Genomic DNA, 48,752 nt, shown 5'->3' with positions numbered 1-48,752 from the left:
GAAAAGTTCTTTAAGAATTTGATTGTCCAGGCTCAGGTCGGCAAACATCTTTTTCAGGCGTGAATTTTCCTCCTCCAAATCTTTCAGCCGTTTGACGTCAGATGCTTCCATTCCTCCATACCGGCTTTTCCAGTTATAAAAAGTGGCCTCAGAAATGCCATGCTGCCGACAAATCTCCTTAGTAGTGATGCCGGTTTCCTGCTGTTTGAGGATCGAAACGATCTGGGTTTCTGTGAATCTCGTCTTTTTCATCAGTTTAAAATTAAGTGATATTCTCTAATTTCAAACTGTCTGTCATTTAGGGACACTTACAGTCAAAGCCGACATAGCCGCTATTCCCATTTGCAGTCGTGCTGCTAAATGTAAATACAAGTGTTGTAGTTAAAGCAGTAAATGATAAGGTTTCTAAAACCCAAGCCTTATTGTTTAGGCCATCTAGACTTGTAGTTCTGGATCCAAAAATCGAGCCGTTTGGTGATGAAACAGTAATTGTTCCCGACGATCCGTAACCAGAAGTTAGTGTTCGTAGAGGAAGCAGAGCATAATTCATAGTGTACTTTTGTCCTTGGACAAATCCATTTACGGTTACTCGAACTTTATCATTACTACCATTACCATTCTTAAGCGTCATGAAGCTTTTTTGCTGTGCTGGAGGCAGGCTCATATTATTCCCGAAGGTTGTCGGTGGCGCCGCCACTATGCCATACCAAGGATTTTGTGCATCTCCTCCAATTCCAGTTGGATTGGATATCGTTGGTGCTCCGGTTATAAGTTCATATAATGCGGGTACGCAACTTGAGCACGGAGTTCCATATGTTGGTTCAAAAGTTTGCGCATGCACATGCGAAGTCCACGCAATCAAAAATATCAGTGTGTAAATAATTAATCTTTTCATTGTATTACTGTTTAGTGTGTCAGGTTTGTAGCCTGGAAAAAATCTTTGTTTTCATGTTATCAATTAAATAGGGAGGTAAATGTTAGGCGTTGTAATCTTTCGGGCTTGCTGCGGATGTGGCGAGCAAGCGCTGTGCGGATGGCATTTAGTCATGTGTGTGTCTTCATATTGGAGTGATGGATTAAGTGATTAAAATGTTCGTCGACCCGGTGAGTCAAATCAAGGCTCGAATTTGGAATCTATATTTTAGATTTATTGAAAGCGATGATTGAAGGGCGGGGATGATTGAATAAACGGCAATATTTCCTTCGTTTGCTTTACATCGAGGTGTTAGTGGCTGATAATGTTCAGATTACGATATAGAATTACATAATGAGAATTAGCGGTAAATACTAATACTCAACGTGTAGGATTATTACTTGCGAAGCATGTTGAACCCGATAAACTTCGTCGCGGGGATTCAAATTTTTTGGAGGCATTTTCCTTTTACCAATTCGCGCCAGCCGTTTAATAAATAGATTGCAGTGTTACTTTCGAAAATCAGAACTTATGCTTTATTCTGTTTTTGAGGAGCGAAATGTTGTACAGAGTTGCCTTGTTTCTATGTCTTTTACCTACGCTGGTGCATGGGCAGTTTATATTTCAAAATCTGCGCGCCGGCGACGGCCTGAGCAGCAAAGTGATAAGGTGCCTTTATAAAGACAATGAGGGATTTTTGTGGATCGGAACCATTAAAGGACTGAATCGGTATGATGGTGCTATCGTCAGGCAATATAAAGCTGAAACGGGCACGAAAGACCTTTACATTAACGCGATACAACCTTTGAATCAACATGAGTTGGTCATCGCAACGACCCAGGGAATTAAGATTTTCAACCGCAAGGAGGGAGCATTTACATATGACCACTATTTTTCGAAACTAGAAAAGATGGAGATTTACAACATTCACCTGGATGACAATTCCCGACTTTGGTTTGTGACACAATCAGGCATTTACATATACCAAAACGGCAAGCTCTCAAGTCTTGAAACTGAAATGGCAGGCGCAAAAATTTTAAGGAATGTTCAATTTAATACCGTAACCCTTACGTGGGATACAAATAGGAAAGGTTTCTGGGTGGGCGGGTATGAACCTTGTTTTATCGATTACAGGAACAAGGCCATCTATCATCGATTAAATAATCCGGATCAGATACCCATTTTTAACGATACTGAAGTTTCTGCCATTGCAGTTGACAGGAAATCTAATATATGGTACGCCAACGGCAAAACTAGGACCCTAAATTTTTGGGATCAAAACACAAATCGAATAACAAAATACGATCATTTGGATGGAGAGAGGATATTCGACGGATGCAACTATATATTTATTGACAAAAAAGACCGTGTATGGATTTCAACATGGGCATTTGCTGCTTATCTAAAACAGCCGGGTGAGCCTATCCGGAAGATTCCGTATAGTCAAAACCGTAAGTATTCAATTGGCTACGGATTCTTCTGGACTGCTATTGAAGATGCCGAAGGAAATATATGGCTAGGGACATTAAACGGCATAAGTAAAGTCCAGGCAAATGCGCCAGTCCAGGCAATCTACCATTTGCCAAGTTTTAAGTACTTTATGCATACGGGATTTGCACATTCCAACTCAATAGTTGTCGATGGAGATACAATTATGGCAGCAAAGGAGGATGGGATAGTCAAATTCGATATGAAAACGAGAAATTATCATCGGTATGTCTCAACATATGGCCCAGATCTGCTTAAGAATAAATTTTTCATGTCTCTGAAATCCGGGGGCCGTTGGTGGTTTGCGGGCTTGGATGGGATTCATTATCTGATATCAGGTACCAATAGGTTAGAAGCATTTAAGAAAGGCGTTTTCGATTTTAAGAAAAAGCCAGCCAACTTTATTTTCAGCGATCTGGCAGGAAACATTTGGTTTCAGATCCGGGATGATGCCTTGTACCGATACAATCCGCTCACAGATTTGATAGATCGGTTTGATGGATTAAATTAGCGATATGGAGCATTTCAGTTTGCTAACAGCGATAGTTATCTGGTAAAGCGTAATGGTAATATCTTATTCGCATTAAGCGGACATGGTATTTTAGAATTTAATTCAAAATCACAAAGATTTTCCCGAGTCTATTTTAGCCAATTTCGGGACTTCTCAGCTAACCAAATGGTAGAGGATGATGAAGAAAATGTTTGGATGGCTGTTTGGAAAAAAGGGGTTCTTAAACTTGATAAACATTTTAATATAGCGGATAGCCTGAATACCAGCAACGGCCTGCCATACGACAATCTGAGTAATATAGCGATTGACCATTTGAAGAACATTTGGGTTTCTGGCATTGAGGGACTTCTCTTTTTTAATCCTGTATCGAAAGCCATAACCAGGGTAGAAGTGGACCTTGGACAGAATCTACAGGATTATTGGAACGACCTGTTTATTGCCAACAAACAGGTCTATGCAGTAATGTTAGATCATGTTATTGCCTTGGACCCCTCCAAGTTTGCCGCTTTAAAAGTGAAAAAACCACCGCATATCACCTCTGTCAAAATATTCGGGAATGAAAAAGAAGATTTTATGAAAAATCCACAATTGAATTTATCTTATGATGAAGACTATCTCACCTTTCAATTCGCATCGCTTGAACATCGCGATGTACCCACTTTACAGTACAGCTATTTTCTTGAAGGGTTTGATCAAAAATGGATCAATGCAGGGCGTTCACTGGTTGCGTCTTATAAAAATCTTCCCTGGGGCGAATATAAGTTTAAGGTGAGAAGCACGGATGAACGTGGGAATTGGATGAATGTCGCCGGAACATTATTGATCAATATTCACCCTCCCTGGTGGCAGGAATCCTGGTTCATTGCAAGTATGACGGTTTTGTTCTGCTTTCTGTTGATTAGTCTATACCAGGCATTTCTCAGGCAAAAACGAAAGCTTATGATGGACGCGAGCGTTGATTATTTTGCTAATTCAGTTTACGGGGGAAATTCAGTAAATGAGATTTGCTGGGACATTGCCCGTAATTGTGTTACTCAGCTCGATTTCGAAGACTGTGTGGTGTACCTGATGGACAAAAAAAAGAATGTGCTCGTACAAAAAGCAGCAATCAGCAACAAAGCCACCAAGGCGTTTGAGACGGATGGTTCAGCGGAAATTCCTATGGGCAGAGGCATCGTTGGAACAGTTGCCGTTACTGGGAAGCAGTTGCTTATTCCCGACACTTCAAAAGATGAAAGATATGTGGTTAGTGAGGAAAGGCGGTTCTCAGAACTATCTGTGCCTATCATACATGACGGGAAAGTAATTGGTGTTATTGATTCGGAGCATACGCAAAAGAATTACTTCAAAGAAGAGCATTTGAAAGCTTTGTCTATCATAGCCTCGATAAGCTCGGGTAAAATTGCCGAAGCGCTTGCTCAGGCCGCTACCAAAGAGAAAGAAATCGAATTGCTTGAGATCAATAAAATGCTTGCCGAGAGTCAGTTAATGGCTTTGCGTGCTCAGATGAATCCTCATTTTGTATTTAACTGTCTTAATAGCATTCAGGAATGTATTGTAACTGAGAAATTTCAAGAGGCCAGTATTTATCTAAATCTCTTTTCTAAATTATTTCGCACACTGCTCAATAACTCAGGGAAAAACCTGGTGACGATCGAAGAGGAGCGGCATGTTCTGGAACTCTATCTGCAATTGGAAGAAATGAGGTTCTCGAGAAGCTTTACTTATGAAATTATTGTAGACGAAGAACTGGAAGAGGAGGAAATATTGGTTCCTGCAATGTTGATCCAGCCTTATGTTGAAAATGCATTATGGCATGGACTTATGCATTCAAAATTGGAGCGGAGACTGTTGATAGAGTTTAAAAAGATCGATGAGGATCTTTTCGAATGCAGGATAGATGACAATGGGATCGGAAGAAAAAAATCTTTTGAGATCAAAGCGTTCACCAGCAAATCCAGGCACCACGTGTCCAGAGGGTTGGGAATTTCCAGTGACCGACTGGCGGTGCTGACAAGGCAAGGCCACTTTGCCGAAGTTGATTTTGTTGACAAAATGCATGAGAATGGCGAGGCGGCCGGAACATTAGTGATAATAAGGCTGTCCACATATTTAAAGTAACCAGTTATCTATTTTTCAATGTTGTACTTACTTGATATACACATACTAATGGAATTAGGGATAGGTATTTTTCTTATTACAGCCACATTTTACTTTTATGTGGGTTTACAACGAAGCCTCCAACTAGCCAGAAAAGCAAAAATCAAACTCTGGGGGGAAGAGGCGCTGGCGACAATCCTGTTTATAGAAAAGGATGAAAGTCGTCCGGCAGAAAAGCGATACAAAATTCAAATTCAGGTGGAGCCGGTTCTGGGAAGAAATTTCGTAACAGATTTAACAGACCTCCCAAAGTCGATCATTCATTCAGTGAAAGTTGGGGATAAAATGCATGTTAAATTTCTTCCCAAAAATTCCAGGAAAGTAATTTTCATACGACTTTTGAGCATTGACTAGTTATTACAATAAGCGCCACTTACCGATAAATAATTCTGGCATTGCCGTTAATTCAATGGCAGCTATGTATGTGAATGAAAATATGATGCGGTGCTCTATTATTGTTGTTCAAACACGATACTAACGTTAAAACAACATGTTATGAAACGTATTTCTCTTCATTTTTCAGCACTGCTCGCAGCTTTGTTTCTTTTCGCCTTTTCCTGCCAGGATCACTATGTGCCAGAGGAGCCGGAGCAGGAAACTCCTGTGGAGGCGCCCAAAGTTCAGACGGTAGCACTTTCTATTGAGAATGAGAGTGAGTATCGATATAAATTGAATGTGGAAAGTTTAGGCAATGTTCATATTACTGGATATGGGATAGCTTTTTCAGTTGAGTTTGACAGTAACGCTCCGTTCACAAACACACCTACGATAGCTGACAATAATGTTGTCTTTTCGATGCCAATTAGCACAGGTGAAAAATTTAAGATTGATGGGGCATTCCCAGGTAGTTACAAGACAATTTATTATAGAGCTTACATAACTTATGGTGTTAATTCTGTGGCCTATGGAGATGTAATGGAAATTTCACCTGTTCCGCTTGAAAAAGCAATAATTCAAACCAGGGAATACTTAAAGAATGGATCTATAACAGAATACCGTGTTTTCTTCGAAAAATTGGGCGACATAAGGATTAGCGAGTACGGGATCTTATTAAATATTAAAGAATCGGAAAACGATTCCGATTTTAGCGTAGAGCCTGTAATTGGAAAGCATGATAAAAAACTTCCGTTCTCGTCGATAGTTACGAAAGAAGGATTACAGTCGTTAATTATAGATGATCCTGAGTCGTTAAATTATCACCAGCGCTATTATCGGGCTTATGCAATACTTGAAAACGGTTCCATCGTGTATGGTAGCGTAATGGGCTTAGATTAATAATCGATTCAACATTAAATAAACTTAACTATGAATCAACAAGAAGATATCCAAATAGGCGATGTAGTCTGGTTGAAATCAGGGAGCCCTTCGATGACGGTGGATGGGTTTCACCAGACTTCAAAAAATTTTTACAGGTGTTTTTGGTTCAATGAAGAGGGGAATGCCGTTTCCGAGTATTTTAACCAGCTTAGCCTGACGACAATTGAGAATGAGCTGAAATTTTCAGTCAAGAGCAAGTCTGAAAACCAGTAAGTAAGGTTTGCAGCAAAACGAAAGTCCCGGACATCTGACTTTACATAGAAGTGAGTCAGGCTGTTTCGGGGCTTTTTTATGCCCAATCCGTTTAACAGGTTTGCTGATTTATCAGAACAACGGGCTATCATTGCGCTGACCCGATCTAATCAAATTTTGCAATGGCGGGGGTGTTTAGTTTCTTTGTAAGAATTGATTTTTATATAATTTCTTATGAACAAAAATTTGCTGGCAGGAATGTTCCTGTCAATCACAACTTTGGCTTTTGCGCAGGATGATGCTGCCAAATATGCCGAAAGTATAACACCTGCTGATTTAAAAAAGCATTTGATAATTATTGCCTCAGACAGTCTCGAAGGAAGGGACACAGGTTCGCCCGGGCAGAAAAAGGCAGCGGAATATGTTTCAGGATTTTATAAGCAATACGGCCTGACACCCGCTGCAACGGCTTCTGATGGCTCTAAAAGTTATTTGCAAAAATATAACCTCTATAAAAGAAGCTGGGGCGAGGTTTATGTGAAGGTGGGTAGCAAAAAGTATGAGTTTAATAAAGATTTTTATCTCAACGGACTTTTGAATGTTCCTCAGGAATCAAGTTCGGAAGCGGTTTTGGTAGGTTATGGAATTGATGACCCGAGCTATACAGACTACAATAATCTGGATGTAAAAGGTAAAGCCGTCGTTATGTTCGAAGGAGAGCCCAGAAGCGCGGATGGCAAATATCTGGTAAGCGGCACCTCGGAAAAGACCAAATGGAGCGGCCCGGTTTCCTGGCAGGCAAAGGCGAGAGTTGCTTTGGACAGAGGCGCAACCTACGTTTTTATTATTACTGAAAAAACAGGTGAAGATTTGGATAAAGAAATCCGGCAACGTGCAGTAATGGCCAGACGTTTCAGCGCGCCAACATTAAAACCGGTTGTGGAAACACCCAACAGCGTTGCCGCATTTGCTGTTTCGCCTGGAATTGCTGCTCAAATCCTGAACACTTCTCCCAATAAACTTCTGAAAGAAAGAGCGTCTATCGACAAGTCGGGTAAGCCGCTGTCAAAGCAAATGACTGGAAACGTGGCGGTGAAAGCGGAACGTAAAAGCGAGACGGTCGAGACCGAGAATGTTGCGGCGTTTATGGAAGGTTCAGATAAAAAAGATGAGGTTCTTGTCATTAGTGCGCATTTGGATCACATTGGAATTTCGGAAAACGGAGAAATTAACAATGGGGCAGATGACGATGGTTCAGGAACGGTGTCCCTGCTGGAAATTGCGGAGGCATTCAGCAAAGCAAAAGCAGAGGGTAAGGGACCACGCAGAAGCATTTTATTCCTGAATGTTACCGGTGAGGAAAAGGGGCTTTTTGGCTCGGAATATTACTCTGAAAATCCTTTGTTGCCGTTGAAGAACACGATTGCCGATCTGAACATTGATATGATCGGACGCGTGGACCAGGCGCATGCGAACGATCCGAAATACGTTTATTTAATCGGTTCGGACAAGCTTTCTTCTAAGTTGCATGCAATCAGCGAGGAGGCAAATAAGAAATACATTAATTATCAATTGGACTACACATTCAATGATCCAAAGGATCCAAACCGGTTCTATTACCGTTCAGACCATTATAATTTTGCAAAGATGGGTGTTCCTGTGATTTTCTATTTTACAGGTGTTCACGAAGATTATCACAAGCCGGGAGATGATGTGGAAAAAATACTTTTTGACAAGCAAGCTCCGATCGTAAAGCTGGTCTTTCATACTGCATGGGAGTTGGTTAATCGTGAAGAGCGCATAGAAGTTGACAGCAATAAGGAGTAACAGCCATTAAGCCATGAAAAAGTTACTATTAAGCATTACTCTGCTGGTCCAATGTTTATATTCCAGCGCCCAGGCACCGGTGGAAAATTCGTTGCTTTGGGAAATAACATCGCCCGGGCAAGCGAAGCCGTCGTACTTGTTTGGGACCATCCATTTAATTTGTCCTACCGATTTTTCGCTGAGCGACTCATTGAAAGCAACGTTGGCGCGCACGCAGCAGGTTGCTCTGGAAATTGATATGGATGATCCCGGCATGATGGCTGGAATGATGAAATCAATGAACATGTCGGATGGTAATGAATTGAAAAAATTGGTCACTGAGCGGGAATATGCAAAGTTGAGTCAATTTTACAAGGATTCTGTTGGCGTAGGAATCGCGATGTTTGAAAAAGCCAAACCATTTATTTTGATGGGGCCACTTTTTAATGCAGTCTTATCCTGCCAACCGCAATCCTACGAAATGTCTCTGGTTGAATTGGCTGCAAAACAGAAATCCGAGGTGATCGGAATTGAGACGTTGGAGGAGCAAATGGCCATTTTTGACACCATTCCATACAAAGATCAGATCAAAACGATCATTACTATGATTGACAGCCTTCCTCAGGCGCGAAAAGAATTTGGTAACCTTGTTTCATTATACAAGTCCCAGAAAATCAATGATTTGTATAATCTAATGATGGCCAGTAATTATGGCATGGATGGCAATGAGGAAGTTATGCTCTTTGCCAGAAATAAAAAGTGGGTGCCCAGGATCAGGAAAATTGCAACTGAAAAACCAACTTTTTTTGCAGTTGGAGCAGGTCATTTGGGAGGTGATCGGGGCGTTATCGCCTTATTAAGAAAAGATGGATTTAAGGTCAGGGCAATAAAATAACCTTAGAATGCTGAGATCCATCTGGTAACCAGGGTTGGATTGAAAAACAACAAAAAGATAACGATAACGAGCACGCCGGCAATGACCTTGCCGGTGATGCTTTGATTCGATGGTGCTTTTTTCTGGGCTAAGGCCTTGAAAAATAACAAATAAGGGATTCTTAGATAATAAGCCAGTGAAATTGCGGCATTTAAAATCCCTCCAATAAGCAGCCACAACATCCATGGGAACGCCTGCTGATGATAGCTTTCCCAAAGCGCTGAAAACACCAATAGTTTGGAGGTAAAACCTGCGGTTGGCGGCAGGCCAGCCAATGCGATCATCACAATGGTCAGAATGCTGGAAATCCACATATTTTTTCGTCCTAACCCCTCAAAGCAAGTTAAATTTGTGTGGGATACCGGCTGCAGCAGGTCGATAAGGAAAAAAACAGCGAGGTTGATAACCAGGTAAGCGGCTGTATAAAAAACAGCCGATTCAAATCCAAAACGGCTGTAAGCAGCAATCCCGACGAGCAAATAACCAGCTTGCGCGATAGATGAATAGGCTAGTAATCGTCTTGCATTAGTTTGCAGCAAGGCTGCGAGGTTTCCAACAGTCATGCTGATTAATGCGATTCCGCCCAGAATCGGGAAATATTGAGCGGGCAAAATTCCTGCCAGACGCATCAACACAAGAACAACTGCGGCTTTTGGCGCGACAGAAAGAAATGAAACGAGTGGAGTAGGGGCAGCCTCATAAATGTCTGGCGTCCAGACGTGAAACGGGACGAGCGAGAGCTTGAAAAGCAGTCCGGCGAGCGTCAGTACAATGGTTACCGTTATCACCAGCGAAGAATTATTCATTAATCCGGCTGTCATCGCTTCGCTCGTGATATCCATTGTGCCTGTCAAACCATAAATCAAGGAAATCCCATAAAGCATTACGGCTGAACTCGCTGCACCAAAAAGGAGATATTTGATGCCTCCTTCGGCCGCTTTTTTATATGGAGACATTGCAACGAGCAGATAGGAGCTGATCGAAATCAATTCCAAAGAAAGGTAAATAGTCAGCAAATGTGTCGACATTGTCAACAGATTCATTCCTGCAACGGCGGCAATCAGCAATGCATTGAATTCTGGCGGGAAATCGTATTTCAGTACGCGAACGTGGATTAACGTAAATATCCAGGCAAGCGTGATCATAAGCTTGAAGAAAACGGCCTGCCTGTCCAGGAATAAAAGTGGCTGAAAACGGAACGCGGGCTCGGAGGTCCATTGACCAAGAATCAGTAGAAATGTAATAATGCTGCCTGCAAGTGCTATGTTCTGAAGATAGGAAGCGATTTTTTCTTTTTTAAGCCAGCGCAAAAATACCAGTTCCGCAAAAAGGAAAAAGCAAAAGAGCAATGCCAGAAAAATCTCGGGGGTGATTCCTGCCAGGCTCCGGCGTATATGTATAAGCTGATCGTTAATATCCAATTTGAGCGGGTACAATTTTTTTGGCAAAAGTACAGAAAGATGCCAGCAATCTAAATTCTCGCATTATCAGACTTCGAACTTATCAAATTAACCAACTTAATCATGAAATATGTACTAAGATTTTTTTTGCTCTCATTCTTTCTTTGGAGTAACACAACAATTGCGCAGGATTCGACCGGATTAGCAGGAACTCCGTATAAAGAAACGGCGGCGGCCGACGGAGAGAGCTCGCCCTACCTGTTCAAGGAATGGTATATGGGCACTGTTCGCACAAATGATGACATTGTGCACGACGGCGTCAAACTTCGTTACGATCTTAAAAAAGATGAAGTTGAATATATGGCCGACTCCGGTTTATACAGAGTTTCTTCTTCTGGCATTAAGGAGTTTACAATCCCAACTGGCACTGACTTGTATATTTTCAAAAACGGCTATCCTGCGGTTGGCGGACAGACGGATAAGAGTTTTTACAGGGTTATTTATGATGGGAATACAAAGCTCTTGAAAAAATATGTTGCGCCCATTAAAGTAGAGAAAGCAAGTGCGACGCGGACATTAGAGCCAGACGCCAAGCTTTACATCATGAAAAATGAAAAGCTTAATCCCGTTCAGTTAAACAACAGAAACAGCTTTTTGAAATTGTTGACGGACGAGAAAAATAAAATGAACTATGTTATCAGGGAATCCCAGCTGGACTTTGCGGCTGACGATGATCTGCGGACGCTTTTGGAGGAATATGATTCTTATAAAGCGGGTCGTGGAGGAAATTAAGGTTTATTTTTCAACAACCCATTGATTGACACTGTTGAACTTACCTTCAACAACAACTTTAAAAAAGCCGGAAGGATATTGCGAGATATCTATTTCGGCTTTTTCATTGGCAGCATCCGCTTCGCCAACCAAATGATAGAGATCACGCTCACCTTGCCCGAAATGATTGGTTGTGGTGAGCCATATTTTCACTTTCCCTGCCTTATCCAACGCTTTCCAGGAAACATTCAGCTTTCCTGGTGCTTTCGTTAGTGTGGGTTTCGCGAGCGATATTTTTCCGGTGAAAGCAACTCCATCCACTTCAAAGGCCTGTTCTTTCGGAATGTTGATGTCGAGATGACGTGCAATTGTGGGCATGATGTCGACAATGCCGGGCGTTTCTTTAAATGTTGGATTAAGGTCTTTTGCATTGGTCACGATCCATGTGCCACGCTCGCGATCCGATTGTCCGCCGTGCCCTTTTCCTGTTTTTGCATCTCGTCCGTGATCCGTCGTGATAACTACCAGCCAGTCTTCATTAAAATCCTTTTCGCGTACTGAAACTGCTTTCCAGAGTCGGCCCATTTGATCGTCCATGATCTGAATTGCCTTCGTAAATTGCTCACTATCACCGTATCTGTGACCCATGTCATCTGTAAATTCAAGGTAAACCCAGGACAGATCCGGGCCATTTTGCTGAATGTATGAAGCCGCCTCGTCCACTACTTTTTCATCGATCTGGTGAATGTATTGTTTATCCTTATCATGCTTAAAATGAATGGTATCCAGCTCAAATCCATCGAAAGAATAGTCCAGTTGGAGCTTATTGGTTTGTGGAAGCCCTTCTCCAACCAATTTGGTGCGGTTATCCAGCCAGGTGGAAAAAATTGCGGTTTTCTTTTGCGGATATTGGGTTTCCAGAAACCTGAAAATCGTCCAGTAATGATAGTTCGGGTCTTTGATATCATTGTCCCAAACATTGTGCTTATTAACCCAAGTGCCTGTTAACAAGCTATTGTAGCCAACGGCCGAAATGGTTGGCGTTTGTGAATAGGTGTCTTTTCCGCCGCCCACATAAGCGCGTGTGTAACCGCCTTTTTTTGCAATCAGATCAAGGTTTGGGGTCGGTGTTTTTTCCTTGCTATCACTGGAAACGCCATCTACGATTACAAAAAGCGTCTTTTTTACTTTTGCCTGTGCTGATACATTAGATTGTATACAGCAAGTGGTCGTTAGTAAGATCAGTAGACGGAGGGCGTTTTTCATGAATAAGGTTTGGGATGAGCGGAAATAAAAATGCCCTCAAATTAACAGCAAAATTGCCGGATTTGAGAGCATTGCTATGCTATGAAATGATTATATTTTATGGATTCGCCGGAGTTTCGGGAACGGGCGCTTCCTTTTTTCTTTTGCCAAAAATGTAGACCAGACCGAAGTGACTTTTTAGAACCCCGCTGTCAAATTTATCTTTGACATAAGGATTTAATTCCAATGCAACCTGGAAACGCCTGTTTTTGGGTAAAGGAGAAATACGAACGCCAACATTAACTGAGTAACCATCAATCGTTATAAGGTCTGCATCTGCGTCTGCAATGCGGTAAAGCGGGTTCAAACGCAAACCGCCACCCAAATACCATTGCACGACTTCACCTCTTTTCAAATTGATCATAGGCAGCAAATCCACGCTCAGGCTGCTAAAAAGCGAATTAGTCTGAAACCTTGTGTCCAACCAAACCACTTTTTTTGAATTAGTGCTGATTGTCAGCAAGCTGCTCCAGGGATAATAGCCTACCGACGCCTGTGCCTTCAATTTTTGTTGATTAAGCAAAAGAATTAACGTCAGTGCGAAAAAGATACGTTTCATGAACGAGGGATGAGTAAGTAACACTTGCAATGTTTTAAACTATCGGCGCATTGCTTTGCCCAGCTTACCAGCTGCTTGCATTGTGTTCATTTTTTTCATCATCCTGCGCATTTCATCAAATTGCTTGATCAGATTGTTGACCTGCAAAATCGAAGTGCCACTTCCTGCTGCAATGCGTTTTTTACGGCTTCCATCAATCATATCAGGATTTTCGCGTTCCTTTTTTGTCATCGACTGGATAATCGCTTCGATGGGTTTGAACGATTCGTTATCAATGTCCATATCCTTCATCGCGTTGCCCATTCCAGGGATCATGCCAATCAGATCTTTCACATTACCCATCTTTTTAATTTGTTGCAACTGACCTAGAAAGTCGTCGAAATCAAACTTATTCTGACGCATTTTGGCATTAATGCGTTTGGCTTCGTCTTCATCGAATGCTTGTTGCGCGCGTTCCACAAGGGAAATAACGTCACCCATCCCAAGGATCCTGCTCGCCATACGGTCAGGATAAAAGGAATCAAGCGCTTCCATTTTTTCGCCTGTACTAATATATTTGATAGGCTTGTCAACGATCTGACGAATGGAAAGGGCCGCTCCACCACGTGCATCACCGTCTAATTTGGTCAAAACAACACCATCAAAATTCAGGCGCTCATTGAAAGTTTTGGCTGTGTTAACCGCATCCTGACCCGTCATGGAATCCACAACGAACAAGATTTCAGAAGGCTTAACGGCGGATTTAATGTCCTCAACCTCCTGCATCATCACCTCATCCACAGCCAAACGTCCGGCCGTATCGACGATCACAACTTTCTTGCCAATTTTTCTTGCATATGCCACTGCATTCCGCGCAATGTCAACGGCATTTTTATTTTCAGGCTCTGAATAAACTTCAACGCCTACTTGTTCTCCAAGCACCTTCAACTGGTCAATCGCAGCAGGACGATAAACGTCGCAAGCTGTAAGCAAAACCTGACGGCCTTGTTTTTTGAGTAATGTGGCCAGCTTTCCGGAGAAAGTCGTTTTACCCGAACCCTGCAGACCCGCTATCAGGATCACCGCCGGGTCGCCCTTAATGTTAATGCCTTCTGCCTGGCCGCCCATGAGCTCGGTAAGCTCTTCCTGAACGATTTTTACAAACATCTGGCCTGGTTCAACAGAGATCAGAATCTTCCTGTCGAGCGCTTTTTCGCGGATCCGGTCTGTAATTTCCTTGGCAACTTTGAAGTTAACGTCGGCGTCAACAAGTGCTTTGCGGACTTCCTTCGTAGTTGCGGCAACATTTATATCTGATATCCTATCCTTTCCTTTTAGTGTGCGAAAGGCGTTATTTAGCTTGTCCTGTAAGTTTTCAAACATGGAATGATATGTATGATTCTAAACCTTAATTGAAATAAAACACAAAGGTATAAATAAAATAAGGAGTACAGGAAGGTTAATTCCGGCACTCCTACAATATTTGACGTGAAGCACAAGCTTCTGAAATGACTGTTATTTGCTGAATTTTGATTTGATCCAGCGGAACATTTTCTTTTCTTTTTCCCAAAAAAACGAAAACTGGCCCAGCAGAAAGCCGTACATCAGTAAAAGTGTTTGATAAGTAGGGAAAATAAAGAGAATGTAGGTAATCGTTTTAAGCCACATTGGGGTCAGCTCATCGTAACCCAGCAAAAAGAAAAGCCCTTTTCTAAGCCAAACCACGGATGAACCCGCTAAGCTGAAAACTGCTAAAACCAAAAGAACCTGTCTGGTTGTTTCCAATCCCCAACGTTCCTGCATTTTTCCCAACCAGGGCTGTGCGTTTTTTTCTCCGCTTTGCATATTTATATAATTGGCAGCTTTAAATTTTCACAAAGTAACAATGCATCGGGCAATTTTCCTCTATTTTAATGAATGTTTAATCATGGTTTAAGACATGATCAGGATCATTGTTATTTTGGTTAAGATCAGTTTTCTTCTACTAAAACGAAGTCCCCACACCCGGATCTGAAAAGCGTTTGTCACTGATAAATTGCTCGTCATTCAAGGTTCTCAAAAAGGCGATAATCGACTGTTTTTCTGTGGCTGTGAGCTGGATTCCACGTTTTTTTTCAGCCACTTGCAGCAGCGGGTCCAGGGAAGGCGAAACGAAAATGCTGTCCTTACTGCCGCTTTGATCGTTGGCATAATGGTTCAAAACTTCATCTAAAGTCGTAAACCGTCCGTCGTGCATGTAAGGAGCGGTCAGGCCAACATTTCGCAGACTTGGCACTTTGAATTTGAGTCGGTCCGCTTCGTTTAATGTGATCGCATATCTTCCCTGGTCGTTGATCTTATTCGGAATCAAACCATTGTTTCTGAAACTGAAATCTGTAAAAAGCTCGCTGCTGTGGCAGGAAGCGCAGTTTTGTTTGAAAAGCGCCATTCCTTGCTTTTCTAATGGCGTTAATGCAGATGCGTCGCCCTGCAGAAAATAGTCGTAGCGGGATGTTGCAGAAACCATCGTCATCATAAATTGGGACAATGCTTTCATCATCCGGTCTGCATTGATTTCATCCGTTCCAAACGCCGCTTTGAACATTTGGGGATAATTCACCTGTTTGGAAGCTCCCGCGACAGGTGTTTTACGCAACTTTTCAATTACAGTTCCTACGCGTTCACCCATTTCTACTTCATTCTGGATCGGCACAGGCGGGACAAGATCCATATCATGCACGCCTCCGTCCCAGAAAAAACTAGGGCTGAACGCCATATTCTGAACCGAGGGCGAATTTCTCGTTCCAAGCTGATCGTCAACGCCGTGGCTTAAATCGTGCCCGTGATGCGTAAATGCAGCCTGTTGCTGGTGACAGGTCCCGCAGCCGATCTTATCGGTGCGTGAAAGAATGCCATCGTAAAAAAGGAAGCGCCCCAGTTCAACGCCTTCGTTTGTTAATGGATTTTTGGATAAATCGTAAACAGGGTCAGGGAAATAAGCCGGTTTCTTCCACTCCAAAGGCGGTGGATCCGTATCAACAGGCGGTTTTGGTTCGGGCGCCTCTGTCTCCTTTTTGCAGGAAATGATCCCTGGCAAAAGGATTAAAAGCACACCAAAAAGTAGAACCGATTTCCTCATTAACCTATTTACCCTATTTGTTGATGATCTGATCCAGACTGAACATATTTACATAATTGTCGGCGATGTTTTTCGAATAAGGAATGAACATTACGCTCGTATTTTTCTTAATGCTCACTTGGGTTGGACCATTGAACACTTTAAGAATGTCCGCTTTGAGATTAATCTGCGTCGCTGCATTTTTCGAGACTGCTGCGCGCTGAGCTCCAAAGTTGATTTTTGCTACACGAATGTTGTTCAATGTTTTCTCAGTAAGCCCTCCGAAGCCGCCAATATGATAGTAAAATTTGCTGTTTGCCGAAGTTGCAGAATCAGAAGTTCCTTCCAGCATCAGGAAAATGTAACCTGGATTCCAGTCCCAATACAAGGCTTCTTCGTTAGTTGGACCCGAATCTTTGTCCAGAATGCCTTTACGTCGAGAAGGATCCGTCGCGCTTTTCAAGCTATCAATTCCTATGACGAATTCAATGCCCGTATAGTTGCGCGCCGGGACATTATTAATCGTAATTTGCTGTGAATCAACATTTCCTTCCCGAATCAGGAAATAACTTGAATCTTGTGGGACGGTGAAGTTATTGCCATTCGAGGCGATAAATGTAATGTTGGAAATATAATAATTGAGCTTGCTGACCGTGAAGTCTTCGCCAGCGGCATTGGTGTATTTGTCAGTGCCAAGCTTTAAATCTTTTGACCCGACCACATTATCAAACTTAATTTTTATGCTTCCTGTGGGAAGTGGCACGGGATCATCCGTACAAGAAATAAGAGAAGCGCTTAAAAAAACTGCCAGGAAAGGCAGCAACAGAAATGAAAATGTCCTTTTCATGTCGTGTAGTTGAATAAAGTTGGGTTTCAATATACTTATTAACAGAAAAGTAGGCGGATTTATGCGAATTCGGCTTAGCGCAATTGTGAAAAATATTCTTTATTTACAGAAACACGCAGGGAATGGTTTCTCCTTGGATTCGCAAAGAGTAATTTTCCTATATTTGCCCTTTAAACAATAAGGAGGCACTAACGCCGTTTATGTTCAAAGTTGTTTTTTGACCGGATCGACCTCTATTTCATTAGCTTAACATTCACTTTTATAACCAATATGATGCTTCTACAAGCACTTGCTGACTCTACTTTGGCCGCACCCGTTGCCACAGAGGGGCTTTCTATTATTGATCTTCTTGCAAAAGGAGGCTGGGTCATGTTGCCACTCGGATTGTTATTTCTGGCAACGCTTTTTCTCATCATCGAGCGTTTTCTTGGCATTGGAGCCAATGGGAAAATTGATCCGGGCGTGATTGACAATGTGAAAGATTTTATTCAGCAAGGTAACCTGAAATCGGCCGAATCGCTTTGCCGCAACCAACGCAATGCTTCCGGAAGGATTTTGGAAAGAGCAATCGGACGCATTGGTTATCCGATTAAAGACATTGAAACGACCATTGAGAATGCCAGCCAGATCGAAATCCAGCGCATGGAAGGCAATCTTCCTTACCTGGGGGTGATAGCGGGTATTGCGCCTATGCTTGGTTTCGTAGGAACGATTTCAGGGATTATCCGGATTTTCTATGATATTTCCATCTCCAATGACTTCAATATCAGCACAATTGCGGGTGGTATGTATGAAAAAATGATCACTTCCGGATCAGGTCTGATCATTGGTTTGATCGCTTACGCCGGATATCACTTGCTGAACATGAAAATTGACCGTTTTGCTTTGAGATTGCAAATGGCTGCTTCCGATTTCCTTGACGTGTTGCAGAAACCAGTTGCTGCGAAGTAAAAGTAGGACCAATACTAATTCAGTTCCCCAAAATATGAAAATACGTCGTAAGAGTCGTTTTGCCCCTGAGGTGTTCACGCACTCGCTGAACGATATTATGTTTTTCCTTTTGCTGTTCTTTTTGATCATCTCTACGATGTCCAATCCGAACGTGATCAAGCTCATGCTGCCGAAAGCTTCCGCAACACAGCAGATGTATAAGAAGCAGATTACGCTTTCTATTGATGATAAAAAGGGTTATTTTATTGATAAAGAGCCAATTCCATTCGATAGATTAGAGGCGGAATTGCAAAATATTTTCGCAAATGTTGAGGATAAGACGATTGTTTTAAGAGTCGATAAAAATCTAGCTGTTCAGGATCTCGTGGACGTGCTGGAGCTTGGTGCGAAAAATGAAATTAAAATGGTGATGGCAACTGCAAAGTAAGCCATCACTTTTCTGCACTTTTATAAATAGCTTCTACAATCTTTTGCAGGATAGCGCCCTGCTTTGCGTCGCAAATATTGCTCCGTTTGCCTTCGCAGAAATCTAAAAATGCAACTGTGTTTTTAAACTGAATATCGGTTTCTTCAAGATGCGGGAACTCCATATCGACGAGCTCTCCTTCCATTTCACTGTATAATGCAAACGGATTCAGCACTGCGCCAGCCTTTGTTCCAAACACTTCCAAATTAACATTTTTCTGGATTTTTGTATTCAGGGCAAATGAGGTGGACAATGTGATGCTTGCATTATTTGGGAAAGATAAATGGGCGAAACAAGCGTCTTCAACTTCAAACTTTTCTGCATCCCAACTTCCCATCAACCCTTTTCCGCCTGCTTTTCCAATAAAATCGTACGTGTTTGCTATAATCCGGTCCGGCTCACCATAATCGAGCAAGCCCAGTGCAAGATCCAGCACATGTACACCCAGATCCATTAATGCGCCACCTCCCTGGATCGATTTATTCGTGAAGTTTCCCCAGCCGGGAATTCCCCGCCTGCGTAGGAAATTGGCCTTAATGTGATAGATTTCCCCAAGGCGGCCACTTTCCAAAGATCGTTTTAGCAAGCTATATTCTGGCGTCTGTCTAAGCTGAAAGTTATAAGCCAGCACTTTGCCTTTTTTCTGGGCCAAATCGGCCATTTCGACAGCCTGAGCTGCATTCATTGCCGGAGGCTTTTCGCACAATACATGGCAGTTGTTTTCCAAAGCCTGCACCGTAAACGGATAATGCAGGTTATTGGCTGTGCAATTGATGATCAGGTCCGGCTTGCTATCGCTGTCAAACATTTCGGCGGCATTATTATAAGCCAGGGGAATGTGATGCTTATCGGCCAGTGCTCTCGCTTTTTGAATGTCGCGACTGCAAATGGCCACGAGTTCAACGCGTTCTGGAAGTGCTTTTAGGGCGGGAATGTGGTTTTGATCTGCAATATGGCCACCGCCAATGATGGCTGCTTTAAGGATTGGCATAGGTTGGTTTCGGAATGAATGCTGCGGAAGCAAATGTATCAATTCGCACCGAAATGTCTAACAAAAATGCCCGGAACAGGCCGGGCATTGTGATTTTAGTTTGTTGGTCAAAAGAGCAGCTTGCTACTTGGTGGTAATTTTGATCACACCATTCTTGCCTTTGTCTCCATAAACTTCCTCCGCTTTTTCACCCTTTAATACGTCCATGCTTTTAATTTTTTCACCTGGCAATTTCTTAAGAAAATCTGCATTTTCCATTTCTTTTCCATCCAAAATGTAGAGCGGTGAAAAAGCATAATGCACCACACTTGCCATTTTTTCATCTAGGTGTATCGTGCTTGTAGCACTTTCACTATCACTTTCTTCCAATTGGAAATTAACTGGTAACGTGAATTTTACATTAACGGGCTTACCATTCTGTTTTCCTGGTTTCCATTTAGGAAATAGCTTTAGGACTCGTACGGACTCAGCATCACAGCCATAACCAATGCCTTTTAAAACAACAATATCTTGAATGTTTCCTTCATCAGTAACGACAAACTGCAAAAAGACTTTGCCTTGCACATTAGCGTTCGCCGCGGCTGTTGGATATTTGATTTTCCTCCCTAAAAATTGAAACATTGCCTGTTGACCGCCGGGGAATTCAGGCTGTTCTTCAACCACTGAGAAGATTTTATCGTCGGGAAGTGCATCTTTTGTGGCTTTCTCTGCATTCCGGGCGGCGATTTCTGCCTCATTCTGCTCAGTTCGTTCGCATCCTGCGACAAATAATGCCGTGCTGGCAATTACCGTCAAGGCGAACAAATAAGTGCTGAGCATCCATTTCGAAGTTCTGTTTTTGTAAATCATACGAATTCGATTTTTGATTTGGGATGGCTTGAAAAAGTGATTTGTTAAGGAAGTTATGGGCGCTTTTAAGGCGTAGGCAACGAGAAATCGCGCGTAATTGTCCCGGTTCGGTGCCTGAGCATCTGCGAGAAATTCGTGAATCTCCTGCATGGAACGCTTGTATAGCAATAAAAATGGGTTGAACCAGAACAGTACTTTCAAGATCTCAATGAGCAGAATATCCAAGCTGTGCATTTGCTGCGTGTGGACCATTTCATGTCTTAAAATGGCATCGAAATGATGTTCATAATCGTTACGGTTAATTACAATCCAGTTCAGGAAAGAAAATGAACCTGTGTTGTTAGAGTCGATCAGCACCACGGTGCAGTCATCGAGTTCGATAATTTCGCCTGCCTTTAAAAACTTCCTTAACTGAATAATGTGCTTGAAAAACTGAAACACCGTAACAAGAAATCCGAGCCCATAAATTGTCCAGATTATCTGTGTCCAGGTCATGAAGGGCGCTGCTTCGGCTTCGTTCGCTCTAACTGTAAAATCGGCAGCATTCACCTGATACACAACGGGAATTGCAGGTGCATTCTCAGGATAAATTAATAACGGAAGGAAAAAAGCCGCTATTAAAGAGCCTAAGAGGTAATAACGATTCCATTTAAAGAATGTATGATTTCGCAGCATGAGCTGGTAGCATGCAAACAGCAAGATCCAGTACAGATTAACCTTTCCGAAGTATAACAGCGTTTCCATAGCTAGCGGATTTATTGTTCGTTTTTGTGGTCGTTGATCAGCTTCATTATTTCATCCAGATCCTTGGTTTTGAGATCGTTGTCTTTCACGAAGAATGAAACGAGATTAGGGAGTGAATTGTCAAAATAATTGACCATCAGCTGTTGCATTTCATGGCGTTTGTATTCTTCTTCGCTGATCAGCGGAAAATATTCATGCGTTTTGCCATAAGCCGTGTAGCCAACAACCTCTTTTTTCTCGAGAATCCTGATGATTGTGGAAACGGTGTTATAAGCGGGCTTTGGTTCGGGCATTTCGGCCAGAATATCTTTCACGAAAGCCTTTTTCAGTTGCCATAAGATCCTCATGATCTCTTCCTCGGCACGGGTTAATGTGCGAATTTCCATAATGTTGATTTGTCTTGCTAGTATTTCGAATTACTGATTCAAAGATAGGACTATTTTATTAGTTTTAAAACTATTTTATTAGTTATAAATAAAAAAATAAAAGCGGAGATGAAGTTTCTCCGCTTTTTAAATTCTGTAAATCTGTTTAAGCAAACTCTGATCCCTTGTCTTTCAGGTATTTACCAACATTGCAACTGATCCCATCCAGCACTTCAATATCATGATCCCAACTGAACGTTTGCCATTCAGCATCCTTTGCTGCGATCATTACGCTCTTGGGCTTTGTCAGAAACCAAATCACTTTATCTGCACCAAAGCCGAGAAGCTTTTGTGTTTTAATTGTGATGTAGCCATTTTCTGTAAACGTCTCCAACTCCACGTCTAAGTCTATCTCGATGGAGATTTTTGGATGGACCTTTGAATAGTGTGTATCAATTTTATCGATAGTTAGAACATCCTTATCGAAGATCATAATGTCTCCTGACAAGTTGTTTCTTTTATCCAAGTGCAGGCCGGCTTCATTTGTTGCAATAATATACTTTTGCCTATTAATGGACGGATATAGAATGCCAAGGATGTAATCAATAATAAAAAACTGCAATGAACTGCAACCCATAATGTCTTCTACCGTTTTCGTTTTGGCCAACACGTCACGGTAACCTCTGCGATACAAGGGTATGCCGTCAATTATTTCATGGATCAGAACGTCAGGTATATTTTTCGCTGAGATTTTTCTAGGTAAAACCTTCTGCGGATTTGAAGAAGCTATCATATGTCCTATTGATTTGCTCATAAGTAAATATAATGATTTTTCAAGTCAGCGCGGAAAAGGATTGTCTTAACGGCTGGCTGTCATTTTTCTAGCGGTAAAGGATTGCCGTATAAAAGCAAAAGCAGCAGAAGTTACCTCCTGCTGCTCATACGCTTAAAAATCTTCTTATTTTATTCTACAACACTCAACTTCACTGTGTTGGTCTTGCGCTGTCTTGAAACTGGAATGCTAAGGGTGTTTATGAACACATCACCTTTTACCAATTCACCTTTTTCAACCAAAAACTGCTTGATGTCCTCAATCAGGTCATCTGTGGAAGCATCCTGATCGCGGTCGTAGTAATATACTTTTGTTCCCCAATACAATGCTAATTGGTTCATTAACACCTTATTGGAAGTGAAAATCAGCAAGCCGGCCTTTGGGCGGTGATGTGAAAGACGGAACGATGTATAGCCAGAACGTGTGATCCCGATGATCGCTTTTGCCTGCGTATCACGTGCCAGGCGGCAAGCGCTCATCACAACATAATCATTCAGTTTATTAACACTAGTGCTTTCGCTAACAGCAGCGTGATGTTTGAAATAAATGCTGTTTGTAGATGTTTCAACTCTTTCGATTGTTCTCGTCATGCTTTCAACGGCCAGCAATGGATATTTTCCAGAAGCAGTTTCAGCGCTAAGCATTACTGCATCGGCACCATCAAGCACAGAGTTGGCAACGTCATTAAGCTCTGCACGGGTTGCACGCGGGCTGTCGATCATGCTTTCCAGCATTTGTGTCGCTACGATAACGGGCTTACCGGCTTTATTGCATTTGTCAACGATCATTTTCTGGATCATAGGCACTTCCTCAGCTGGAAGTTCCACGCCCAAATCGCCGCGGGCAACCATGATGGCGTCCGTTGCTTCAATGATCTCGTCAATGTTAAGGATTGCTTCCGGCTTTTCGATTTTCGCAACCAAACGCGCCGTTTTGCCTTTGCTGGCAATGTATTCCTTTACTTTAATCAGTTCCGAAGCCGTGCGCACGAATGACAATGCCACCCACTCCACATTATTTTCAAGACCAAAATCCAAATCTTCGTAGTCCTTTGTAGTCACAGAAGGCATCGAAACCTTTGTATTTGGCAAGTTTACTCCTTTTTTGGATTTCAAATAACCGCCATATATGACTTCGGTAATTACGTCTGTTCCGTCCATTCCTGTAACAAGCACTTCCAGTTTTCCGTCATCCATCAGGATTCGGTCGCCGATTTTTACGTCGTTGTACATGCCGTCATAAGGCGTGCTCACTTTTTCAGCTGTTCCAAGCACTTCTGTGTTGGACAAAATCAATTTATTACCTGCTTCGATCAGAACGCCATCTTTTTCGGCAACCATTCCGATACGGATTTTTGGTCCCTGCAAATCCTGCAAAATGGCAAGATTTAAGCCATATTCTTCATTGATTTCCCGAATGGTAGTTAATCTTTGAAGGTGATCAGCATGAGAACCGTGAGAGAAGTTAAGGCGAAAAACGTTTACCCCGGCTTTGGCCAACGCATACAATGTTTCTTTTGTTTCGGAGGCTGGACCTACGGTAGCAACAATTCTGGTTTTTTTGGAAGACATAGATTAATATGCAGTAAAAATGATTTTTATAAACAGTCCACGTCAATCACGACCTGGATGCTTTTGAGCGTCTTATCGGTTAAAATATCAATAACCTTTTCTTGTATAAATGACTTTGCCGCCTTAAAATTAATCTTTTCTCGTTCAAGTTTGATGAGAATGTCGAACAAAAACTGATTTCTTACTCTTTCCACCAACGGCGGCTGCGGTCCGAGAACCCGGCTTGCTCCCAGATTGGCGGTGAGTTTCTCTGCAAGAACCTTCGCAGCCTTGCTGGAAGTGGCCTCGTCGACGTGCTTGACCGTCACTTTTATGAGCCGCGTAAATGGAGGATAGTGAAATTTTTCACGCTCCTCAATTTCAGCCGCATACATTCCTTCGTAATCGTTATTGATGATCCTTTCAAGCAGTCTTTGGCCTGGATTATTGGTTTGGATAAGGACTTTTCCAGGCTTTTCGGCTCGTCTGCCTGCACGCCCGCTTACCTGTGTGAGCATTTGGAACGCGCGTTCCGAAGCGCGAAATTCGGGGAAGTGGATAATGCGGTCCGCATCAAAAATTCCGACAATGCTAACATTGTCAAAATCAAGTCCTTTGCTTACCATTTGTGTCCCGACAAGAATGTCAATGCCGCCTTCTTCGAATTCGGAAATGATTTGTTGGTAAGCGTTTTTTGCCCTTGTCGTATCCAGATCCATCCTTTGCACACGGGCTTCCGGAAACATTGAATGAATTTCATCCTCGATCTTTTCAGTTCCGTAACCCATCGTTTTAACCTGCGTGGAACCGCATTGCGGACAAGTTCGCGTCACTTCTTCTTTATGACCGCAGTAATGGCAACGAAGCTCGCCCGCTTTCATGTGATACGTAAGGCTGACGTCACAATTGGCACATTCAGGAATCCAGTTACAAATTTCGCATTGCAGGTAAGGGGAGTAACCGCGGCGATTCTGGAACAGGATGGTCTGTTCTTTATTTTGAAGATTAAGTTTTAAATGGTCAATCAGCACAGATGAAAATTCGTTTTTCATCTTCTTCGACTTCTTTTCTTTTTTTGTATCAATTAACTCAAATGTCGGCAACGCAGCATTTCCGAATCGCTGCTTCATTTCTACAAATCCATATCTGCCCGTTTGTGCATGGTAATAGCTTTCCAATGAAGGCGTTGCGGAGCCAAGCAGCGTTTTGCCTTTGTGCATATAAGACATAATCACGGCCACGTCACGTGCATTATAGCGGGGTGCAGGATCATGCTGTTTGTAGGAAGTTTCGTGTTCCTCGTCAACAATGATTAGCCCCAGATTATCAAAAGGAAGGAAAACGGCTGAACGCACGCCGACGACAAACTGAAATTTCCCGTCCAGAATGCCTTTCCAGACTTCAACACGTTCGTTATCAGAAAATTTGGAATGGTAAATACCCATTACATCACCAAAAACCTTTCTTAACCGCACAACGATTTGCGTTGTTAACGCAATTTCAGGCAACAGGAATAGAACCTGTGAGCCGCTTTCCAGGACTTGTTTGATGAGTTCGATGTAAACTTCCGTTTTACCGCTGCCGGTGATTCCGTGTAAAAGGACAACTTCTTTTTCCGCGAAAAGTGCGTGAATTTGTTGAGAGGCCTCTTTTTGCGTTTCAGTAAGTGTTATGACTGCGTTGCTGGCCGGAATGTCGTCAAATCTAGAAATGAAAATCTCGAACTGCTCAAAAATTCCCTTCTTGACCAATGTGTTTAAAGAGGCATCCGAAACATTATCATCCTGACTAAATATGGATTTATCAAGTCCTTTCGAGTTCAGATCCGGATTGTTGTAAACCGGAATGTAACTCAGATATTTTAACAAAATTTCCTGCTGCTTAGGCGTCTTATCCAGTGACGCCGCCAGCTTAGAAAGCGCGTCATTGGACGTGTAAGAAGCATTTAACCTGATTTTTCTGACAACCTTAGGCTTATATCGCTCCTTAACCTCTTCAAACAGGATTACCGCACGCTTGCCGACCAGAGACTTAATGATTGCCGTAATGTTGGAACGCTGCAAAAGCCGCTCAACTTCTTCGTAGGAAAGGGTTTGATGCCTTTTTATTTCATCAATAACAATTCTTTCCTGGTCCGTCAGTAAGTCATCATGTTCAAATTCGGGATTCAGCTGTATTCTTGACTGGCTTGTGATTTTCAGCCCGGCTGGAAGAGCAATGTTAAGGACTTCGCCAATGTTGCAGAGATAATATTCAGCAACCCAGTTGAACAGTTCGAGCTGGCGCGTTGTGACAATGGGCTGTTCGTCAAGCAGTTCGAGAATGTATTTAGCCTGGTATTTCGAAGGCGGATTTGAATGTATGTTAGCGACAACAGCCGTTATCACTCTTTTTTGACCAAACTGCACAATCACACGGGCGCCCACTTTAATCATTCCGCTCATTTCCCTGGGAACCCTATAAGTAAACAAAGAAGGAATCGGAACCGGTAAAATCAGATCGGCAAAAAAAGTAGTTTCTTCCTCAAAAAGGGAGGCCATTGTGCAGTGGGGCAAGGTTTAGTTTTTAATGAAGAAGGGCAGAAACTCCCTCTGATCAATTCTTTTTACATCACAAAAAACGTCATGTAGATGATCAAAATCTGAATCAGCAGTAACAAGTTCAAGCCCTAAAAGTGCAGCAAGTGAGGCAATCCAAAGATCATTCTTGCCCATATTTCTTGGAGTTGTGAAAGGATACTTCTTAAAACTTGGATTGCGTAATTGAGAATAAGAATCAATTTCCGAATAAGTGTTTATTCCAACATTCGTTATATCAATAATAGTAATTTGATTCAGGAGACGCTCCAAAGCATTGATCCTATTACTTCCCCATTTATTTTGCAGCGCAAGCGATTTGATCTCTCCTTCTGAAACTATGGAAATGTAAACCTTACTATTTACGGGATTAAGGTATTTAAGTATCCCAGACTGATCTCCTGCCCTAACAATTGCTATCAAAATATTGGTATCAAATATAACACCCATTATTTGGTCGCCTCAAGCTGACGCATCAAATCTTCCCACTCCTCATCCGTAAATGGTTCAACATCAGGACCATTTTGAAGCGCTTGAATGATTCTTTCATTATTATTTTTAGTCTTTTCACCAAATTTGGCAGCTCCGCCGGCAGCTATTATCTCTTCGGCAGAATAGGATTTATGAGTGCGAAAAATACTAGAACTTGCGTTCGGCACCTTGATGTCGACTTTCATAGTGTATAGATTTGTTTAATCAAATATACAAATTTTATCCCATGGGAAAGGGTTCTTGTCTCATTCAAACAATACTTTCCATCCCCAACTCCACAGCATTTTCCCAATCAACCATCGCATTAAACAACTTAATCTTACTAAAATTCCTTAGATCATCTTCGCTAATCCTTTCTTCTGTTATCTTCTCTGATTCCAGTAAAAAAGCCCGTTGTGTGCCGGGTAAAAGTGGTGAATTCGGTGTATACCAGGCATCTCCATTATAAAAAGCAACGTTGCAATAAAACGAATCAGTTACCAGGCCGTTTTTGATGATCAGGATTTCGTCTGCGTCTTTTCGCTGCGCGAAGAGTGTGTTAAGCTCATCCCGATCGTCGTATTTGTAACGGTAATCAACGGTGTCGTCATATACACGTTGGATCTTGCGAATGGTTCTGGGCGAATAGGGCTCCCATTTGATCACCTCAATCTCATCATTGTATGAAAGTCTGCATTTGTGCAACGAATTATCCACACTATCAGGCATAATGATCAGTTCAGACAGTTTCCAGTGATCTGAAAAGCCCCACAATTCGTGACGTGTTCTGTTAAGCCTGGCTTCATGGTAAGAAAGGTTTTTCAATTGCCGATTTTCACAACAAATCGTTTCAAAACACAATGTGCGGGACATGGGAGAAGGGAAGGTAAACTTTGTCTATTAATTCCTGATATTCATTTTGTGCATTGCTTTGGGCTGTTATTCCACCACCGCTTTTGAAAACGAAGTTTCCATTTTGGTTTTCGATAAATCGGATCATGACGGCACTTTCAAAGTTTTCGCCATCAAAATACCCCATGACGCCCGTATAATAGCCTCTATCATAATTTTCTGCCGTTTCGATTATCTGTAATGTGCTTGGTTTCGGCGCGCCGGTGATGGAGCCTGCAGGCAACATTGTTAGCAGTAAATCGCCAAATTTTCCGTCGAAGTGATCAGGTAAAATTCCTGCGATCTCAGAACTTACCTGCAATAAGGTTTTATCATTTGTCTGAATGCGATCAATGTAGCGGTATTTTTCAACCCAAACCTTTTCTGCAACCATACTAAGGTCGTTGCGAATGAGATCGACGATCGTGGCATGTTCGGCAGCTTCTTTAAAGTCTGATAAAATTGCATTTTCGGCATCAGGAACGGACGCGTCAATGGTTCCTTTCATTGGATACGAAGAAATCCGATTACCTGTTATTTTAACGAAAATCTCGGGAGAAAAGCAGACAAAATCATTTTTATACAAAAATCGGTAAGGTGCTTCGCTATGAGCAAATATTTCTGACAGACTCAAATTCGTCGTAATGTTGGTCGGGACCGAGAGGTTTACCAAAAATGAGTTACCGGCTTTTAAGTTGCGGATGACATAATTGAATTTGGCTTCATAAATAGCAAATGACACAGGGAATTTATGAAACTGAAATTCGGAAAGAGGCGGTTCGGCTTCATCTTGACTCTTGAAACCATTGAGATCAAAGCGAATTTCACTTAGGTTTTCGTCATCCAATGTCCATGCAAGCGGTTTCTCGATCCGGTAATCCACAAGAAAAACGAAAGGGGTTTTTGCTTTTCCCCATGCGTTCAGCTTTTCTGCAAAATTCCGTTTTGGATCTTCCAAATCTTTGTTTTACCTATATAATGAACATTTTCAACAGGAAGCTAATTTACAAAGTTCAGAAACCAATATCTAAATTAGGGGGTTTATTGACTAGGGAAGCGTAATTTTTCTAAGACTACCGCAATGCATATATATGATGTAATCGTAATTGGTGGCGGGCCTTGCGGCCTGGCAATGGGAGTGGAACTGGCGAAGAGCGGGCTGGATTATCTGATCCTTGAAAAGGGTAATCTTACAGAGTCCATTCGCCGCTATCCAAGACGAATGAGGTTCTTCTCAACCGCTGAGAACATCGAAATTGGCGGAATTCCTTTTGCGATCTCCGAGGTGAAGGCCAATCGCAATGAAGCATTGCAATATTACAGAAAAGTGGCTGGCTACTATCACCTTAATTTCAAGCTCTTTATCGATGTTGACAGGACCGAAAAGCAGCCGGACGGAACATTTTTGACTTATTCCAATGACGGACAAATTTTCCAGTCGAAGAATGTGGTTTTGGCGACGGGCTATTTTGATGTACCCAGATTGCTGAATGTGCCGGGCGAAAATCTCCCGCATGTTTCTCACTACTATGATGAGCCTTTCAAATATTCCTTTACGAACGTAGTGCTGGTAGGCGGCTCAAATTCCTCGGTGGAGGCTGCATTAGAGCTGTATCGGCATGATGCGCACGTTACAATCGTACATAAGGAGGCGGATTTTCGTACGAAAGTAAAATACTGGCTTGTGCCGGATGTGAAAAATCGGGTGAAGGAAGGGAAGATCCACACGCGTTTTAATAGCATTACCAAAAGCATCGAGCCGGGAAGAATTGAAATTGAGAACCTTGAAACGGGCGAGACAGAGTGGTTGCCCGCAGATTTTGTATTCCTTTTGGTCGGTTATCTTCCCGACGAACATTTACTTTCACGCTGCGGCGTCGCGCTTGATGAAATTACCAAGGTTCCTTCATTTGATAAGGAGACATTTGAAACGAATGTACCCGGACTTTATCTCTGCGGAACCGTTATGGCGGGAGTTTTTACCGAAAAAGTATTTATTGAAAATGGCCGCGATCATGCTGCGGCTATCGCGGATCATTTGTCCGGCAGAGAAGTTCGCGCTGTTAAGGAATTGATAGACAGGATTTAATGCTATTGGTCCACAAGGATCAACTTGCGTTTCTTCTTCTTGGTTGAAAACTTCTCGAGTTTTCCAATGAGTCCGTTCGCTCCAACGCCGTAACCAACATTTCCTGCAAAACTCATAGCGTGAAATCCTTCTTTTCCAAGTTCCCGCCAGGTTTTCCCCCAGTCGGGCGAATAACTGTTTCCCGATGGTCCGCTTGCAATCAGCGCATAGTCATCGGAACGGAGCTCTGATTCACCATTCCAGACTGCATCCGTCTTGTGATATAAAACGACACTTTCTTTCAATCCGGTTGGTTTGGTCATGCCTGCTAACTCCCAGGTTACGCCACCGTCCCGCGTTATGAGCACGTTTTGAGTCGAGTCAGTTGTCTTTTTGTAATCGCCGCCCACCGCGATGCCACTTTTCTTTGACCAAAATCTCAAACCAAAAATGCCGCTCGTAGGTCCGGCTGGCAAAGGCGTAGCGGACACTTCCCATGATCTGCCGTAATCTTCCGAGCGGAAAACCCGCGCCATTTTGCTTCCGCCTGTTCCAATGTAAACTTTACTTTTGCCCGCAACGTGAATGGAGGTTCCGCTGGCCGCAAAACAAGCCTCACCAGGCTCAGCAACCGGCCGTTTCTCAAAAGGCAGCTCTTGCCAGTTTTTTCCGCCATCCTCTGTGGTCAAAATGAATAGTCTTCCATTGATGGGATCGCCTAAACAAATGCCTCTATCTTTATCCCAAAAGTCGATTCCATCCAGAAAAACCCCATTTTGTGTAGTTTGGTACACAAGCGACCAGCTTAACCCGCCGTCCTCTGTACGATAAATTTTGGCCTTGTCCTTCTGCGCTTCCCCTGCGCTCATCGCCACCGCAACGTCCTTGCTAAACGCATGAATGTCCCGAAAATCAAGTGAATCTCCACCGGAAACTTTGGATGTCAGCCACTTTTTACCACCATTGATGGTTTTCAAAACAGTTCCCCTGGAACCGCCAATCCAGCATGTAGTTGGCGAAACGGCATGGACTGCCCTCATGTGGATGGAAGCTTTGATATCAATCACCTTCCATTGCGCCGAAACCAGTTGCGGCGCGAGAAGTATAACGATCCATGTCAGCCGTTTGTAATGTTTAATGCTTGATGGCACAGTATTTTTATTAGTTTACAGTTCAAACGTATTATTCTCACAAAATAAGAAATTCATATGAACAAGAATCAAAAATTTCTGATAGGCTCAATAGGAGCACTTTTAACAGGCATTGCAATCGGTCTTTTGGTGGCTCCCAAAGATGGAAAGGACACACGCAAACTCATCAAGAGCAAAGCAAATGATCTTGGCGGAAATGCGAAAGACAAATATGAGAAAAGCCTTGAAGAATTGTCAGTTTTAGCCGACAAGTTGAAAGACGGCTTTTTGAAGAATGTTAGCTCTGCGAAGGACAAAGCTGGTTCCGTAGCGGATAATGTGAATGAAAGAGTGCGTGGGGTAGTAAATAACAATGGTTAAACTCCGACATCAACAATATTGAAAGGGCTGTTTCTTAAATGAAGCAGCCCTTTTTATTTCTGGATCTTATCAATGATTTCTTTAATGGCCTTGTTAATATCTTCATTAAAATTCTGGCTTTTTTCGGGAATGATCCCTTCCGCACCTCCTTGCCAAACCATCCTGTTATTAGCCGAGTCAACGAGATCAATCATGATTGTTCCTTCCCGATATTTTCCAACTACAACTTCTTCGCTTTTCCAGGAATAGCGCCTCTGCCCCATGTATCTCGGGAGTCCGTCTGTTCGGAAATCGGTCTGCCGGGTCTGTGATTTTTCTTCAACATTCAAGGCAATGTTAATTTTCAAATTGGCGTCCCTCGCCTCGTCAAGGCCTTTTGCTTGCAGATTTTGCGCAATTGCTGCTTTGATTATACCAACATTTTTTTCGAAATTCTGCGAAACTGTGTCACCTTTTGCCTCAATATCATAAAAACCAAAGGTGGCATAATCCGACAATTTAAAATCGTCTTCCTGTTTGGAATTAAGGATTTTGTAAGATGAACTGCAGCCTGCAACAACGAAAATGATGAGCAGGAAAAATGATGAACGAAAGGCTTTCATAACATTCAGAATTGAAAGGTGAACCGATTATCCAATTACGCTACCCAATTCCTTGGCAGCAGCCATACTAATACCTTTGTAATACATGAATTCACTCATTATGGCAGTTTGCTCTTCTTCTGTTTTTGCATGGACCGCTTGCTGCAGGCATACTTTCATTTTTTCCTCAATGAATGCCTTTTTAAGCCTCAGGATATTAATGAAAGCAGTTTTGTCTAAAACATCCGTTTCAAAAGGAACGAAGATCTCATATTTTTCAGACCACAATTCACTCAGTTCATATTTGTTGGCAAGCCAGTCAATAGTCAGGTTCCTGATCTCGGGCTCATGATGATGCAAAAAGTAATCCGTTGGCAGTACTTGATTCCGGTTAAAGTTTTCGCGGAACAGCACCAGCAAATGATGGAAAATAGTATCCTTGAAGTCGATCCCTTCGATCTCACTCAAAACATACTGACAAACTGTTATCGTAGGTTCGAGCTCACGCGTGCCGTGAACGACCAACAATCTTATAAATGCTTCTTCCTGATAATACAGTTTGCTACGCTGAGGAGTTTCTGTATGACCGGTTTCGGGCGCAAAAAAATCAGTAGGAGGTTCATTGGACTCTGAGAAGGGACCGCCTGAAAACAATGCATCCAGATCTGCCGGACTTTCGGGCGCCTGAGCCTGGCGCGGTGCGCGTTCCTGTGGTTTTTGCGTGTGCAGTTTTCGAAGCAGCTTGTTGCCCTCCGTAATAAGCATTTGCTCATCCACTTTCATCATTTCAGACGTCCGGTGGAAGAAAACCTGCCGCTTAATGGCATCGGGGATTTTTACAATGCTGTTAACAACTTCACCAATTACTGCCGCCAGCCGGAAAGGATCATTACCAGCGTCCTGCAATAACATTTCTGTTTTGAAGGTGATAAAATCCTTTGAATTGTTTTTTAAATATGCTTTAAAAGCTTCTGCGCCTACCTTTCTGACATAGCTGTCCGGGTCATCCCCGTCCGGGAAAAGAACAATACTAACATTCAGGCCTTCTTCCAAAACGAGATCTAGGCCGCGTAATGCAGCCTTTATGCCAGCAATGTCTCCATCATAAAGTATGGTAACATTGGGCGTAAACCTGCCGATAAGCCTGATTTGCTCGACCGTCAGCGAAGTTCCGGACGAAGCAACGACATTTTCAATTCCACCCTGGTTCAGGGAAATTACATCCGTATAACCTTCAACCAGATAGCAATGATCGAGTTGTCTGATCGCGTTTTTCGCCTGAAAAATCCCGTATAGGACGTCACTTTTGTGATAAACCTCGGTTTCCGGCGAATTTAGATATTTGGGTTGATTGGCAGCTTTGCTTTTATCAGATTTAAGAATCCGTGCTCCAAACGCAATTACTTTCCCGGCGACATTGTGGATCGGGAAAATAACCCTTCCTCTAAAACGGTCATAACCAGCGGTTTGAGAGCCTTCTTTATGTATTAATAAGCCGGCTTTTTCTAATAGTTGGGAAGAATAACCTTTTTCCAAAGCCACTTTTGAAAAAGCGTCCCAAGTATCCAGACTATAACCCAGCTCGAATTTTTTGCGAATTTCACCTGTAAAGCCTCTTTCCTTAAAATAACTAAGTCCAACGGCTTGGCCCTCGTCACTTTCATGAAGCTGTTGTACGTAAAAGTTTTTTGCAAAATTGAGGATAATGTAAAGGCTTTCCCGCTCATTTTGCCGAAGCGCCTCTTCATCAGTAACTTCTTCTTGCTCAATCTCAATGTTGTATTTGTCGGCCAGATAACGCAGTGCTTCTCCATAACCCACACCGTCAATGTCCATGACGAACTTAATCGAATCCCCTGCCGCGCCGCATCCAAAGCATTTATAAATCTGCCTTACCGGATTGACATTGAATGAAGGCGTTTTCTCGTTATGAAAAGGGCAGCAAGCCGAGTAATTGGCCCCTTTCTTTTTCAATGACACAAAGTCCCCAACCACTTCGACGATGTCAGCGGTTTGTTTGATCCGTTCAACGGTTTCAGGGTTAATGCGCATTTTTTGTTGTTTAGATTAGCCTACATAGCTGCAGTTTACAAGCTGTTTCGTTTTACGAATGTAACTAGCTATGACACTTTGAACAATAATTAACTAATAATTCCGTAAATTTGTTGCCAGTAGCTTTATCAAGTAAAATAATATTAGAGAATTGTCCATCATTTTCTCATTTTAGCCAAGAAAATCACATTGGAAAGCTTTTTTCTAATTACTTTAATTTGTTATTTTGCGGTGTTGAAAATTATATCAGAAATCATCAAGTGATATTATAGATATTTAAAATATAGTGTGTGTATAGTGTGAAACAGGGCATGGAAATTTTTCTATGCCTTTGTTTTTTTGTAACGGGCTTGTAGTCAGCTAAATGTAACGGTTATATAATTCAATAAGTTGACTTGTTACATCCTCCTTCATTATCTTCCCCTCGGTCTGTAAGCGTATTCTCCCTTTTTCCAGCTCAATAACAAGGTCAATTTTCGAAATGTCGTGATATACATTGCAAAAATCCGCACGCGAAACACTTGCAGAGGCCAGCACAACTACATTGCGTTCGTGCGCTTCGTATATAGATAAGGAAATACCGTCGGTGGTTGTATTCCTGATAAAAGCATCCGAAACCTGCAGGACGTTACCAAAATCGTGCTGACCTCCGATAAAAAGCACATTCTCTGGAATTTGCCCAAACGTCTTTGTTATGAAAGGCTTGTAGCTATCGGAAGGATCTGAAATAATTAAACCGCCGCAATCTACATGCCGGATATTGCTAATGATCTGTGAAAGTCCGTAAATCTCTTTTCCATTTTTATCAAATGACAAATTCCATGCATTTGTACAAAACACAAATTTGAAACGCTGCCGGAAATCGGCCAGCTGCCGCGAAAGCAGTTGACTTAAAGGCGTTGTATATGTCGCCGGAATGAATGTTGAAATAAGCAATGCGTTACCATTGTAGAATTTAGCCTTAGCCAGGCTTTCCTTATTTTGCACAATAGGGACCGAGCAGAGCGACGCAGACAGCTTAACAGCCAGATAATCCAAAATTCCGTAACGGCCCCAATCTCCATGATAAGTCAGGAAAAGCTTTTTGCCTGACAATACGCAAACCATTGCAAATAAAAGCTGAAAAAGTGGATTGGAAGCGTGCAGGTGGATAATCCGATGTTTCGCAATCTTCCTTATTATGCGGCAAAAGCTGTCATTTTTGAGATCACAAAAAGTAAAATGGGGGAAGCCGTTCACAGCCAGACTTTCAATCAACCGGGTCGCGTGCACCGTAACACCTCCTATGGGTGGCGGCAACTTTCCTATGATCAACACCTTGCTCATATTTTTGGATTAACAACATTGGCCTGAATGTTTTTCGCATAAAAGTACAGGCACATTAATAATATGGGAGCAAGACAATTGATGGTTACGCTTTTCGCAGGTAAAATCACGAAAACACTGCCAACTGTATGATTGAAAGCGAGATAAAAAACGAAGCTGACAGGCAGCAAAGCATGTTTTCGGTCATGCATGGAAATTGACAGAAGTAAAATCAGCAAGCTGAGAAGCAGGCTGTAAATGAAGGTCAATCCAATAAGTCCGTTTTCTGCGAGCAATGTGTAGAAAAGCGAATGTGCCTCTCTATAACCCGGGCCAAGCACTTCAAAACTTCCCGTTCCATGACCGGTCAAAGGTTTTGAAAGAAACAGATTGTAGGCAATTTCATGGATTTCTGCGCGACCGCTGGCTTGTTGTAACTTGTCCAAAACCGAATTTGTCGACATTAAATCGCCGAACCTTAACGTCCAGAAGTAGGCCATGTCCCAGTCTGCATATCCTGAAGTAAAACTTGGAAATAAGTTGAGCACTAATATCACGGTTAATAGTATCCACCAAAAACGCACGATATTTCCGATCAGAAATGTTGTGATGAGCATGTAGGGCACTATAAGAAGCACCGCGCCCCGGGAAAACGAGAATATGACAACGCTTAAAAGAATTCCGGAAAGTGACAAACGCAGAAAAATGTTTAATGCATTACGTGCAGTATAAAGCAGGACAAACGGCCACAGCAGAATGAAATATGCCATCGTAACATTGGTATCCGTGATGTTTCGGGTAGCCAGTAAGTTATCCGAACCCTTGTACTCTGCGCCGGCAACAACTAACCCGAAAGTGCCTAGCCCCAGAATGATATATAATGTGCACAAATACATTTCAAGATTTTGATGAAAATGGATCGCGGGACTGACCAATTTGAGATAGATGAAATAATAGGGTAGGGTCAGCAAAAAAAGTAGCACTCCGCCGAAAGCAATGTGTTCTAAATTTGGCGAAATCAGCAAAAAGAATCCTTGAATGATTACCCAGAACGCTAGAAAAAGCTTTTCTGCTTTGCTCAGACAAGCAGGTTTTTGGATAAAAAAATAAAGAAAATAGGAGACCAAAATCAAAAACGGCATCAATCTCCAGACGGAATTTGCACCGGCTGGAAATGAATATTTTTGAAACAAATGCAAAAATTGTGTGAAAACAGGCACTGCAAGGACATGGAAGAGCTTGTGCTGAGATCGGCAAAAAAGACTAACTGCGCAATAAACGTAGCATGTCAAAACCACAGCCGTCTGCAATTCATTTTCACCGAATGTCAGCAGTTGGTCAAAAAAAAATCCAAAGATTGAAACAATTACCAAAGCAACCAGCCATTTTTTGAAGATTTCAAAGCCTAGTTCAACCATTCGACAATGGTTTTAAAGGTGAAATCAACCGATTTCGGTTCAGTAAAATGAGTGAAAGATTTGATGGCAGCTAGCTCGTTTTCTGACTTTTGTTTGGATAAGCAGACTTTCAATGCGGTATATAATTGCTCTCTGCTCGTCACAAATTCGTCAACTTGCAATGCGTTGAGCGGAATCTGATGGTTATAATCATAAAGCCTTTTCACAGACTGATGATCAGAAAGCGGGGCGTTTCCGTCATAAGCGATACTAATCAAATGCTTGCCGCAAGCAGCAGCGTCCAGTTTCATAGTAGAGGCAAAATGAACGCACACATCACAAATCCGTAGCATTTGAGAGAGTGAATCAAGGAAGTCCAATTCCGGAAACCAGTTGTAAAAGCGTTCATTATCAACGGTTGGCAAATTTTTCGGATGCCAAATTGTGACAATTTTCTCATCAGACAGTTGATTATATGCACCAACATTATCTGCCGGGTGGCACCTAATGATAACGTGCAGATTACCTTCGCGTTTTGCAAAACGCAGCAGATCTGTTATGACGTCTAGCTGGTTTGGAAAGTGCCGAAATGCACTCGTGGCAACAAGAATCACCTGGTTTTCGGGTGGAACATTGAAGCGTGCTCTTGCTTCTGCATGCTTGTTTTCAGGCCGTGTTTGGAAATAACAATCGAACCTTGGAATTCCGGTCGCGATTACCTTGGGTTTTGTAATGTTGAAAATGGAATAAAAGCACAAAAACTCTTTTTTCATGAAGTCATTCCAAACCAATGTACAATCGTGATCCGCGTTAATGACGCCTTTGGATGTCAAATTATCCCAGCTAATGACCATTGCGAGAGTTTTAATATTGCGTCTTCGTAAAAAATTGACAATCCGGTTCTCGCGTGAATCCAGCGGCGAAGAAGATATCAAACCATGGAAGTGGTAGGATAGGAGCGGTTTAAGTTTAATGGAAAAAGAGGTCAGGAAAATAATGGAATGCCTTATTAACCTCAAAACCCATTTATTGAAATTTTTTTGACTTATAAGCCAAAGCACTTTTCGCATCCAAAACCATTCTTTTTGGCTCTGATATTTGATTTTTTGAGTTGTAATGTCAAAATGCTGAGCAAAAAACGCCTTTTCAACTTTACGCAAGCAGGTAAGCCAGGCAGGTTCGCTAGGAAGGTTCAAATTGACAAGCTTCAAATCGAGCCCAAACTGACCATTAATCTGGCCAATTTCTGCGGAACGGATCATTGTGGATAATAAATGCACATGATATTCCTGCGCTAGTTTCCTTATCAAACCGCTGTGAATGATGTTCATGGCAGCAAAGCTGTTTGTTATTAGGATCAGGACTGGCTTTTTTCTCCCTTGCTGTAAACTTCGAGATACAATTCCGCGAGCTTCCATTCTTGTAGTGTGTTAATGTTAAGATCTATTTCATTTTCAGGCTGATATCCGATACATCTTCCGCCAAGCAAGCGGTTCCGGCTGAGCAGGGATGTTTTGAGCAGATAAATATTGCCGTCACGATAATGCGAATTGGGCAAATCTTGTCGGCGGGAGGGCATGGCGACATCTGATATGAATCGTGAAAGCTGGCCGTTTGACAAGTGAAAGGCCCAGAGCGGATTGTATTTGTCCGGCGTTTTTTGAATTGTGGTCAGGCTATCGGCATCCATTTTAAGCATGTGTTTAATGGCATTATCAATTAGATCGGGGCTGCGGAACGGCGAGGTTGGCTGCAAAAGGCAAACATATTCGAACTCCATTTTGCGCTCTTTATAGAATTTTACGACGTGCTTCATCACTTCAATGGACGGCGTTTCATCACACGCAATTGCGGCAGGCCTGATGAACGGCGCTTCAATTCCTTCCCAGGTATTTGCAAACGCAACCGTTTCTTCACAGTCGCTTGACACTACAATTGTGGTCAAAAGCTTCGATTTTAGCGCGGATTCGATTGTATATTGAATAAGGGGCTTCCCTCCGAGTAGCTTCATATTTTTCCCGGGAACCCCTTTTGAACCCTTTCTAGCAGGAATGATCGCCAGGATTGTTTTGTTTGTTTCCATCAGTAAGTGATTTGTTTATTGACACTTAACTTCATTTTTGCCAGTAAGTCAGCGATTTGATTTCCGGCATCGCCGTTTCCATATAAAATAGAACTATCATAATGTCCGTGATCGAGCTGGTTTTGTACAGCCTCAATAATTGCGTTTGAATCAAAGTCTACATCAATCACATTGAAGGACCGTTCCCGGCCCTGTTGCCGGCTGCCAATGTTCACAACCGGTGTGCCCAGCAAAGACGCCTCCCTGATGCCCGTGCTGGAATTTCCAATGAGACAGGCGCAATGTTTAATTAGTTTTAGAAATGACTCTGGGTTGAGGTTCCGCAAAAAATGTATTTTCAGATTTTTACTTGTTTCGCCGTATCGCTGAATCTCTTTTAATATCTGCGCAGCTCCGTAGTCCGGGTTAGGCGTGAACCAGAAGGTGGGAATGTGTAGTGCACTTATAGCGTTCACCAAACTGCAAAATTGGTCTTTGGTAAACCCATGCTCGGTGGTTACTGGGTGATGCATTACCACAATATATTTGCTTGCCGACGAAAAGGATTGACAACTTTCATAGTCAAATCGCATGGCTGCATCATTTTTTATCTGAATAGCCAGGTCGATGGAAGGACAGCCTGTATGCCACACATTTTCAGGGACTTCTCCCATGGCTATCAATCTGTTACGCGCGGATGCAGTGGCAACAAAATGGACATCCGCCAGCTTTGACACCGCGTGCCGGACCTTTTCATCAATATTTCCGGTTACTTCCCCACCTTGGACGTGCGCCAGAGGAATGTTCATAAAGGAAGCTGCGACGGCGGCCGACATGGTTTCGTACCTGTCGGCAACGGTTACTACGACATCCGGACGCACATTTTCAAACACCGAAGCAAGTTCAATTACCCCCAGCCCGGTTGTTTTCGCCGCAGCGGTGGGATTCTCATTTTCAAGCAGATTTGAAACCTTGATGATTGGATCAAAACCGTCTTGGTTGACTAGTTTCGTAAGTCCGCCATATTTTTCCAACAGACAGCTTCCGGTAATCACAAGTTGAAGGCATAAAGATGGATGCGATTTTATTGCGATAAGAAGCGTTTTAACTCTGCTGTAACTGGCTCTTGCGGTGATTACTACACAAATTTTTCGTTTCATAGTAGGTCACTGAGATTTAAGAATGACCATTTTGCGAGATCGTGCTTTAATTGTCTGCCTACAACAGTTTCAAAATGCGTTGGCAATATGCCGTATCCCGCAGGTTTCTTCGCTTCCAAATCGGAAACCGTCATAATGTGCCCTACTCTGAGATCATTATTTACTGCCAGAGATTTTCCGAAAATCGTTTTCAATGTTGTGTATTCGGAACAGTCAGATTTGTCGACAGGAAACTTCATAGCGGTTTCTATTTGTCGGACACCCTTTACCAGTTGCTTTACCTGATCGATATTTATCGAAGAAGTTGAATCGGGTCCAAACATTCTCTGGTCAAATGTGACATGAAATTCAAGGATTTCGGCACCACTTGCCACGGCGGCGAGGCTGGCAAAAATATCTCCTGAATGATCCGAAAAGCCTATCGGGATCTGATAACGATCTTTTAGAACGGGAATAACATTGAGTCCCCACTGGTGTGGACCGGTGGGATAGGAGGATGTACATTGAAGCAAGGAAAGCTTACAATTGTCATTCACCTGTGCAATCGCATTGTCAAGTTCAGAAAGCGAACTCATCCCGGAGGATAAAATTATCCTGTTTGCAATTCCCGCGGCAGCAGACAAAAGTAAAAGATTATTCATTTCGCCTGACCCGATCTTGATCGCGCTGACGCCGATCCTTTCAAGCAGCCCAACAGCGCTGATTGAAAACGGACTGGCAATGAAGTCGAGCTTTTTCATTTCGCAATGTGCTTTTAAGCCGACCCATTCTTCTTCCGAAAACTCCATCCTTTTCCAGTAATCCATTCGGGAAGGATCCTTATATGAGAATGTTGTTCGAAATGGCTCGTGGATGCTGCTTTCTGCTTCCGCAATGTGGACCTGAAATTTGACGGCATTTACACCACTCGATGCAAGTGCATCAATGTAAGAATGCGCTAAACCTAAACTTCCTTCATGTGCCTGCCCGATTTCGGCGATCATGTAAATTTCTCCATTCATAGTGTGGCCATATTTGTGTTATGATTTAAAAATGTTTCGCTTTAATGCGTTGATTAGATACCGCTTTTTCGGTGTATAATAGCCGTAGCCATAATTTGTGCCGGGAGCTTCGCGAATGTCATTCAGGATCAAATGCAATCCCCGCAATTGATTTTGATCCCGGATTTCCCTGATTATTCCAAGCTGATTTTTGTATGTAAATCCTTGTCGGATAACATATAGCGATAAATCTGCCAAATGACTCAGCAAGCGGGCATCTGTAACCAGCCCGATCGGCGGCGTGTCCAATATGATAAAGTCATACTGGATCTTTATTGCCCGGATCATTTCATCTACTTTTGGCAACGCTAATAATTCCGAAGGATTTGGCGGAATATCACCCGCGGTAATTACGTCGAAGGAATTCTTGAAAGGTGCCGCCTGCATGAATTCATGCAAACTCAGGTTAGATGAAAGGCAATTGGTAAAACCTTCCTCGTTCAAGTTAAGATCCCGGGCCATCCGTGGCCTTCTCAGATCCAGTTCCAGCAAAAGGACCTTCTTGCCGGTTAGTGCCAGAGAGCCGCATAGGTTGGCAGCAACAAATGACTTCCCCTCACCGCTCATACTGGATGTCAGGAGGATGACCTGGTTTTGTTTTGATATAGATAAAAACTGCACATTGGTACGCAGAACGCGAAATTGCTCAGCCACCTGACTTTGCGAATTGGAATAGATAGTTGTGTCAGTGCCGGATTTATGGCTTATTTCTGCCAGCACATTAACATTAAGCTTCGCGGAAATGTCCGATTTATCCGTAATCCTGGTGCTGAGAATGTGTTTCAGGTGTATAACGGCCATGGGAAAACCGATGCCTATGAAACCCGCCATTAAAATCACGAGTTGCTTATTTGGTTTAACTGGCTTTGAGCCTGACTTGGGACGGTCAACAATGCGGGCGTTGGCTAGCGTTGAAGATTTGGAAATAGAAGTTTCTACGCGCTTTTTCAGAAGCAAAATGTAAAGCTCCTGCTTGATTTGCTGTTGTCGTTTTGCCTCCAAAAACTGTCGTTCCGTTGCTGGAATTTGCCCCAATTTTCGTTTAACCCCGGCTTTATAACTATCAACAGCCGTTAGCCCGATACGTAAATCGTTTAGCTGAGAAGTAATGTTGGCAATCAGGTCTTCACGGAGATGATTTAGTTGAACACGTTGAGACCTAATGTTCGGATGCGATTCATTGGTCGTCGTCAAGTCCTTTGTTAATGCCAGCTGAATAGTATTATATTTTTCAACAAGCGAGAGAAAGCCAGAATCCTGAATAAAAAGCTGCGCAGGAACGATATGCAGTGGCTTTGAGCGGAGAAATTGAAGTAACCCGTGCGCAGTCAGGGACTGAACATTGTATTTGTATTCTTCTTTTTCGTACTCGACGGACTTATTTAATAATTGACGGATGTTTTCGCCCAGATCAGTAATGTGATGCAGAGTTTGAAATGTTTCAATGGCCTTTTCATTAGCTGCTAATTCCGCCGAAACCTCGGCCAGATTTTTAGAGATAAATGCAAGTGTGCTATCCGCGATTCTGTTTTTATCTTCAATACTTACCTTAAAATAATTGATTAGGAGCCTTTCCAAAATTGCCTCACCTTTTCCCGGAACAACTTCATCGAGCGACAGATTTATCATGCTTACCAACTTATTGGTCGGCGAAACAGAAAGTGCTTTTCTGAACTGGTCCACAAGCTCTTCCTGATCTTGAATCACAATGGAATATTGGTCTTCAGGACTGTACAAATTGGAGGTCCGTTCGAGCTTGACGAGGCCATTCGGAATTTTTATTGTGTCTTTAAATCTTCCTTCATACGTTTCAGCGCCGGCTTGAAGCTTATAGCAATTCTTTTTGCCTAATGTCAGATAATAGGTGCGCAGTTTCACCTCTCCTGGGTTTCCTGCACTTATCAGCGTTAATTGGAACGGAGATTTATCAAACAATTCCGTAGTCTTCACATGTCCAGTCGAAAAGTAGCGCACATTTAAATGCAGATCTTCCACTACGCTTTCCATAAGCGTTCGGCTTTTCAGGATTTCCACTTCATTGTCCACGCTGCTTTTCACCGAGGGCATCCCCATACTTTCCAGAAAAGCGGTGTCGCCGAACTCGGAGCCCTTCGCGTCATCACGTACGAGTATGGAGGCGGTTATTAAAAATTGGGGAGTGATGTAGCGCAGATAAACGAAGGAAACCACAAGGCTTAGCGCCAGACAAAAAGCAACCCATTGCCAGTATGTCCGTACGCTCTGCACAAATAGCAATGCATACCGGATCTTATCAGCATTTCCTGAATTTGTGTTTGTTACAATATCTGGCCTGTTTCCCTGCATTGGTCTTGTGTGATTTTCTGTTTAGACGGAGGCTTTGGAAACAGGTCACACAAAACGTGAAAAATTTTTCAAAAAAAGTAAAATAAAAAATCCCTGATTCGCTATGTATAAGCAAATCAGGGATTTAAGTAGCGTAATTAATGTTTAAGCGAAATGCACTTTCACTTTTTTTAATGCAGATCCAACAACCTGGTGCATGTCATAATAACGATATTCGGCTAAGCGACCTCCAAAAATAACATTGGCTTCCTGTGCTGCCAGGTCTTTATATTGATTGAAAATCGCAGAATTCTTGTCGTCATTTACAGGATAATATGGCTCTGAGCCTTTCTCCCATTCTTGCGGGAATTCGTGGGTAATTACCGTTTTTGGCTGCGTTCCAAATTCAAAATGCTTGTGCTCGATGATCCGGGTAAAAGGTGTTTCACCGTCGGTATAATTTACAACAGCATTGCCCTGGTAATTTTCCTGATCAAGCAATTGGTTCTCAAAACGCAGGCTTCTGTATTCAAGCTGGCCAAACTGGAAACCAAAATATTCATCAATTGGGCCGGTATATACTACTGTTTCAGCAAGCGCTGTAAGCTCTTCTCGTTCTTTAAAAAAGTCAACACCCGTCCTCACTTCAATGTCTTTCAGGAGTCCTTCGGTCAACTTGTTGTAACCGCCAATAGGAATTCCCTGGTAACGGTCATTGAAATAATTGTTATCAAAGGTAAACCTTACCGGCAGGCGTTTGATGATAAATGCAGGAAGTTCAGTTGCCTTCCGTCCCCATTGTTTCTCAGTATACGCTTTAATCAGCTTGTGATAGATGTCAGTTCCTACCAAAGAAATTGCCTGCTCTTCCAGGTTTTGGGGATCTGTTATACCAGCTTCTTCCACCTGCTGCCTGATCTTCTCTTTTGCTTCTTCCGGTGTTTTCACTTTCCAAAGCTGATAAAAGGTGTTCATGTTGAACGGAAGATTGTAAAGTTCGCCGTTGAAATTGGCGACTGGCGAATTGGTATATCTGTTAAACTCAACAAATGAATTTACATAATCCCAAATGTCTTTGTCGTTTGTATGAAAAATATGTGCACCGTATTTGTGAACATTAATTCCTTCGACATTCTCGCAAAAAATATTACCACCCGTGTGATCCCTGCGATCTATTACCAAGCATTTCTTTCCTCTTTTTGTTGCCTCATGTGCAAAAACGGAGCCCCACAATCCTGCGCCAACTATTAAATAATCGTATTGTTTCATTTTGAATTATACCCTGTTACAGTTGAGATTGGTTTTTTACGGTTTTGTCAAAAGAGAAAGGCTCCCATCGGGAGCCTTTCTCTTTTAAATATATTTCAACCTACTATGGAAGAAGTTTCAATTCTACACGACGGTTTTTCAACAAACCTTCGCGTTTCGCGCTGTCAGCTATTGGTTTGAATGAACCGAAGTAGTCAACAATCACTTTGCTAGGATCAGTCAGACCAGCTTCGTTGATCAGATAGTTTTTAACTGCATCTACACGACGTTTCGAAAGAGCAATGTTATAACGATCTGTTGCACGACGGTCTGTGTGACCTGCAAGTTGCAGACGGCATCCGTTCAAGTTCATTAACTTAGCTACATTTTTAAGCATTTCCTGAGCCTCAGGCTTAATGGTGTTTTTGTCAGTATCGAACATTACGTTAGCAAAGATCTCTGCGCAAGCTGCACCATTTTTAAGTGCGTTTTTAACGTAAGCATCGAAGTCAAGAACGCGGCCACCACCGTCAACAATGCTTCCTGCTGGTGAATTTGGCTCTTTATCGAAGAAGTCAGAAACACCGTCACCATCTGTGTCAAGTAACAATCTTGGGTCAATGTCCTTAGGACGGTTTGCCTTAGCAACGGAGTCCATTTCTTCAAGCGTAAGGATTTTTGGTGGCTTGATCAACACCTTAGGATCTGTATAACGCAAGTGGTAATATCCACCTTCGTCAGGTTTGTAATCCCATTTGCCATCCACTTTTGCAACTTTCAATGGGTTTTTACCCAATTTGTAAGTTACCTGAACCGATCCGTAGCCGTAGCTGTCAAGTTCAGAGTTTCCTTTGCGGGATGTTTTTTGGTCTGCGATATCGAAGCTGCCTGGGGTTCTGTCGTAGTCACCGCCGTAAGTTGCATCCAGATAGTCAGAGTTTGTATGGTTCAGACGGAAGTCAAGACCAATGTCAATGCGTTTTGTAACTTCGTAGTTAACATTCAATCCTGTTGGGATAATCCAATCATTCATGTTTCCTGTGTTACGAAGCTCAACACCGCCTGTCAAGTCATACGCAGTTGCATCGTAAAACACTTGACCTACACCGATGTATGCGTCAACTTTCCATCTTTTCATCTTGTTTGGTCCCATCAAAAGACCTTTAAGATTCACAGTTCCTGCAACAGAAACGTCGAAATAGTTGCCTTCAAAATAACGGTTGTAATTCCGGCGCTTCATACCTCTCAAATTACCGATAGAAGCATCAAGCCTCGCACCGAATAAATATGACAGCTGTTTATTTAAAGTCAAGCCTCCTTGAAAAGTACCGGATTCTTTGTGGCTGTCAGAAGTTGTTTTCGTCACAGGCCAGAAATCATATTCTCTCAAATCTCCAAAGAACATAGACGGTCCAATGTGTGCGGAAATTGACCATGTGTTCAATTTGTAGGGGCCGTCATAAGATGCTTTAGGATTGTAATCCGGAGAATTCGGCTGCTCTAGTGGTTGTGCCAATGAAGGCAGCGCCATCATTGCCGCCAGGGCAAACGAACAAATCAACTGGGATACTTTTTTCATACTATTCAAGTTAGCGTTATTAAGATTAACTAGGATTGATCTATAGTCAATTATGAGTAAAAAATTGTGAATTTATTCATGGCCAAACGTCCTTTAACCAAATGCCTAGTGCGCACAAAAATAGGTTAACAATATCATTTAATCAACCGAAGTTGATACAATTGAAAAACTTTCCTGATTTTGTAACCAAATTTTACCCGAAAGAAACGTCCTTTTCTGAACTTTCAAAGCCGTTGATTTAATTTTTTTTCCATTTCTTTCTTCCATGGAACAAATTCTCCTGCTATGATCTTCTCTCTTGCACTGTTAACCAGCCACAGATAAAAAGTAAGGTTATGCACACTTGCGATCTGAGCCCCAAGCATTTCATCCGATTTCACCAGGTGCCGAAGGTAAGCCTTACTATAGAATGTACTGACATAACCTCCAAGTCCGGCATCGATCGGTGACAAGTCATCCTTCCACTTTTCATTGCGAATATTAATTACACCCTCTGTCGTAAAAATCATGCCATTGCGTGCGTTCCTTGTTGGCATCACACAATCGAACATATCAACACCCAGGGCGATGCATTCCAGGATATTTGCGGGGGTGCCGACACCCATCAGATATCTCGGCTTATCCCTCGGAAGGATATCGCAAACTACTTCGGTAAGCTCGTACATGATCTCGGCAGGCTCGCCCACCGACAGGCCTCCGATTGCATTTCCTTCGCGCCCGTACGAAGCAATTGTTTCAGCAGATTGAACTCTAAGATCTTTGTAAACACTTCCTTGCACGATCGGGAAAAGTGTCTGGCTGTGGCCGTAAAGGTCAGTAGTGCTATCAAATCTGGCGCAGCAGCGCCCAAGCCAGCGATGCGTCATCTCCATCGATTTCCTGGCGTATGTGAAATCGCAGGGATAAGGGGTACATTCATCAAAAGCCATGATAATGTCGGCCCCAATGATGCGCTGAATATCCATCACATATTCTGGGGTGAATGTGTGTACGCCACCGTCAATGTGTGACTTAAATACCACACCCTCTTCATTGATCTTTCTTCCGGTGCCTGCAAGGGAATAAACCTGATACCCGCCGCTGTCTGTCAGGATCGGTCGGTCCCATCCGTTGAAGCCATGAAGCCCGCCTGCTTTCTGCAAAATGTCCAGGCCTGGACGTAGGTATAAATGATATGTATTTCCTAAAATAATTTGCGCCCTGATGTCTTCCTTTAATTCCCGCTGATGCACTGCTTTCACAGTTCCAGCGGTGCCCACCGGCATAAATATCGGAGTCTGAATTGTTCCGTGACTTGTTTCGATAAACCCGGCTCTTGCTTTGGATGCCGGATCCTCTACTTGTAATGTAAACTTCATTAAAAGGTTTTAAATTGTGGTGTGCAAAAATAGGGTTAACGTCTCGAACATTGCTGACAATGACCTTATATTTGCATCAAGATGATAAAATTTTACAACTCTCTTCCATTGTGGCCGATTATTTACTCTTTGCGCTTGCGGCGTTTGTGTTCGTTCAATTGTGCTACTATCTGTTCTTTTTTACCAAGCTGGCATTTTACGAACAAGGCGCCAATTATGACAACGAGTTACCGGGAGTTACAGTGCTTGTTTGTGCTTGGAATGAGAGAGACAACCTTACTCAGCTGATCCCTTTGCTGGACGCGCAGGACTATCCTGAGTTTGAAGTGATCCTGCTGGATGATCGTTCAGATGACGGGAGTGAAGAGTTTATCCGGCAACATATTTTTAAGTGGAAACACATCCGGTATGTGCGGATTAACGATCAGTTTTCCCATATCACTCCTAAAAAATACGCGCTTACCGTGGGCATGAAGCAGGCCAAATATCCGGTCGCACTCATGACCGACGCAGATTGCCGCCCGACGTCCAATCACTGGATTACGGCCATGACTTCGCGGATTAGTCAGGAAAAAGACATTGTTCTGGGATTTTCACCTTATATAAAGGAACGCGGCCTGCTCAATTGGTTTATCCGCTGTGAAACCTTTTACGCAGCCGTTCAGTATCTCTCTTTTGCACTCGCCGGCTTTACCTATATGGGTGTCGGTCGCAACATATTATATAAGAGGTCTGTTTTCTTTGCTAACAAAGGTTTTTATCGCCACAAAAACGTTTATGGAGGCGATGACGACATTTTTCTCAATGAGGCTTCGACACGGACCAACACAGCCATTTCGATAGCAGAGGAGTCCTTCATGTACTCCCTTCCGAAAACAACCTGGCAATCGTGGTACAGGCAGAAACAGCGGCACATGTCGGTAAGCACATTTTACAGAATGCGAAATAAGATGTTACTCGGCCTGTTGTCCGGCGCGCACATTGCCGTTTGGATCTCCGGAATTGCCATTTTGATATTCGGCCTTATTACCAGAGATATTTATATTTTGCAGGGACTGGGCATTTTGTTTGCAGCGAGGTGGATCATTCAATGGTTTTTATTTTTTATTATCAATAACAAAT

The 48,752-nt window shown here is 42.6% G+C and carries 45 protein-coding genes and 1 pseudogene (1 of these 46 cut by a window edge); 14 read left to right on the top strand and 32 right to left on the bottom strand.

The window, feature by feature from the left end; all coding sequences use genetic code 11:
- Together tnpA and B5X68_RS28715 are read right to left on the bottom strand one after the other, a co-directional pair.
- Positions 1-252 (bottom strand): IS66 family insertion sequence element accessory protein TnpA (gene tnpA, locus B5X68_RS26155; RefSeq protein WP_141110420.1); only part of this gene is annotated, 252 nt, incomplete at its 3' end.
- A 46-nt stretch (positions 253-298) separates the two neighbouring features.
- A complete protein-coding gene (locus tag B5X68_RS28715; protein WP_141110419.1) occupies positions 299-895 on the bottom strand; it encodes a hypothetical protein in 597 nt (198 codons plus the stop codon).
- A 577-nt stretch (positions 896-1,472) separates the two neighbouring features.
- Here B5X68_RS28715 and B5X68_RS29510 point away from each other — a divergent pair.
- From B5X68_RS29510 to B5X68_RS26120, 8 genes and pseudogenes are all read left to right on the top strand, one after another.
- Positions 1,473-1,622, top strand: a pseudogene (locus B5X68_RS29510) (two-component regulator propeller domain-containing protein); the annotation flags it as partial.
- Positions 1,623-1,823: 201 nt separating this feature from the next.
- Positions 1,824-2,912 (top strand): ligand-binding sensor domain-containing protein, encoded by a 1,089-nt coding sequence (locus B5X68_RS26150; protein ID WP_229208577.1) that lies wholly within the window; start codon positions 1,824-1,826, stop codon positions 2,910-2,912.
- A 165-nt stretch (positions 2,913-3,077) separates the two neighbouring features.
- Positions 3,078-5,033 (top strand): histidine kinase, encoded by a 1,956-nt coding sequence (locus B5X68_RS26145; protein WP_082217714.1) that lies wholly within the window; start codon positions 3,078-3,080, stop codon positions 5,031-5,033.
- Positions 5,034-5,081: 48 nt separating this feature from the next.
- The gene (locus B5X68_RS26140) at positions 5,082-5,426 is read left to right on the top strand and encodes a hypothetical protein (protein WP_082217713.1); all 345 of its coding nucleotides are present in this window, start codon (positions 5,082-5,084) and stop codon (positions 5,424-5,426) included.
- Positions 5,427-5,567: 141 nt separating this feature from the next.
- Positions 5,568-6,347, top strand: a complete 780-nt coding sequence (locus tag B5X68_RS26135) for a hypothetical protein (protein ID WP_141110418.1) — start codon at positions 5,568-5,570, stop codon at positions 6,345-6,347.
- A 30-nt stretch (positions 6,348-6,377) separates the two neighbouring features.
- Positions 6,378-6,602, top strand: a complete 225-nt coding sequence (locus B5X68_RS26130) for a DUF2158 domain-containing protein (protein ID WP_082217711.1) — start codon at positions 6,378-6,380, stop codon at positions 6,600-6,602.
- Positions 6,603-6,815: 213 nt separating this feature from the next.
- On the top strand, positions 6,816-8,408 hold the full coding sequence (locus B5X68_RS26125; RefSeq protein ID WP_082217710.1) for a M28 family peptidase: 1,593 nt from the start codon (positions 6,816-6,818) through the stop codon (positions 8,406-8,408).
- A gap of 13 nt (positions 8,409-8,421) precedes the next feature.
- Entirely contained in the window at positions 8,422-9,282 is an 861-nt protein-coding gene (locus tag B5X68_RS26120; RefSeq protein ID WP_082217709.1) for a TraB/GumN family protein, read from the top strand.
- Positions 9,283-9,284: 2 nt separating this feature from the next.
- Here B5X68_RS26120 and B5X68_RS26115 read toward each other — a convergent pair whose 3' ends face one another.
- Positions 9,285-10,742 (bottom strand): NADH-quinone oxidoreductase subunit N, encoded by a 1,458-nt coding sequence (locus tag B5X68_RS26115; RefSeq protein WP_082217728.1) that lies wholly within the window; start codon positions 10,740-10,742, stop codon positions 9,285-9,287.
- A 102-nt stretch (positions 10,743-10,844) separates the two neighbouring features.
- Here B5X68_RS26115 and B5X68_RS26110 point away from each other — a divergent pair, with 102 nt between their 5' ends.
- Positions 10,845-11,513, top strand: coding sequence for a hypothetical protein (locus B5X68_RS26110; RefSeq protein WP_082217708.1), 669 nt, complete (start codon positions 10,845-10,847; stop codon positions 11,511-11,513).
- A gap of 3 nt (positions 11,514-11,516) precedes the next feature.
- Here the strand turns inward: B5X68_RS26110 and B5X68_RS26105 are convergent, their stop codons facing one another.
- From B5X68_RS26105 to B5X68_RS26080, 6 genes are all read right to left on the bottom strand, one after another.
- Entirely contained in the window at positions 11,517-12,758 is a 1,242-nt protein-coding gene (locus B5X68_RS26105; protein WP_082217707.1) for an alkaline phosphatase family protein, read from the bottom strand.
- A 97-nt stretch (positions 12,759-12,855) separates the two neighbouring features.
- Entirely contained in the window at positions 12,856-13,356 is a 501-nt protein-coding gene (locus tag B5X68_RS26100; RefSeq protein WP_229208576.1) for a hypothetical protein, read from the bottom strand.
- Positions 13,357-13,395: 39 nt separating this feature from the next.
- Positions 13,396-14,718, bottom strand: coding sequence for a signal recognition particle protein (ffh, locus tag B5X68_RS26095; RefSeq protein ID WP_082217706.1), 1,323 nt, complete (start codon positions 14,716-14,718; stop codon positions 13,396-13,398).
- A 132-nt stretch (positions 14,719-14,850) separates the two neighbouring features.
- A complete protein-coding gene (locus tag B5X68_RS26090; protein ID WP_082217705.1) occupies positions 14,851-15,180 on the bottom strand; it encodes a DUF6787 family protein in 330 nt (109 codons plus the stop codon).
- 139 nt (positions 15,181-15,319) lie between these two features.
- On the bottom strand, positions 15,320-16,453 hold the full coding sequence (locus tag B5X68_RS26085) for a cytochrome-c peroxidase (protein WP_082217704.1): 1,134 nt from the start codon (positions 16,451-16,453) through the stop codon (positions 15,320-15,322).
- A 13-nt stretch (positions 16,454-16,466) separates the two neighbouring features.
- On the bottom strand, positions 16,467-17,279 hold the full coding sequence (locus B5X68_RS26080; RefSeq protein ID WP_170916729.1) for an MbnP family protein: 813 nt from the start codon (positions 17,277-17,279) through the stop codon (positions 16,467-16,469).
- 270 nt (positions 17,280-17,549) lie between these two features.
- Here B5X68_RS26080 and B5X68_RS26075 point away from each other — a divergent pair, with 270 nt between their 5' ends.
- The gene (locus B5X68_RS26075; RefSeq protein ID WP_082217703.1) at positions 17,550-18,230 is read left to right on the top strand and encodes a MotA/TolQ/ExbB proton channel family protein; all 681 of its coding nucleotides are present in this window, start codon (positions 17,550-17,552) and stop codon (positions 18,228-18,230) included.
- Between the two features lie 34 nt (positions 18,231-18,264).
- A complete protein-coding gene (locus B5X68_RS26070; protein ID WP_082217702.1) occupies positions 18,265-18,657 on the top strand; it encodes an ExbD/TolR family protein in 393 nt (130 codons plus the stop codon).
- 4 nt (positions 18,658-18,661) lie between these two features.
- On the opposite strand, the gene B5X68_RS26065 is transcribed toward B5X68_RS26070, so the two are convergent.
- The 10 genes from B5X68_RS26065 to B5X68_RS26020 all read right to left on the bottom strand — a co-directional run bounded on the left by B5X68_RS26065 (position 18,662) and on the right by B5X68_RS26020 (position 28,923).
- Complete coding sequence (locus B5X68_RS26065) at positions 18,662-19,687, bottom strand: Gfo/Idh/MocA family protein (protein WP_082217701.1); 1,026 nt, start codon at positions 19,685-19,687, stop codon at positions 18,662-18,664.
- 123 nt (positions 19,688-19,810) lie between these two features.
- Positions 19,811-21,280: a M56 family metallopeptidase gene (locus B5X68_RS26060; protein ID WP_082217700.1), complete on the bottom strand. Its 1,470-nt coding sequence runs from the start codon at positions 21,278-21,280 to the stop codon at positions 19,811-19,813.
- Positions 21,281-21,291: 11 nt separating this feature from the next.
- Positions 21,292-21,666: a BlaI/MecI/CopY family transcriptional regulator gene (locus B5X68_RS26055; RefSeq protein ID WP_082217699.1), complete on the bottom strand. Its 375-nt coding sequence runs from the start codon at positions 21,664-21,666 to the stop codon at positions 21,292-21,294.
- A 145-nt stretch (positions 21,667-21,811) separates the two neighbouring features.
- The gene (locus B5X68_RS26050) at positions 21,812-22,459 is read right to left on the bottom strand and encodes a Uma2 family endonuclease (protein ID WP_229208575.1); all 648 of its coding nucleotides are present in this window, start codon (positions 22,457-22,459) and stop codon (positions 21,812-21,814) included.
- 149 nt (positions 22,460-22,608) lie between these two features.
- Entirely contained in the window at positions 22,609-24,048 is a 1,440-nt protein-coding gene (gene pyk, locus B5X68_RS26045) for a pyruvate kinase (protein WP_082217697.1), read from the bottom strand.
- 26 nt (positions 24,049-24,074) lie between these two features.
- The gene (gene priA, locus B5X68_RS26040; RefSeq protein WP_082217696.1) at positions 24,075-26,567 is read right to left on the bottom strand and encodes a replication restart helicase PriA; all 2,493 of its coding nucleotides are present in this window, start codon (positions 26,565-26,567) and stop codon (positions 24,075-24,077) included.
- A gap of 18 nt (positions 26,568-26,585) precedes the next feature.
- On the bottom strand, positions 26,586-27,053 hold the full coding sequence (locus B5X68_RS26035; protein ID WP_082217695.1) for a type II toxin-antitoxin system VapC family toxin: 468 nt from the start codon (positions 27,051-27,053) through the stop codon (positions 26,586-26,588).
- Positions 27,053-27,280 carry a hypothetical protein gene (locus B5X68_RS26030; protein ID WP_082217694.1) on the bottom strand — a complete coding sequence of 76 codons (228 nt, stop codon included), beginning with the start codon at positions 27,278-27,280 and terminating at the stop codon, positions 27,053-27,055. The genes B5X68_RS26035 and B5X68_RS26030 overlap by 1 nt, the downstream gene beginning before the upstream one ends.
- 64 nt (positions 27,281-27,344) lie before the next feature.
- On the bottom strand, positions 27,345-27,899 hold the full coding sequence (locus B5X68_RS26025; RefSeq protein WP_229208574.1) for an aminotransferase class IV: 555 nt from the start codon (positions 27,897-27,899) through the stop codon (positions 27,345-27,347).
- 25 nt (positions 27,900-27,924) lie between these two features.
- Entirely contained in the window at positions 27,925-28,923 is a 999-nt protein-coding gene (locus B5X68_RS26020; protein ID WP_082217692.1) for an aminodeoxychorismate synthase component I, read from the bottom strand.
- 123 nt (positions 28,924-29,046) lie between these two features.
- Here B5X68_RS26020 and B5X68_RS26015 point away from each other — a divergent pair, with 123 nt between their 5' ends.
- Positions 29,047-30,054 (top strand): YpdA family putative bacillithiol disulfide reductase, encoded by a 1,008-nt coding sequence (locus tag B5X68_RS26015; protein ID WP_082217691.1) that lies wholly within the window; start codon positions 29,047-29,049, stop codon positions 30,052-30,054.
- Positions 30,055-30,056: 2 nt separating this feature from the next.
- Here the strand turns inward: B5X68_RS26015 and B5X68_RS26010 are convergent, their stop codons facing one another.
- Positions 30,057-31,184, bottom strand: coding sequence for a WD40/YVTN/BNR-like repeat-containing protein (locus B5X68_RS26010; protein WP_229208573.1), 1,128 nt, complete (start codon positions 31,182-31,184; stop codon positions 30,057-30,059).
- Positions 31,185-31,241: 57 nt separating this feature from the next.
- On the opposite strand from B5X68_RS26010, the gene B5X68_RS26005 reads away from it, so the two are divergent.
- Complete coding sequence (locus B5X68_RS26005; protein ID WP_082217690.1) at positions 31,242-31,544, top strand: YtxH domain-containing protein; 303 nt, start codon at positions 31,242-31,244, stop codon at positions 31,542-31,544.
- A gap of 53 nt (positions 31,545-31,597) precedes the next feature.
- On the opposite strand, the gene B5X68_RS26000 is transcribed toward B5X68_RS26005, so the two are convergent.
- The 12 genes from B5X68_RS26000 to tgt all read right to left on the bottom strand — a co-directional run bounded on the left by B5X68_RS26000 (position 31,598) and on the right by tgt (position 47,630).
- Positions 31,598-32,146, bottom strand: a complete 549-nt coding sequence (locus tag B5X68_RS26000) for a DUF4136 domain-containing protein (protein ID WP_082217689.1) — start codon at positions 32,144-32,146, stop codon at positions 31,598-31,600.
- Positions 32,147-32,173: 27 nt separating this feature from the next.
- Positions 32,174-34,177 (bottom strand): DNA primase, encoded by a 2,004-nt coding sequence (gene dnaG / locus B5X68_RS25995; RefSeq protein WP_082217688.1) that lies wholly within the window; start codon positions 34,175-34,177, stop codon positions 32,174-32,176.
- A gap of 360 nt (positions 34,178-34,537) precedes the next feature.
- On the bottom strand, positions 34,538-35,503 hold the full coding sequence (locus B5X68_RS25990) for a glycosyltransferase family protein (protein ID WP_082217687.1): 966 nt from the start codon (positions 35,501-35,503) through the stop codon (positions 34,538-34,540).
- Entirely contained in the window at positions 35,500-36,900 is a 1,401-nt protein-coding gene (locus B5X68_RS25985; RefSeq protein ID WP_082217686.1) for an O-antigen ligase family protein, read from the bottom strand. The genes B5X68_RS25990 and B5X68_RS25985 overlap by 4 nt, the downstream gene beginning before the upstream one ends.
- On the bottom strand, positions 36,888-38,210 hold the full coding sequence (locus B5X68_RS25980) for a CDP-glycerol glycerophosphotransferase family protein (protein ID WP_170916728.1): 1,323 nt from the start codon (positions 38,208-38,210) through the stop codon (positions 36,888-36,890). The genes B5X68_RS25985 and B5X68_RS25980 overlap by 13 nt, the downstream gene beginning before the upstream one ends.
- A gap of 26 nt (positions 38,211-38,236) precedes the next feature.
- Positions 38,237-38,962: an acylneuraminate cytidylyltransferase family protein gene (locus B5X68_RS25975; RefSeq protein WP_082217684.1), complete on the bottom strand. Its 726-nt coding sequence runs from the start codon at positions 38,960-38,962 to the stop codon at positions 38,237-38,239.
- A complete protein-coding gene (gene neuC, locus B5X68_RS25970) occupies positions 38,962-40,101 on the bottom strand; it encodes a UDP-N-acetylglucosamine 2-epimerase (protein ID WP_082217683.1) in 1,140 nt (379 codons plus the stop codon). Before neuC ends, B5X68_RS25975 begins: the two co-directional genes overlap by 1 nt.
- The gene (locus tag B5X68_RS25965; RefSeq protein WP_082217682.1) at positions 40,098-41,102 is read right to left on the bottom strand and encodes an N-acetylneuraminate synthase family protein; all 1,005 of its coding nucleotides are present in this window, start codon (positions 41,100-41,102) and stop codon (positions 40,098-40,100) included. The genes neuC and B5X68_RS25965 overlap by 4 nt, the downstream gene beginning before the upstream one ends.
- An 18-nt stretch (positions 41,103-41,120) precedes the next feature.
- Entirely contained in the window at positions 41,121-43,466 is a 2,346-nt protein-coding gene (locus B5X68_RS25960; RefSeq protein WP_082217681.1) for a GumC family protein, read from the bottom strand.
- Between the two features lie 144 nt (positions 43,467-43,610).
- Positions 43,611-44,714, bottom strand: coding sequence for a UDP-galactopyranose mutase (glf, locus tag B5X68_RS25955; protein WP_082217680.1), 1,104 nt, complete (start codon positions 44,712-44,714; stop codon positions 43,611-43,613).
- Between the two features lie 103 nt (positions 44,715-44,817).
- The gene (locus tag B5X68_RS25950; RefSeq protein WP_082217679.1) at positions 44,818-46,272 is read right to left on the bottom strand and encodes an OmpA family protein; all 1,455 of its coding nucleotides are present in this window, start codon (positions 46,270-46,272) and stop codon (positions 44,818-44,820) included.
- Between the two features lie 224 nt (positions 46,273-46,496).
- Positions 46,497-47,630, bottom strand: coding sequence for a tRNA guanosine(34) transglycosylase Tgt (gene tgt, locus B5X68_RS25945; protein ID WP_082217678.1), 1,134 nt, complete (start codon positions 47,628-47,630; stop codon positions 46,497-46,499).
- A gap of 59 nt (positions 47,631-47,689) precedes the next feature.
- Here tgt and B5X68_RS25940 point away from each other — a divergent pair, with 59 nt between their 5' ends.
- Positions 47,690-48,752 carry the 5' portion of a glycosyltransferase gene (locus B5X68_RS25940; RefSeq protein ID WP_229208572.1) on the top strand. 119 nt of this gene lie beyond the right edge of the window, so the window shows 1,063 of its 1,182 coding nt (coding positions 1-1,063); its start codon is at positions 47,690-47,692; its stop codon lies off the right edge, out of view.

This window comes from Dyadobacter psychrophilus, from assembly GCF_900167945.1.
GTDB lineage: Bacteria > Bacteroidota > Bacteroidia > Cytophagales > Spirosomataceae > Dyadobacter > Dyadobacter psychrophilus.
Note: the sequence above shows the minus strand (reverse complement) of the source record. Positions and strands in the feature narration are given on the sequence as shown.

Bases quoted from the DNA above. Each gene is read 5' to 3' on its own strand.
- B5X68_RS25960 (WP_082217681.1), bottom strand. From the start codon at position 43,466: ATGCAGGGAAACAGGCCAGATATTGTAACAAACACAAATTCAGGAAAT.
- B5X68_RS25990 (WP_082217687.1), bottom strand. From the start codon at position 35,503: ATGAGCAAGGTGTTGATCATAGGAAAGTTGCCGCCACCCATAGGAGGT.
- glf (WP_082217680.1), bottom strand. From the start codon at position 44,714: ATGAAACAATACGATTATTTAATAGTTGGCGCAGGATTGTGGGGCTCC.
- B5X68_RS26105 (WP_082217707.1), bottom strand. From the start codon at position 12,758: ATGAAAAACGCCCTCCGTCTACTGATCTTACTAACGACCACTTGCTGT.
- B5X68_RS26005 (WP_082217690.1), top strand. From the start codon at position 31,242: ATGAACAAGAATCAAAAATTTCTGATAGGCTCAATAGGAGCACTTTTA.
- B5X68_RS26065 (WP_082217701.1), bottom strand. From the start codon at position 19,687: ATGCCAATCCTTAAAGCAGCCATCATTGGCGGTGGCCATATTGCAGAT.
- B5X68_RS25985 (WP_082217686.1), bottom strand. From the start codon at position 36,900: ATGGTTGAACTAGGCTTTGAAATCTTCAAAAAATGGCTGGTTGCTTTG.
- tgt (WP_082217678.1), bottom strand. From the start codon at position 47,630: ATGAAGTTTACATTACAAGTAGAGGATCCGGCATCCAAAGCAAGAGCC.
- dnaG (WP_082217688.1), bottom strand. From the start codon at position 34,177: ATGCGCATTAACCCTGAAACCGTTGAACGGATCAAACAAACCGCTGAC.
- B5X68_RS26135 (WP_141110418.1), top strand. From the start codon at position 5,568: ATGAAACGTATTTCTCTTCATTTTTCAGCACTGCTCGCAGCTTTGTTT.
- B5X68_RS25965 (WP_082217682.1), bottom strand. From the start codon at position 41,102: ATGAATGGAGAAATTTACATGATCGCCGAAATCGGGCAGGCACATGAA.
- B5X68_RS28715 (WP_141110419.1), bottom strand. From the start codon at position 895: ATGAAAAGATTAATTATTTACACACTGATATTTTTGATTGCGTGGACT.
- neuC (WP_082217683.1), bottom strand. From the start codon at position 40,101: ATGAAACGAAAAATTTGTGTAGTAATCACCGCAAGAGCCAGTTACAGC.
- priA (WP_082217696.1), bottom strand. From the start codon at position 26,567: ATGGCCTCCCTTTTTGAGGAAGAAACTACTTTTTTTGCCGATCTGATT.
- B5X68_RS26075 (WP_082217703.1), top strand. From the start codon at position 17,550: ATGATGCTTCTACAAGCACTTGCTGACTCTACTTTGGCCGCACCCGTT.
- B5X68_RS25980 (WP_170916728.1), bottom strand. From the start codon at position 38,210: ATGAACATCATTCACAGCGGTTTGATAAGGAAACTAGCGCAGGAATAT.
- ffh (WP_082217706.1), bottom strand. From the start codon at position 14,718: ATGTTTGAAAACTTACAGGACAAGCTAAATAACGCCTTTCGCACACTA.
- B5X68_RS26140 (WP_082217713.1), top strand. From the start codon at position 5,082: ATGGAATTAGGGATAGGTATTTTTCTTATTACAGCCACATTTTACTTT.
- pyk (WP_082217697.1), bottom strand. From the start codon at position 24,048: ATGTCTTCCAAAAAAACCAGAATTGTTGCTACCGTAGGTCCAGCCTCC.
- B5X68_RS26035 (WP_082217695.1), bottom strand. From the start codon at position 27,053: ATGGGTGTTATATTTGATACCAATATTTTGATAGCAATTGTTAGGGCA.
- B5X68_RS26030 (WP_082217694.1), bottom strand. From the start codon at position 27,280: ATGAAAGTCGACATCAAGGTGCCGAACGCAAGTTCTAGTATTTTTCGC.
- B5X68_RS26100 (WP_229208576.1), bottom strand. From the start codon at position 13,356: ATGAAACGTATCTTTTTCGCACTGACGTTAATTCTTTTGCTTAATCAA.
- B5X68_RS26060 (WP_082217700.1), bottom strand. From the start codon at position 21,280: ATGGAAACGCTGTTATACTTCGGAAAGGTTAATCTGTACTGGATCTTG.
- B5X68_RS26080 (WP_170916729.1), bottom strand. From the start codon at position 17,279: ATGAAAAGGACATTTTCATTTCTGTTGCTGCCTTTCCTGGCAGTTTTT.
- B5X68_RS26120 (WP_082217709.1), top strand. From the start codon at position 8,422: ATGAAAAAGTTACTATTAAGCATTACTCTGCTGGTCCAATGTTTATAT.
- B5X68_RS26085 (WP_082217704.1), bottom strand. From the start codon at position 16,453: ATGAGGAAATCGGTTCTACTTTTTGGTGTGCTTTTAATCCTTTTGCCA.
- B5X68_RS26015 (WP_082217691.1), top strand. From the start codon at position 29,047: ATGCATATATATGATGTAATCGTAATTGGTGGCGGGCCTTGCGGCCTG.
- B5X68_RS26050 (WP_229208575.1), bottom strand. From the start codon at position 22,459: ATGAGCAAATCAATAGGACATATGATAGCTTCTTCAAATCCGCAGAAG.
- B5X68_RS26000 (WP_082217689.1), bottom strand. From the start codon at position 32,146: ATGAAAGCCTTTCGTTCATCATTTTTCCTGCTCATCATTTTCGTTGTT.
- B5X68_RS26070 (WP_082217702.1), top strand. From the start codon at position 18,265: ATGAAAATACGTCGTAAGAGTCGTTTTGCCCCTGAGGTGTTCACGCAC.
- B5X68_RS26055 (WP_082217699.1), bottom strand. From the start codon at position 21,666: ATGGAAATTCGCACATTAACCCGTGCCGAGGAAGAGATCATGAGGATC.
- B5X68_RS26130 (WP_082217711.1), top strand. From the start codon at position 6,378: ATGAATCAACAAGAAGATATCCAAATAGGCGATGTAGTCTGGTTGAAA.
- B5X68_RS25975 (WP_082217684.1), bottom strand. From the start codon at position 38,962: ATGGAAACAAACAAAACAATCCTGGCGATCATTCCTGCTAGAAAGGGT.
- B5X68_RS26145 (WP_082217714.1), top strand. From the start codon at position 3,078: ATGGTAGAGGATGATGAAGAAAATGTTTGGATGGCTGTTTGGAAAAAA.
- B5X68_RS25950 (WP_082217679.1), bottom strand. From the start codon at position 46,272: ATGAAAAAAGTATCCCAGTTGATTTGTTCGTTTGCCCTGGCGGCAATG.
- B5X68_RS26110 (WP_082217708.1), top strand. From the start codon at position 10,845: ATGAAATATGTACTAAGATTTTTTTTGCTCTCATTCTTTCTTTGGAGT.
- B5X68_RS26150 (WP_229208577.1), top strand. From the start codon at position 1,824: ATGGAGATTTACAACATTCACCTGGATGACAATTCCCGACTTTGGTTT.
- B5X68_RS26090 (WP_082217705.1), bottom strand. From the start codon at position 15,180: ATGCAAAGCGGAGAAAAAAACGCACAGCCCTGGTTGGGAAAAATGCAG.
- B5X68_RS26125 (WP_082217710.1), top strand. From the start codon at position 6,816: ATGAACAAAAATTTGCTGGCAGGAATGTTCCTGTCAATCACAACTTTG.